The organism is Bacteroides sp. An19 (genome assembly GCF_002160215.1).
GTDB lineage: Bacteria > Bacteroidota > Bacteroidia > Bacteroidales > Bacteroidaceae > Phocaeicola > Phocaeicola intestinalis.
In genome coordinates this window covers 1-43,488 of sequence record NZ_NFKD01000037.1, presented here as the reverse complement: position 1 = coordinate 43,488, position 43,488 = coordinate 1, and the positions used below count along the sequence as shown (strand labels likewise).

The 43,488-nt window shown below is 46.6% G+C and carries 34 protein-coding genes and 1 tRNA gene; 20 read left to right on the top strand and 15 right to left on the bottom strand.

Going from position 1 to position 43,488, the window contains the following annotated elements; genetic code table 11:
* Window positions 1-263: 263 nt before the first annotated feature.
* The 3 genes from pta to B5F25_RS13440 all read left to right on the top strand — a co-directional run bounded on the left by pta (window position 264) and on the right by B5F25_RS13440 (window position 3,699).
* Window positions 264-1,277 carry a phosphate acetyltransferase gene (gene pta / locus B5F25_RS13450; RefSeq protein WP_022039628.1) on the top strand — a complete coding sequence of 338 codons (1,014 nt, stop codon included), beginning with the start codon at window positions 264-266 and terminating at the stop codon, window positions 1,275-1,277.
* Window positions 1,278-1,314: 37 nt separating this feature from the next.
* Entirely contained in the window at window positions 1,315-2,517 is a 1,203-nt protein-coding gene (locus tag B5F25_RS13445; RefSeq protein ID WP_022039629.1) for an acetate kinase, read from the top strand.
* 141 nt (window positions 2,518-2,658) lie between these two features.
* A complete protein-coding gene (locus tag B5F25_RS13440; protein ID WP_022039630.1) occupies window positions 2,659-3,699 on the top strand; it encodes a sugar kinase in 1,041 nt (346 codons plus the stop codon).
* A gap of 179 nt (window positions 3,700-3,878) precedes the next feature.
* On the opposite strand, the gene B5F25_RS13435 is transcribed toward B5F25_RS13440, so the two are convergent.
* The gene (locus B5F25_RS13435; protein WP_087209279.1) at window positions 3,879-4,646 is read right to left on the bottom strand and encodes a UDP-2,3-diacylglucosamine diphosphatase; all 768 of its coding nucleotides are present in this window, start codon (window positions 4,644-4,646) and stop codon (window positions 3,879-3,881) included.
* A gap of 21 nt (window positions 4,647-4,667) precedes the next feature.
* Window positions 4,668-4,988 carry an iron-sulfur cluster assembly protein gene (locus tag B5F25_RS13430; protein ID WP_022039632.1) on the bottom strand — a complete coding sequence of 107 codons (321 nt, stop codon included), beginning with the start codon at window positions 4,986-4,988 and terminating at the stop codon, window positions 4,668-4,670.
* Window positions 4,989-5,163: 175 nt separating this feature from the next.
* On the opposite strand from B5F25_RS13430, the gene B5F25_RS13425 reads away from it, so the two are divergent.
* A complete protein-coding gene (locus B5F25_RS13425) occupies window positions 5,164-6,366 on the top strand; it encodes an acyloxyacyl hydrolase (RefSeq protein ID WP_087250123.1) in 1,203 nt (400 codons plus the stop codon).
* Here the strand turns inward: B5F25_RS13425 and B5F25_RS13420 are convergent, their stop codons facing one another.
* Window positions 6,367-7,779: an MATE family efflux transporter gene (locus B5F25_RS13420; RefSeq protein ID WP_087250121.1), complete on the bottom strand. Its 1,413-nt coding sequence runs from the start codon at window positions 7,777-7,779 to the stop codon at window positions 6,367-6,369.
* A gap of 162 nt (window positions 7,780-7,941) precedes the next feature.
* Between B5F25_RS13420 and B5F25_RS13415 the strand changes: the two genes are divergently transcribed.
* The gene (locus B5F25_RS13415; protein ID WP_087209256.1) at window positions 7,942-8,838 is read left to right on the top strand and encodes a helix-turn-helix domain-containing protein; all 897 of its coding nucleotides are present in this window, start codon (window positions 7,942-7,944) and stop codon (window positions 8,836-8,838) included.
* A 146-nt stretch (window positions 8,839-8,984) separates the two neighbouring features.
* Window positions 8,985-9,155 carry a hypothetical protein gene (locus tag B5F25_RS21830; RefSeq protein ID WP_158100085.1) on the top strand — a complete coding sequence of 57 codons (171 nt, stop codon included), beginning with the start codon at window positions 8,985-8,987 and terminating at the stop codon, window positions 9,153-9,155.
* Between the two features lie 52 nt (window positions 9,156-9,207).
* Here the strand turns inward: B5F25_RS21830 and gcvT are convergent, their stop codons facing one another.
* Window positions 9,208-10,293 carry a glycine cleavage system aminomethyltransferase GcvT gene (gene gcvT / locus B5F25_RS13410; RefSeq protein WP_087250118.1) on the bottom strand — a complete coding sequence of 362 codons (1,086 nt, stop codon included), beginning with the start codon at window positions 10,291-10,293 and terminating at the stop codon, window positions 9,208-9,210.
* 115 nt (window positions 10,294-10,408) lie between these two features.
* On the bottom strand, window positions 10,409-11,635 hold the full coding sequence (pepT, locus tag B5F25_RS13405; RefSeq protein WP_022039638.1) for a peptidase T: 1,227 nt from the start codon (window positions 11,633-11,635) through the stop codon (window positions 10,409-10,411).
* Between the two features lie 202 nt (window positions 11,636-11,837).
* Here pepT and B5F25_RS13400 point away from each other — a divergent pair, with 202 nt between their 5' ends.
* Entirely contained in the window at window positions 11,838-13,052 is a 1,215-nt protein-coding gene (locus B5F25_RS13400) for a BamA/TamA family outer membrane protein (RefSeq protein ID WP_087250116.1), read from the top strand.
* A 253-nt stretch (window positions 13,053-13,305) separates the two neighbouring features.
* On the opposite strand, the gene B5F25_RS13395 is transcribed toward B5F25_RS13400, so the two are convergent.
* The 9 genes from B5F25_RS13395 to B5F25_RS13355 all read right to left on the bottom strand — a co-directional run bounded on the left by B5F25_RS13395 (window position 13,306) and on the right by B5F25_RS13355 (window position 22,470).
* A complete protein-coding gene (locus B5F25_RS13395) occupies window positions 13,306-14,712 on the bottom strand; it encodes an amidophosphoribosyltransferase (RefSeq protein ID WP_022039641.1) in 1,407 nt (468 codons plus the stop codon).
* Window positions 14,713-14,831: 119 nt separating this feature from the next.
* Complete coding sequence (locus B5F25_RS13390; RefSeq protein ID WP_087250114.1) at window positions 14,832-15,671, bottom strand: alpha/beta hydrolase; 840 nt, start codon at window positions 15,669-15,671, stop codon at window positions 14,832-14,834.
* A gap of 157 nt (window positions 15,672-15,828) precedes the next feature.
* Entirely contained in the window at window positions 15,829-17,823 is a 1,995-nt protein-coding gene (locus B5F25_RS13385) for an oligopeptide transporter, OPT family (protein WP_087250112.1), read from the bottom strand.
* A gap of 121 nt (window positions 17,824-17,944) precedes the next feature.
* Window positions 17,945-18,958, bottom strand: a complete 1,014-nt coding sequence (locus tag B5F25_RS13380; protein WP_087213334.1) for an FAD:protein FMN transferase — start codon at window positions 18,956-18,958, stop codon at window positions 17,945-17,947.
* Window positions 18,959-19,115: 157 nt separating this feature from the next.
* A complete protein-coding gene (locus B5F25_RS13375) occupies window positions 19,116-19,685 on the bottom strand; it encodes a manganese efflux pump MntP family protein (protein ID WP_087250109.1) in 570 nt (189 codons plus the stop codon).
* A gap of 116 nt (window positions 19,686-19,801) precedes the next feature.
* Window positions 19,802-20,515, bottom strand: a complete 714-nt coding sequence (locus tag B5F25_RS13370) for a DUF6048 family protein (RefSeq protein ID WP_087213328.1) — start codon at window positions 20,513-20,515, stop codon at window positions 19,802-19,804.
* On the bottom strand, window positions 20,463-20,975 hold the full coding sequence (locus B5F25_RS13365) for a DUF6452 family protein (RefSeq protein ID WP_087213323.1): 513 nt from the start codon (window positions 20,973-20,975) through the stop codon (window positions 20,463-20,465). Before B5F25_RS13365 ends, B5F25_RS13370 begins: the two co-directional genes overlap by 53 nt.
* Before the next feature lie 2 nt (window positions 20,976-20,977).
* On the bottom strand, window positions 20,978-21,928 hold the full coding sequence (locus B5F25_RS13360; protein WP_022039648.1) for a glycosyltransferase family 2 protein: 951 nt from the start codon (window positions 21,926-21,928) through the stop codon (window positions 20,978-20,980).
* Between the two features lie 11 nt (window positions 21,929-21,939).
* Window positions 21,940-22,470, bottom strand: coding sequence for a DUF4199 domain-containing protein (locus B5F25_RS13355; RefSeq protein WP_087213316.1), 531 nt, complete (start codon window positions 22,468-22,470; stop codon window positions 21,940-21,942).
* 341 nt (window positions 22,471-22,811) lie between these two features.
* Between B5F25_RS13355 and B5F25_RS13350 the strand changes: the two genes are divergently transcribed.
* Window positions 22,812-22,885 (top strand) — tRNA-Thr (locus B5F25_RS13350).
* A gap of 224 nt (window positions 22,886-23,109) precedes the next feature.
* Here the strand turns inward: B5F25_RS13350 and B5F25_RS13345 are convergent.
* Window positions 23,110-26,067 carry a PEP/pyruvate-binding domain-containing protein gene (locus tag B5F25_RS13345; RefSeq protein WP_087250107.1) on the bottom strand — a complete coding sequence of 986 codons (2,958 nt, stop codon included), beginning with the start codon at window positions 26,065-26,067 and terminating at the stop codon, window positions 23,110-23,112.
* Between the two features lie 230 nt (window positions 26,068-26,297).
* Here B5F25_RS13345 and gdhA point away from each other — a divergent pair, with 230 nt between their 5' ends.
* The 12 genes from gdhA to B5F25_RS13285 all read left to right on the top strand — a co-directional run bounded on the left by gdhA (window position 26,298) and on the right by B5F25_RS13285 (window position 43,272).
* On the top strand, window positions 26,298-27,635 hold the full coding sequence (gdhA, locus tag B5F25_RS13340; RefSeq protein WP_022039514.1) for an NADP-specific glutamate dehydrogenase: 1,338 nt from the start codon (window positions 26,298-26,300) through the stop codon (window positions 27,633-27,635).
* Window positions 27,636-28,345: 710 nt separating this feature from the next.
* Window positions 28,346-28,921, top strand: a complete 576-nt coding sequence (locus tag B5F25_RS13335) for a DUF3575 domain-containing protein (RefSeq protein ID WP_087250106.1) — start codon at window positions 28,346-28,348, stop codon at window positions 28,919-28,921.
* A gap of 17 nt (window positions 28,922-28,938) precedes the next feature.
* Window positions 28,939-30,357, top strand: coding sequence for a DUF3868 domain-containing protein (locus B5F25_RS13330; protein ID WP_087250103.1), 1,419 nt, complete (start codon window positions 28,939-28,941; stop codon window positions 30,355-30,357).
* Between the two features lie 190 nt (window positions 30,358-30,547).
* On the top strand, window positions 30,548-30,832 hold the full coding sequence (locus tag B5F25_RS13325) for a hypothetical protein (protein ID WP_022039517.1): 285 nt from the start codon (window positions 30,548-30,550) through the stop codon (window positions 30,830-30,832).
* Window positions 30,822-31,199 (top strand): hypothetical protein, encoded by a 378-nt coding sequence (locus B5F25_RS13320; protein WP_087250101.1) that lies wholly within the window; start codon window positions 30,822-30,824, stop codon window positions 31,197-31,199. Before B5F25_RS13325 ends, B5F25_RS13320 begins: the two co-directional genes overlap by 11 nt.
* Entirely contained in the window at window positions 31,200-31,469 is a 270-nt protein-coding gene (locus B5F25_RS13315; protein WP_087250098.1) for a hypothetical protein, read from the top strand.
* An 81-nt stretch (window positions 31,470-31,550) separates the two neighbouring features.
* A complete protein-coding gene (locus B5F25_RS13310; protein WP_087250096.1) occupies window positions 31,551-33,689 on the top strand; it encodes a fimbria major subunit in 2,139 nt (712 codons plus the stop codon).
* A gap of 164 nt (window positions 33,690-33,853) precedes the next feature.
* Window positions 33,854-34,906 (top strand): FimB/Mfa2 family fimbrial subunit, encoded by a 1,053-nt coding sequence (locus tag B5F25_RS13305; protein ID WP_087250094.1) that lies wholly within the window; start codon window positions 33,854-33,856, stop codon window positions 34,904-34,906.
* Complete coding sequence (locus B5F25_RS13300; protein WP_140406943.1) at window positions 34,903-36,951, top strand: hypothetical protein; 2,049 nt, start codon at window positions 34,903-34,905, stop codon at window positions 36,949-36,951. Before B5F25_RS13305 ends, B5F25_RS13300 begins: the two co-directional genes overlap by 4 nt.
* Window positions 36,951-38,579, top strand: a complete 1,629-nt coding sequence (locus tag B5F25_RS13295; RefSeq protein WP_140406942.1) for a fimbrial protein — start codon at window positions 36,951-36,953, stop codon at window positions 38,577-38,579. The genes B5F25_RS13300 and B5F25_RS13295 overlap by 1 nt, the downstream gene beginning before the upstream one ends.
* Window positions 38,580-38,581: 2 nt before the next feature.
* The gene (locus B5F25_RS13290) at window positions 38,582-40,849 is read left to right on the top strand and encodes a fimbrial protein (protein ID WP_087250088.1); all 2,268 of its coding nucleotides are present in this window, start codon (window positions 38,582-38,584) and stop codon (window positions 40,847-40,849) included.
* Between the two features lie 11 nt (window positions 40,850-40,860).
* Window positions 40,861-43,272: a hypothetical protein gene (locus tag B5F25_RS13285; protein ID WP_140406941.1), complete on the top strand. Its 2,412-nt coding sequence runs from the start codon at window positions 40,861-40,863 to the stop codon at window positions 43,270-43,272.
* Window positions 43,273-43,488 lie beyond the last annotated feature (216 nt).

The following is a 43,488-nucleotide window of genomic DNA, read 5'->3' as shown; positions in this document are numbered from 1 at the left end:
TAACCAAGATCAGGAAGAAAATTAATGCCAGACCGAGAGAAAAACTCAATTTCTTGACTCCGGCTGAGGTCTTTTTCAAAAATATTTCGTAATGTTGCACTCGCTGGTTGACTCTGCCCATATTAAAATTCTCTACTTCTTCCGAAAAAAAAGCCGTCTTTGCAAACTTGATATTACAAAAAAACGTATTTTTGCAGTGCGGTATGAGAAAAGCGTTATCGCACACAACAAAAAGAATCACATATTAAAAAATATACAAATCTATGGATTTAATTAGTCAAATTGTTGAACGCGCAAAAGCGAACAAACAGCACATTGTGCTTCCGGAAGGAACAGAAGAACGTACGTTGAAAGCTGCCAATCAGATATTGACAGATGGTGTGGCCGACCTGACTTTGTTGGGCAATCCCGATGAAATCATGGCGCTCGCAAAAGAATGGGGTTTGGGTAACATCCATAAAGCTACCATCATCGATCCCGAAACCAGCCCGAAAAAAGAAGCATACGCACAATTATTGTGCGAACTGCGGAAGAAAAAGGGCTTGACCATCGAAGAAGCCCGCAAACTGGTGCTCGACCCGCTGTATTACGGCTGCCTGATGATTAAGGCAGGTGATGCCGACGGCCAGCTTGCCGGAGCCCGCAACACGACCGGCAATGTATTGCGTCCGGCATTGCAAATTATCAAGACTGCTCCGGGCATCACGTGTGTATCCGGTGCCATGCTCTTATTGACTCACGCCCCCGAATGTGGCGACAATGGTGTAATCGTTATGGGTGACGTAGCCGTTACTCCGGTTCCCGATGCAGGCCAATTGGCACAGATTGCTGTCTGCACCGCCCGCACTGCTAAAGCCGTTGCAGGTATCGAACCACGCGTAGCCATGCTGAGTTTCTCCACCAAGGGGTCGGCTAAACACGAAGTGGTAGACAAAGTGGTAGAAGCGCTGAAGATTGCCAAGGAAATGGATCCGGCACTGAAGATTGACGGAGAAATGCAGGCAGACGCCGCTTTGGTTCCGAGAATCGGACAGAGCAAGGCTCCGGGTTCGGAAATCGCCGGATATGCCAATGTACTGGTAGTACCCAGCCTGGAAGTAGGTAACATTTCTTACAAGCTGGTAGAACGCTTAGGACATGCCACTGCGGTAGGTCCGATTCTTCAGGGTATCGCCCGTCCGGTCAATGACCTGTCGCGCGGCTGCTGCATTGACGATGTATACAAGATGATTGCCATCACAGCCAACCAGGCTATTGCGGCGAAAGCACAAGAATAACCATGTCCTAACCATAAAAATAACAAATCAACTATATATGAAAGTATTAGTACTCAATTGCGGCAGTTCATCCATCAAGTACAAATTGTATGAAATGACTACCAAACAAGTCCTTGCACAAGGCGGTATCGAAAAAATAGGTTTGCCGGGGTCTTTCCTGAAACTGACCTTGCCGAACGGTGAAAAGAAAATCATCGAGAAAGATGTGCCCGAACATACCACCGGCGTACAGTTTATATTCGACACCCTGACCAGCCCTGAATATGGAGCCGTGAAGAGCCTGCACGAAATCAATGCCGTAGGCCATCGTGTATTGCACGGAGGAACCAAGTTCAGTGGTTCTGTGCTGATTGATGATGCCGTAATAGCTGCCGTAGAAGAATGTTGCGATCTGGGTCCGCTCCATAATCCAGCCAACTTGAAAGGTATTTATGCCGTACAGCAATTATTACCCGAAGTTCCACAAGTAGCCGTATTCGATACAGCTTTCCACCAGACGATGCCCGATTACGCTTACCTGTATGCCATCCCTTACCGCTATTTTGAAAAATACGGTATCCGCCGTTATGGTTTCCACGGCACTTCTCACCGCTACGTATCAAAACGCGTATGCGAATTTTTGGGAATCCCGCAAGAGGGAAGCCGTATCATCACCTGCCATATCGGAAACGGAGGTTCTATTGCTGCCGTAAAAGACGGGAAATGTATTGATACCAGTATGGGACTGACCCCATTGGAAGGCTTGATGATGGGTACACGCAGCGGCGACATAGATGGAGGTGCCATCACTTACATCATGAAAAAGGAAGGACTTACCCCCGATGAAATGTCTACATTGCTGAACAAGAAGAGCGGTGTATTGGGCATGTTCGAAAAATCGAGTGATATGCGCGAACTGGAAGCTGCCGTACAGAATGGCGAAGAACGTGCTATTCTGACCGAAAAGATGTATTTCTACCGTATCACCAAATACATTGGTGCATACGCAGCAGCCATGAACGGCGTGGATGTCATTCTTTTCACAGGCGGTGTAGGCGAAAACCAGTCGAGTGCACGTGCTGCTGTCTGCAAGAACCTGGAATACCTGGGTGTGAAAATCGATGATGAAAGAAACAAGGTGCGCGGCGAAGAAGCCATCATATCTACCGATGACTCGAAAGTGAAAGTCGTAGTTATCCCGACCGATGAAGAGCTGACCATTGCAACCGACACGATGAACATCCTGAACGAACGCAATTAAGTAAATAATCATTAAATAGGTTTATAAAAGGGCATCCCCGTAAGTCGCTTTTCATTATCTTTGCACGGGCAGAGACAAAAAGCGGCTTCTGGGGATGTCTTTTTTTGTCCTCCCTCATCCAAGAACTTAAACACATAGAATATGAAAAAAAAAGTTGTAACATTCGGTGAGATCATGCTCCGTCTTACCACTCCCGACAATCTTCGCATACAACAAAGCCATGATTTTCTGGTCAACTATGGAGGAAGTGAGGCCAATGTTGCCATTTCCATTGCCAATTTCGGAGGAGAAGTGGAATTCATAACCCGCCTGCCCGACAATGCACTGGGAGATACCTGCCTGTCCGAACTGCGTTCGCACAACATTGGAACAGGACATGTACTGACGGGAGGCAACCGCTTAGGAACATATTATATGGAGAAAGCAGCCGCCATGCGTAATTCAAAAGTGATATACGACCGCGAACATTCGGCTTTCTCAGAACTGAAACCCGGCATGATAAACTGGCGTGATGCATTCAAAGACGCTTCCATCTTCCACTGGTCGGGCATCGATGCGGCTCTTACACCGGGACTTGCCGATGTATGTAAAGAAGCCATTGACACAGCCAAGGAAATGGGACTGACCATTTCATATGATATCAATTACCGTAAAAACCTGTGGAACTACGGGAAAAGCGCACAGGAAGTATTGCGTCCCCTGATGGTTTCGAGCGACATCATGTTCGGAAGCGAAGGAGAGTATGCTTTGGTTACAGGACTGAAAGCACCGGGATTCAAAGCCACACGCAATGGAGAAGCATACGACCTGGAAGCCTACGAAGCTTTCTGCAAAGGCATCAGTGAACAGATTCCCAACTGCAAATACATCTACATTGCCCTGCGCAACGTCATCAGCTCGGTACACCATACCTTTGCCGGCATCCTTTATTCGCACGGCACTATGAAACATACCCGTGTGTTCGACATTGATGAAGTGGTAGATTGCGTTGGTGTAGGCGATGCTTTCTGCGGTGCCATGCTGTATGCCCAACACGCTTTTGAAGATGAACAGAAGCGCGTAGACTTTTCTACGGCGGCCTCTGTACTGAAAAATACCATTGCAGGCGACTACAATATGGTGAAAGTTGCCGAAGTGGAAGGCTTGCTCGCCAAACACGAAAACGGTGAAGTGGCAAGATAAATCAGTTGACAAGGTAACAAGGGAACAAGGGAACAAGGTAACGAGGGAACTAGGTGACGAGGGAACTAGGTGACAAGGTTTCAAAAACTTGGGTTGAAGTATGCAACACTATTCAAAACCTCGTCCCCTTGTTACCTCGTCAACTTGTCACCTTGTCAAATCGTCACCTTGTCACCTTGTTACCTGACTTCCGTCTCTCCTTCGATGAACTGTTCCATAAAAAGATTCTCACCATCGAATACGGCATACGAGAACTCGGATATCCAATCGCCCAGAATCAGGAGACGCGATGTGCGGCTCAACATCAGGTCGAGCATGATGTGGCGATGGCCAAAAATAAAATAATTGATATCAGGATGCGTTTTCAGGTATTTCTTTGTAAACAACACCAACGGTTCTTTATCTTCACCCATATAAGGAGGCTCTTTCCCCTCTTCCCGCTTCTGGCGACTATGCTTCGCCCACTCCAGTCCCAGTTCTACACTCCAGCGCGGATGCAACATCGAGAACATACGTTGTAAAGTATGACTATGAAACATCATCCGGAGCAAATGAAACTTACGGTCATTATCGCCCAGCCCGTCGCCATGAGCCAGGAAGAACTCCTTTCCGTAAATCTCGCACGTCTGCGGTTCCCGGTGCAGAATCACTCCGCATTCTTTCTCCAGATAATCACCACACCAGATATCGTGGTTTCCGATGAAGAAATGCACTTCCACTCCCCGGTCGGTCAATTCAGACAATTTGCCCAAGAAACGGGTATATCCCTTAGGCACAACCAGCTTGAATTCGTACCAAAAGTCGAACATATCCCCCAAGAGATACACAGCCGAAGCCCGTTCCTTAATACTGTCGAGGAAATTGACCAAACGGCGTTCCTGAGTGCGGCTATGCGCAATAGCCCGCGAGCCTAAATGCGCATCCGACAAAAAATATACATTCTTCATCGCATCCATCATTACCTGTTTTTATAAAAATCCTAACTCCAGTTTTGCTTCTTCGCTCATCATGTCCTTGTCCCATTCCGGCTCGAAGACCAGATTGATCTGGGCTGCTTTCACCCCCTCTACCGACTCTATCTTCTGCCGGATATCTTCCATGATGAACTCGGCGGCGGGACAATTGGGAGCCGTAAGCGTCATATCCACCACCACTTCTCCGTCATCCTGAAGGTCAATCTTGTAAATCAGTCCCAAATCGTACACATTGACCGGAATCTCAGGGTCGTAAACGGTTTTCAACATATCCACAATCCGCTCTTCTATCTTCAATTTTTCAGTATTATCCATATCCTTCTTTCTTTTTACTGTTTGCGACAAATATACGACAAAAAAGTGAAATAAGCCGCAGAAGAAAGAGCGAAAGTTAAAGACAGCATTCCAATGCATACCCATTTTTCGTTTCCGAAATGTTTGTCCGTTTCATCGGATTGACTTACCTTTGAATGCAAAAAGATACGAGATTATGAAAAAGACCGATAGATTTATCTTGCTCTGCCTCCTATTCGCCTTCTTTTGTATCGGGGGAACCCTTGCCGGACATGCCGAACCCGACTCGCTTACCCATCACCCGATACACCACCAGATAGGTTTCGATATCCGCCCGGGATATGTATTGCCTACCAAAAGTTTTTTTGAAGGCGAAAATGCACAAGGAAAACCTATCAACACCGTACTTTCGGCACATCTGAAATATGCCTTCCGATTCGATAAAGACTCGTATTTGGGAAAACTCTATCCGCATGCCTATCAGGGCATCGGCATAGCATATACTTCTTTTTTCAACCCTTCGGAACTGGGAAACCCCGTCAGTGTATATGTGTTCCAAGGTTCACAAATAGCCCGGCTCACCCCTCACCTGACACTAGACTACGAATGGAACTTCGGAGCCTCATTCGGATGGAAAAAGTATAACGAGACAAGCAACCCGTACAACGATGTGGTAGGTTCGAAAATCAATGCTTACCTGAATGCCGGCATCTACCTGAACTGGCAACTCGCCCCACAATGGCATCTGACCGCAGGGATAGAAACCACACATTATTCAAACGGGAACAGCAATTACCCCAATTCGGGTGTCAACACCGTAGGGGGACGTATCGGACTGGTACGTACTTTCGGAGCTGAAAAAACAACCCCCAAAACTCACCCGCAAGAAAAAGCTCTCCTACAAGGTTCCCCATTCAGTTATGACATTATTTTATACGGAGCCACCCGGCGCAGAGGCATCATCTGGCCCGACGAGCGATACCTTGTACCCGGCTCGTTCGGGGTAATCGGGTTCAACTTCAATCCACTCTACCGGGTCAACCGGTATTTCCGTGCCGGCATCTCGCTGGATGCACAATACGACGAAAGCGCCAACCTGAAAAACCATGTAGCCGGAACCGAACATGACACCAACCAAAAACAATTCTACCGCCCGTCTTTCCGCGAACAGTTTGCCGTAGGACTTTCCCTGCGTGCCGAACTGACCATGCCGATATTCAGCATCAACCTCGGTATAGGACGCAACCTTATCTACAAAGGAGAAGACACCAAAGGATTTTACCAGATTCTTGCCCTGAAAACATTCGTCACACGCCGCGTCTTCCTGCATGTGGGATATCAACTGAGCAACTTCCGCGACCCCAACAACCTGATGCTGGGACTGGGCTACCGGTTTTAATCATTTCAAGTTCATCCATTTGCCACGTTCAAGCCGGACAAGGAAGATAAATCCGCGGAAACATAATTCGATACACATGGCAAGCCATACGCCTTTCAAGCCCATCGACGGAGCCAGCGATGCCGCCAGCGTAAGACGCACCGCCCAAATGCTGAAAAAATTCATCAGACACGGAATAATGGTGCTGCCGGCTCCTACAAAGACACCGTAAGCCACTATTGCCGCGGCAAACATCGGTTCGGCAAAAGCCTCGATACGCAATGCCATTACGCCCAGTTCCAGCACTTCGGCATCGGGCGTCATCGTACCTATAATCAACGGGGCAGCCACATACATGATTACCCCCATGATGCCCATTACCGTCATGCCCATTCCTACCGTGATGCGGGCAAAACGCCGTGTCAAGTCTCTACGTCCGGCACCCATGCTCTGCCCTACCAGAGTAGTAGCAGCATCTGCTATGCCATAACCCGGCATGTAGCACAAGCTCTCTGCCGTTATAGCAAACGAATTAGCCGCTATGGCGAATACTCCCAAAGGTGCCACAATAACCGTAGTAAGAATCTGTGCGCCGCAAATCACTGCGTGCTCAATGCCCATCGGCCCCCCGATACGGGCAGCCTTTTTCAATACAGCCGATGTAGGACGAAAACGTCCCTTTTCGTGCATCAGCCCCAATTCGGAAGAACGGGTCACCAGAAACCATAACATCAGACCTGCCACAACCAGTTCGGCAAGCCCCGTCCCCAAAGCAGCTCCTGCCACCCCCCATCCGGCACCAGGCATAAACACTTCCATCCCAAACAGAGAAATGTGACGGGAAGGGAAAATAAGAAAATAATTGAACACCACATCCAGCATACACATCAGCACGTTCAGCATACTGGGTACACGCATATTTCCACTACAACGCAACATGCCTCCCGTCAGGAAACACAACTGCATCATGGGAAGGAAAGCCGCATAAATCAGGAAATAAACCGAAGCATCGTGATTGATGACCTCTTCACCGCCCAACCAATAGGGCAAGGCACCGCTGATACCCATGCCGATACTTGCCAGAAGAATACTGAATAACGACACAGCCACAAGGGACTGGCGCAACACCTGGCGTGCTTCCTTAAACTTCCCTCCACCAATGCAATGCGCCACCTGTACGGCAAAACCGGTAGATGCCGCACTACACAAGCCCGAAAACAACCACGTAGAAGTGGATACCAGCCCGATGGATGCCGAGGCATTGGCACCCAGGCTGCCCACCATGGCAGCATCGATGTATTGCATCACAATAGACGACAACTGGGCTACCATCGCCGGTATACTCAGCTGAACCGTAAGCAGAAGTTGCTGGCGAAGGCTCATCGGACGACCTTCACGTATCAGTACCAATAAATCGTTTTTTCCGAAATTCATAGAGTGCAGTTTATTCCGCGTGCAAAGATACACCAAATTCGGATAACAAACTTACCCGAATTACGGATAAAAGTAATTTCGATACATCACTCCGTAAAACGGGTATAAAAGGATTGCAGATAAAAGTCTATCTTTGCGTCCCGTAACAGATGCAAGAAAACAATGAAAGAAACATTAGACATCAAGACCGTACACCAATGCAACTGCTGCCTGGGATGCAAAACCTTGCACCCACAAGCCAGCGTCATCCGCCTGGACAATGCGAATGTGACACAACAGGCTATCCGATTTGATTTCTATACCGTCTTGCTGATAGAAAACGGTATGGAAGAGGAATGCTGTTGCGGACGGAAATATTACGATTTCTCCACCGCCACCATGGTCTTCTTGCCTCCCCAACACTCGTTTGGCATCAATGACAAGCACGTACTTCCGACACAAGGATGGCTGCTTGCTTTCCATCCCGACTTGCTTTACAACACTACGCTCGAACATAGCCTCGGGCATTATTCGTTTTTCGCCTACCGGAAAGAGGAAGCCCTGCACCTCTCCCTGCGCGAGAAAAACAAAATCGTGACATGCCTTCAAGAAACGGAAGAAGAACTGCGCCACCCCATCGACCGGTTCAGCCGCACGCTTATCTCGCACTACATCGAACTGTTACTGGATTATTGCACGCGTTATTACGAACGGCAGTTCATTACCCGCGAAGATAAAAACAAAGCTCTGTTACGCCACATGGACAGGATACTGGATAATTATATCACATCAGACCAACTGAAACACGGCATATTGCCCACCCCCGACTATTGTGCAGAACAACTGAAGCTGTCTGTGGCATATTTCAACGACCTGCTACGATTCGAGACCGGAAAAAACCTGCACGAGTATTTCCAGCTGAAACGCCTGGATACCGCCAGAAAGATGCTTCTGGCAAATACCGATAGCGTAGCGGCGATAGCTTCCCGACTGGGCTTCCCTACTCTCCAGCAGTTCAATTTCATCTTCAAGAAAATCACCGGTCTTGCCCCTAACGAGTACCGGCTGGCACAGAACTGAATGGATATTTCACCGCAGAGGACACAGAGTCTTTTAAATTTACGATTTGACTATTTACTAAATGAATATCCGCATTTTGCCCCTACATGGGATGTTTGCGGGATTCAATATTTACGATTTTAGAAACGGTTTTGAATTATCGTGTGATGATTTGGGATGAGTTTTTGAGGCATTTCCGCTTGTGTGATGAGGAAGATAGCGGGCTATCTGACGAAGAACAGGAGCGAAAAGGACCAAAAAATCGCCCAAAGCACACACGAAAACGGATACATCAAGCCAAGAAAAACTTTTTGGAGAAATTCAAAACAGCTTCTTAGTTTACTTCGTAAATCGAAAAACAGTAATTATACATTCTCTGCGGTGAAAACATCACTTGCGGAAAGGCGGCTTCACGACTTGTGCTTTCAGCTTCCGCCCGCGGTTGTCCAGATAGATTTCCGTACCGGGTTTCGAGAAAGCGGTTTGTACATAGCCCAAACCGATACCTATCTTGCGAGTAGGCGACATGGTGCCCGAAGTGACATGTCCGATTTCATTTCCATCGGCATCCGCCAACTTATAGCCGTGGCGCGGGATGCCGCGGTCTACCATCTCAAAACCTACCAGCTTGCGGGCAACACCTTCGGCTTTCTGCTTTTCGAGTGCTGCACGATTGGGGAAATCCTTGCCTTCTACAAACTTTGTAATCCACCCCAGTCCGGCTTCGAGGGGCGATGTGGTATCATCGATGTCATTGCCGTACAGACAGAAACCCATCTCTAAGCGCAATGTGTCGCGTGCGCCCAATCCGGCAGGCTTGATGCCGAACTCGGCTCCAGCCTCGAAAATAGCGTCCCAAATGTGTATCGCATCTTGCGGATAGAAATAAAGTTCGAAGCCTCCGGCTCCGGTATAGCCAGTATTCGAGAGAATCACTTGCGGTACCCCGGCAAAATCGCCCACACAGAAATGATAATAGGGTATCTCTGCCAGATTTACCGAGGTCAGTTTCTGCAACACAGACAAAGCTTTCGGTCCCTGTATGGCAAGTTGTGCCATACGGTCGGAAGCGTTTTCCAGTTCAGCACCGGCACGGTTGTGCGATACACACCAGTCCCAGTCTTTCCCGATGTTGGCGGCATTTACCACCAGCATATACTTTTCCGGCTCATAGCAATACACCAGCAAGTCATCGACGATCCCCCCGGTTTCATTGGGAAAGCACGTATATTGTACCTTACCCGGCGTGAGCACAGCCGCATTGTTCGAAGTAATATCTTGAATAAACTGGAGCGCATAAGGACCTTTCACCCAAAATTCGCCCATGTGTGAGACGTCGAACACGCCCACGGCGTTGCACACCGTAAGATGTTCGTCAATGATTCCAGAATATTCGATAGGCATATTGTAGCCCGCAAATTCGTGCATCTTTGCGCCAAGCGCGATGTGTTTCTCTGTAAATGGAGTTGTTTTCATCTGTTTTTCATGTTAAGGTTTATTATTAAGGTCATCACCACAGATTAACCGATTTTTTTATCAACAAATCAGGAGTTAAACATAGTTATACTCCTGATTCGCATAATTAACAAAATCAATACCGCCTGGCGGTAAGCTCGGCAATCTTCACTACCACCTTCATGGCTTTCTCTATAGACTGTATGGGCACAAACTCGTAACGCCCGTGGAAGTTCAAGCCGCCGGCAAAGAGGTTTGGACAGGGCAGGCCTTTAAACGAGAGCTGGGCGCCATCCGTACCTCCGCGGATAGCTTTCACTTTCGGCTCCACACCTGCCTCCTGCATGGCAGCAAAAGCGATATCAATGATGTGCATCAGCGGCTCTACCTGCTGGCGCATGTTGTAGTATTGGTCTTTCACCTCTACCGTTACCGTACCCGCTCCGTATTTTTCGTTCAGCTTGTCGGCACACACTTTCATCAGCGCCTTGCGTGCCTCAAATTTCACACGGTCATGGTCGCGGATAATGTACGAAACCGTAGTATGTTCCACCTCTCCTTCCATACCTATCAGGTGGAAGAAACCTTCGTAGCCTTCGGTCGTGGCAGGAGTTTCGGCATCAGGGAGCAAGGACACGAACTCGTTTGCTACCAGCAACGAATTGACCATCTTGCCTTTGGCATATCCAGGATGCACGTTCAGACCTTTTACCTGCACCTTTGCCGAAGCCGCATTGAAATTCTCAAACTCCAGCTCACCCACTTCGCCTCCGTCCATCGTGTATGCCCATTTGCATCCGAACTTCTCCACATCGAACTTGTGCGCTCCCAGTCCAATTTCCTCGTCAGGATTGAAACCGATGCGGATTTTTCCATGCTTGATTTCGGGATGCTCCTTCAGATAAGCCATTGCCCCTACGATTTCGGCAATGCCTGCCTTATCATCGGCTCCCAGCAGGGTTCGCCCGTCAGTCACTATCAAGTCCTCGCCTATATGGTCGAGCAATTCGGGAAACTGTCCGGGTGACAACACGATACCTTCTTCCTCACACAAGGGTATATCCTGACCTTGGTAATCGGCCACAATGCGCGGACGTACATCCGCACCCGACATATCGGGACTGGTATCCATGTGAGCGATGAAACCAATGGTAGGGATATCACGGTCCACATTAGCCGGAAGGGTAGCAAAAAGGTAACCGTTCTCGTCGAGTGAGATTTCCTCCAGCCCTAATGCTTCCAATTCCGATTGCAAATATTTGGCGAACACCATCTGTCCGGGAGTGCTGGGTGTCACACCGGCATTCTCGTCCGACTGAGTGTCGAAAGAAACGTACTTCAAAAAACGTTCTATTACTGTCATAATCTTTTAAGTTAAATTTTTAGCAATGATTAGTGATGTAAAAGTAGAAAATAGCCGGCATACCGCCAAACATACGAAGTTAAAAAGCTATACCGAGAGCATTAAAAAGCCATACAAGACCACAAACTTAATTAAGTTCTTCTAATTTTAAGCCTCCAAGTGCCCAAGTTTTTATACCTTTGCGACTGATAACATTTTGAATATGAAAAAACTGATTACACTCTGCATCCTGTGCTTGACGGCATCGCTCGGCTTTACCCAAGAGACGGACACCCTCCGGCTTCCTGCCGACACGCTTTCCCCGCCAATGACTCTGAGCAAGAAAGAACTGCACCGCCAGAAGGTAGCACGACGAAACTTCCATTACAATATATTGGGAGGACCCAGCTTCAGCCCCGACTTCGGATTTCTGGTAGGCGGAAGTGCACTGATGACGTTCCGCATGAATCCCAAAGACACTACCATGCGCCGCTCAGTACTCCCCTTTGCCATGGCATTCATCTTCAAAGGCGGACTGAATATCCAAGTAAAGCCCCAACTGTTTTTCAAGAACGACCGCTTCCGCATCTTCGGACAATTCACTTACAAAAACACGCAAGAGAACTTCTACGGCGTGGGCTATTCTACCAACAAAAATTACGAGCGGAGTGACAGTACCAGCCAATACCGCTACAGCGGTGTGCAGATAAACCCCTGGTTTCTGTTCCGCATCAAGGAGACCGACTGGTTTATCGGCCCGCAAATCGACCTGAACTACGACAAGATAAGCAGTCCGGCAAAGCATTTGGCACACCAAGCAGATTACGTGCGCGCCGGAGGTAACGAATCGGGCTACAAGAACTTCAGCTCGGGCATCGGCTTCCTCGTCACCTACGACACGCGTGACATTCCTGCCAACCCTTACCGAGGGCTGTACTTCGACATCCGTGGACTGCTGTACCAGAAATGGCTGGGAAGTGACAACGATTTCTACCGCTTCGAGCTGGATTACCGCCAATACAAGTCGGTAGGCGAACGGAAAGTACTCGCCTGGACGGTACAGACCAAGAACGTATTCGGCAACAACATTCCACTGAACAAATACGTGCTGAGCGGTACACCGTTCGACCTGCGCGGATACTACATGGGGCAATACCGCGACAAGAGCGGCCACGTGGCACTGGTGGAATACCGCCAGATGTTCAACACCGACCGCAGCAACTGGCTGAAGCGCATCGTCCACCACTTGGGCTTCGTAGCCTGGGGAGGAGCCGGATTCATGGGTCCTAATCCGGTGAAGATAGAAGGCGTGTTGCCCAACGCCGGCTTGGGCCTGCGCATCGAAGTGCAGCCGCGCATGAACGTCCGCCTCGACTTCGGGCGCAACTTCATCAACCGCCAGAACCTGTTCTATTTCAACATGACAGAAGCGTTCTGATCCGTCGATAAGTAATCAATAATATACGACAAGTTCTGAAAACACAGATTTTCGCGGATTAACGCAGATTTGGCAGGTAATTATAGCCACTCGGAAATATGCAACTATATCCGTCCGTGTGTGCATATATATGTCCCCCGTATCCATTATAGTTGCATCACAACGGTAATGACAATGACAACAGACAATTGACAACTACTCCGGCTTAGAATAATGGTCAATTATCCATTGCCAATTGGTGAGAAAAGGGAAATCAGAAGCGACTCGAACCGTCGAAGCAATGCGTGCAGACCTTGCACTTAGGCAAGCCTATGGCGTTTATCAGCGTCTCCAGCGTATTGAATTTCAACGATGTGAGACCAAATCGCGCACGGATACGTTCTACCAGTTCATTGTACTCGGGTGAGCCAGTAGTGGCATAGCGGTCTAATTTCGCATTGCCGTCACCCTCTATCTCTTCGATAATGCGGCGAGTAATCAGTTCCATGTCGCTCTTCGACGAGGTAAAGGCGATGAACGGACAGCCGTAAATCAGCGGCGGGCAGGCGATACGCATGTGGATTTCCTTGGCACCATAGTCGTAGAGGATTTTCACGTTGTCGCGCAACTGGGTGCCACGCACGATGGAGTCATCGCAGAACAACACCCGTTTGCCTTGCAGCATGGCACGGTTGGGGATAAGTTTCATTTTTGCCACCAGCGAGCGCATCTCCTGGTTACTGGGTGTGAAGCTGCGCGGCCAGGTAGGAGTGTACTTGGCAATGCCACGGTGATAAGGTACGCCTTTGCCCTCGGCATAGCCCAACGCCATGCCTACACCCGAATCGGGAATGCCGCAGGCGCAGTCCACTTCCGACTCATCGGTACGTCCCATCTCGTAACCGCTCTTGAAGCGCACTTCTTCTACGTTGCGCCCCTCGTAGCACGACACGGGGAAGCCGTAATACACCCACAGAAAGGAGCATACCTGCATCTCCTCGTTGGGCTTGCGCAGCTGCTCTACGCCTCCGGCACGCACACGGACTATCTCGCCCGGTCCCACGTAGCCGGTTATCTCGAAATCAAGGTTGGGCAGGCTGCACGACTCACTGGTCACGGCATACGCGCCCTCTTTCTTTCCGATGATGATGGGCGTCCGTCCCAGCCGGTCACGGGCGGCGATGATACCATCCTCGGTAAGAAGCAGCATCGAGCACGAGCCTTTCACCTTGGCATATACGTTTTCAATGCCCTCGACGAAATTTTTTCCTTGCACGATGAGCAATGCCACCAGCTCGGTAGGGTTGGTTTTCCCCATACTCATTTCGGCAAAGTGCATATTGGCATCCAGCAATTCTTTCTCCAGTTCGGAGATATTATTGATTTTGGCGACCGTCACTATCGCAAACCGTCCCAGATGTGAATTAATCATAATGGGTTGTGGGTCGGTATCACTGATAACGCCGATACCCGATTTGCCCTTAAACTTTGATAACTCCGACTCGAATTTGGTACGGAAGTACGAATTGTCTATACTATGAATCGACCTTGCGAAACCCGATGTTTCATCGTAAGTAGCCATCCCTGCACGTTTGGTTCCCAAGTGCGAATTGTAATCCGTACCGTAAAACAAATCGGTCACACATTCAGCCATAGAGACTGTTCCGAAAAAACCACCCATTTTTGCTATGTTAAGTTGTTAAAATTGTAAAGTAAGTAAATCGCCTGCAAAATTACAGAAAAGTACCGAAAAAACAGCTGGCGGAAAGAGAATTTTCCTTCCAGCCAGCTTCTGTATGTTTAGCGGTCGAGCTCACGCAGCCATTTCTCCAGCTCACCGGTCCATTGGCGTTTGTAAGGGAAGCTGTCGCGGAATCCCCAGCCGTGTCCGCCGACGGGATAGGTGTGCAGACTTGCCGAGACACCGTTTTTCACCAGTGCCGTATAATAGTTCACGCTGTTGGCTACGGGTACGGCACCGTCATCGCTGCTGTGCATGATGAATGCCTGGGGAGTTTCGGGTGTGACTTGCAGTTCGTTCGAGTACTTTTGTTCGAGTTCTTTTGAAGGATTCTTTCCTAACAGGTTGTCGTGAGAACCCATATGGGTGTAAGCAGGATCCATCGTAATGACTGGATAGAACAGAATCTGGAAGTCGGGACGTGTCTCTGCGTCTGTGAAATGGGTTGCGGCGGTACTTGCCAGATGTCCGCCTGCCGAAGCGCCCATGATGCCCAGCTTTTGGATGTTCCATTCTTTTGCATGCTGGCGCATGATGCGGAGTGCCTGTTGGGCATCGCTCAGGGGGACTTCATTGTTTCCGTTAGGCATACGATAGGTCAGTACGGCGTATGTAATGCCTTGGCTGTTGAACCAGTTTGCCATATCATGCCCTTCGTGGTTCATGGCGAGATGGCTGTATCCACCTCCCGGGCACATCACGATGGCAAGTCCGTTGCTTTCTTTAGCGGGATAGACTTCGATGGTCGGTTCTGCTACATAGAGCGGACCTTTTTCCACTTGGCTGGTCATGCCGTTGTCATTGGGCGCGCCGTTTTGCCACAACTTGATTTTGACAGGTTCCTGCGCCGCAAGCAGCGTAGAAACAAAGAGTAAACTCATTAATGCTAACTTTTTCATGGTGTTTTATTTTTTATTAGGTGACTAGGGACTAGGTGACTAGGTACTAGGTGACTAGGTACTAGGGACTAGGTGACTAGGTACTAGGGACTAGGTGACTAGGCTTTGAATAGTTTTGCTAATGGTATCTAAAACCTAGTACCTAGTACCTTGTCATCTAGTCAACTTTATTAATGTTCATACTCGCTTTTACTAAATATATAATAAGGAGTGCGTATGCAATGAGCGATACCACTTGGCTCATCGGGTTTTCCAGCCATGCTTCGTTCACCAGGTTAATGCCTCCGAAACGCATCGCGGCGCTTATCACACCCATCAGTGCACCGCCGGCAATGAAGCCCGAAGCCAGTAAAGTGCCCTTTTCTCCACGTGCCGCATTGATTGCTTCGTCCTTGCTACGGGTGGTGACGTACCAGTTGATGACACCGCCTACAATAAGCGGCAGGTTCAGCTCCAAGGGGATAAACATACCTAAGGCAAAGGCAAGTGCCGGGACTTTGAAATAAGTCAGCACCAATGCCAGTGCGGCACCGATACCATAGAGCAGCCACGGAGCTGACACACCGTTCATCAGCGGGTCGATAACGGCAGCCATGGCATTGGCTTGCGGTGCGGCAAGTGCGCCCGAAGAGAATCCGTAGGTCTTGTTCAATATCATGATAACGCCGCCTACGGTAGCAGCCGATACCAGTGTGCCCAGGAATTTCCACGTCTGTTGCTTGGCGGGCGTGCTTCCCAGCCAATAGCCGATTTTCAGGTCGGTAATGAAGCCGCCTGCCATCGAGAGGGCGGTACATACCACGCCTCCCATAACCAATGCCGCAACCATGCCCGTAGCACCTTTCAGCCCTACGGCAACCATCACCACCGATGCCAGAATCAGCGTCATCAGTGTCATGCCCGATACGGGATTGGTACCCACGATGGCAATGGCATTGGCGGCTACCGTGGTGAACAGGAACGAGATGCCTGCCACGAGGATGATTGCTACAATGGTGTGCAGCAAATTGCCTTGCATCACATCGAAATAGAAGAACAACGCCACAAGGATAATGGTGACAATCGACCCGATGGCGATGATTTTCATCGACAAGTCTTTCTGTGTGCGCACCACACCGGCATCTGCCTTCTTGCCTTTCATCTCTTTGGCGGCAAGCCCTACGGCACTCTTGATGATGCTCCACGAGCGCACGATGCCGATAATGCCCGCCATGGCGATGCCTCCGATGCCGATACTCTTGGCGTATTCGGCGAAGATGGTTTCGGGCGACATCGAGCCTACGGTCTGCGTGATAGCCGGATTCCAGGCGTTCAATATCTGGTCACCCCACAGCATTGCGATGCCCGGCACGATGATAATCCATACGGCGAGCGAGCCGGCGCAGATAATGGCGGCATATTTCAACCCTACGATATACCCCAGCCCCAAGACCGCTGCTCCGGTATTGATTTTAAGCACCAGCTTCGCCTTGTCGGCAATCGTTTCGCCCCAGCCACACACGCGAGTGGTGAAGTTTTCGTTCCACCACCCGAAGGTAGCTACGATAAAGTCGTACAGACCGCCGATGAGTCCGGCAAAGAGCAACGGTTTCGCCTGGCTTCCTCCCTTTTCGCCCGAAATCAGCACCTGCGTGCTGGCGGTGGCTTCGGGAAAAGGATATTCGCCGTGCTTCTCGCTTACGAAATACTTGCGGAAAGGAATGAGAAACAGGATACCAAGGATACCTCCCAGCAAAGAGCTGATGAACATCTGGAAGAAGTCGACCGTCATTTCCGGATACTTGTCCTGAAGGATGTAAAGTGCCGGAAGGGTGAAGATGGCTCCAGCTACGATAACGCCCGAACATGCCCCGATGGACTGGATGATGACGTTTTCGCCCAGTGCGCTTTTACGCTTGGCGGCTCCAGACACTCCCACGGCAATGATGGCGATGGGGATGGCGGCTTCGAATACCTGCCCAACTTTCAACCCCAAGTATGCCGCTGCTGCCGAGAAGAGTATTGCCATGGCAATGCCCCACGTCACCGACCAGGCATTTACTTCGGGATAATTCTTGTCGGGCGACATCAGGGGGTGGTATTGTTCGCCCGGTTTCAGTGGACGGAACGCGTTTTCGGGCAGTCCCGTCGGTTTTTCATCTGTTTCTTTCATGTTGTGTTATTATTTTTAGTTTCAATTTATCTTTTCGTGCCAGATAAAGCCTTATGCATCGTTCCCGGTGTAATGTAAACTGTCAGCTATTAATTATTAATTGTTAATTATTAATTATAACCTATCTTGCGATGTACTTCTCCATCCCTTCGGTGTAGTAGATGTCCGTCTTTCCGTCGTCCTTGCTATAGATAAAGTATGCGTCCAGCTCGGGATGGGCACGGCAGACGGCTTTGGCAGAATCCAGCCCCAATACCATGAAAGCGGTGGCGTAAGCATCTGCCTTGGCACAGTTGTCGGCGATGACCGTAGCCGAGAGGATGTTGTGCTGTATCGGGTAGCCTGTACGCGGGTCGATGGTATGGGCGTATTTCTTGCCGTCCTTGTAATAGAAGTTGCGGTAGTTGCCCGAAGTGGCAAGCCCTACGCCGCTCACCTGCAATACGGTCTGCAGCTCCTGGTTCACCGCCAGCGAGTCGTCTATGGGCTTGTTGATGCCGATGCGCCAGGGTTTCATCTGCGCGTTTTCGCCTTTCATCACCAGTTCTCCCCCGATGTCTACCATATAGTTGCGTATCCCTTTCCGGTCCAGCAGGCGTGCCACACAGTCTACACCGAAGCCTTTGGCAATGGCACTGCAGTCCAACATCGTGCGCGGGTCGCTCTTGACAATCCTTCCGTTTTCCAGCTTCACCTTATCGTATCCGACGAATTGGCGCAAGCTGTCGATGGTAGCCGAATCTACTTGCGATGCATTCTTGAACCCGAATCCCCAGGCATTCACCAGCGGAGCAACGGTAATGTCGAACGCGCCGTGTGTCTCTTCCGATACCTGCCGGGCAAGGCGGTACACATAGTCGAACAGGGAGTCGGTCTGCATATCCGTATTGTCGTTGATGCGCGTAATGACCGATGCCTTGTTGAAAGGCGAAAGCGAACGGTCTACCCGTTGCAGCTCGGCTTCTATCTCGGCTTTCAGGTTCTCTTTCGACTGGTAAGTGATTTTATACATCGTACCGAACACCAGCCCCTGGTCGGTCTGGTAAGGTGCCTGCTTGCGCAATATCCATACGGTGCCCACGACGAGCAGCAGCAGGAAAGGGATTTGCCATTTCAGTCCGTTTTTTTTCTTCATATCGTTGTGATTAGTTTATGAATGTGTCAGTTTAAAACGCAGATTTACGCAGATTTCGCAGATTATTTTTAATATTGATTAAATCTGCGCGAATCTGCGAAAATCTGCGTTTCCTTATATCGTTTAATTTTGTATACATATTGTCATTCTCCATTTTCTAACCGAGTAAGTGTTCGCAAAGTATCTTTACGCCGATACCTATCAATACCAGCCCGCCGAACAATTCCATCCGCAAGTTGAAGCGTTTCCCGAAAAAGATGCCGATAAGGCTTCCTGCCAGTGAGAGGACGAACGAGGCAAGTCCGATGGCAACGAGCGGAAGAAGCAGGTTCCGTAGCTCCTTGAATCCGGTGAAGGCAAACGAGATGCCCACCGCCAGTGCATCAATGCTGGTAGCAATGGCAAGGGTGATGATGACCTTCAGCCGGGTAGGGTCGAAGCTGTGTTCTTCGCTGTCCTTGAAATGCTCGCGTATCATGCGGATGCCTAAAAAAGCGAGCAGCCCGAAGGCTATCCAATGGTCGTAAGCCTCGATGAGGTGGCTGAAATGGCTTGCCCCAAGCCAGCCCAGCAAAGGCATCAAAGCCTGAAAGAAGCCGAAAAAGAACGCCATCGTCAGAAACGTATTCCACCGGATGCGCCGTAATATGATGCCGCTGGTGACGGACACCGTGAAGCAATCGATGGCGAGGCTCACGGCAAGCAAAAGAATTGCGAATATACCCATTTGTGTCAGTTATTAGTTAGTTGACAAGGTGACGAGTTAACAAGGTGACGAGGTTTCAGATACTTTGGTTAACTATTCAAGACCTTGTCACCTTGTCTCCTTGTCACCTTGTTCCCTTAAAACGGAAGATTATAAATCAAGTTATACGTCAGGTTGAAGCTGCTGCTGGCGTTCTTGCCAAAGCCGGGCACGTACCAAGGGACCGAGTTCTCGTGATTGTCGATGCTCATGCGCATCTTGTAGCGCACCGCCCATCCCATGTGGAAACGTTTGTAAATCCTTACCTTGATGCCTACTACACCTTCCAGCCAGCTTGCCTTGCTTTTCATGCCCGAATACGAAAAAGGCACCGTAGTCCCTCCATAATTGGGGTCAGTCATGTCAGGTCCGCTCACGTCGTAGGTGAACGAACTCATGCCGTAACGCAGGCCCACATACAGATAACCGGGCAGGTAAGGCTTCAGGTAGAACACGTTATAGTCCATGCCTATCCGGAAATAAGGCGCCGATGTCTTGTAGTGCATGTCGTTGGCATCATTGACGACATCGGTTTTCCCGTAACCTATTTCGAGGGTAGGCAAAAAACGGTTCTTCAGGTTACTTTGCAATAAAATTTCGCTGCTCATGATGTCTCCTCCCAGCAGGTAGCCGCCTATGCCGGCTATTTCCACGCCGATAGAACTTCCCTGATAGAACGGGGAAGCCTTGTAGTCGGCCTTTAGCTGCTCCTTGTCTTTCTTTTGTGCCCATGACGGGGCAGGGAACAGAAAGAGAAGGCTACTGCTCAACACCAGAAACAGTGAAATAGATGCGGATATTTTCTTTCTCATTGTTGTCGATATTCGGGTTAGTGATGGTGATAGAGTCGAGCCTGTGGTGGGTGTGCGCCGTGCCGGTGATTTCGTAGAACATCATGCTTCCGCAATCCAGGTTGGTGAAATACGGGATGTTCCGGTGGTCAATCCGGATGGTGTCGCGTCCCACATAACCGACATCCAGCGCGTGATAGATAAAGATAAACTGGGTGTAGGCATCGTAGCTCAAAGGAAGGCTGAAGCTGCTTGCCGCCGCCTCCTGATTGATAAGCGTGTCAGATACAAGTGTATCAGAAGAAGTGGTCTGACCTACGATAGTGATGGTGTCAGAAGTATTGAATGTCCGTCCGTTTTGGTCTACCAGCGAAAAATGCAGGTACGACAAGGCGTTGGGCGGGCAGTTTTCCACTTCACAGCCTGGAACCAACAGTCCTGCTAACGCCAATATGCAGAATATGACCGGTAGTCTTTTCATCGTTACAGTTCTTTTTCGATTTGATACTTGTTTCGTTCGGGAGCGTTGCGGGCTATCAGTTCGCCGATGAATCCGGCAAGGAACAATTGTGTGCCGATAACCATCGTGGTCAGCGCCAGGTAGAAGTACGGGCTTTCGGTCACCAGCCGGTACGGATTTCCGCAATACATGTCGTGCAGCTTGTTGAATCCGATAACAGCCACCGATATGAATCCCAACAAAAACATAATAGAACCCAGAAAGCCGAAGATGTGCATCGGCTTCACCCCGAAAGTGGAAAGAAACCATAACGTAAGCAGGTCGAGGTAACCGTTTACGAAGCGGTTCAGCCCGAATTTGGTCTTTCCGTACTTACGTGCCTGATGATGCACCACCTTTTCACCGATTCTGGCAAATCCTGCATTTTTTGCCAGGTACGGGATATACCGGTGCATTTCGCCATACACTTCGATGTTCTTCACCACTTCACGCCGGTATGCCTTCAGCCCGCAGTTGAAATCGTGCAGGTTGTGTATGCCCGACACCGCCCGTGCCGTTGCATTGAAAAGCTTGGTGGGTATGGTTTTCGAGAGCGGGTCATAGCGTTTCTGTTTCCAGCCCGAAACCAGGTCATACCCGTCCTCCGTAATCATCCGGTACAGTTCCGGAATTTCGTCGGGACTGTCTTGCAGGTCGGCATCCATGGTAATGACCACATCGCCTTCTGCCCGTTCGAATCCGCAGTACAGGGCGGGCGACTTCCCGTAATTACGGCGGAACTTGATGCCTTTCACCTCCGGATTGCTTTTGCCCAGTTCCTCGATGACATTCCACGAGCGGTCGGTGCTTCCGTCATTGACGAAGATGATTTCATACGAAAAATGATTGGCATCCATTACCCGTTTTATCCATGCATGCAGTTCGGGCAACGACTCGGCTTCATTATATAAAGGGATGACTACTGATATGTCCATAATACTGATTTTTATTTTTTATATTTCATAACTAACAAGCCTGTAGGCAAGGCAAGCAAAATGCCATAGAATACATTCTGCGTAATGAGTTGAAAAGTGAGTTGAATGGGACTCAGGGAAGCTATCGTATCAAAAGCAAGCATAAGCTGGTCTATGGAAGTTGCCAGATCACCTTGAAGCATAGCCTTTGCCTCGTTCAGCTGTTGCCTGTACATGTCAAACAAGAATCCTTGGTCGATAAACCGGAAATAAAGATAGTGCCCTACCGCCGCCAGCATGGCCGCAAAGACATACATGCATACGGTAAAGATGAAAGCACGGAAAAACGGAATGGTTCCGTTGCAATATGTATTCCGGAATTTGCGTGCATACAAGTATCCCAATATGGGGACAAACAGCGTACCCAATATAAAAAGGAGTTGCAGCAAGGGAATTTTAAACCCTAATGGAAGAAATATGAATTTGATAATCCAAAAGATTCCCATATAGGTTCCGAATCTCATTGCATGCTCTTGAATACCGATTGGTCTGTCTGGTGTCATTTTCTTTACTTTAAATAGATTAAAAGAGTATACCCTCCGTAACGGATAACTTTATTTGCGTACAAAAGTACGTTTTTTGTACTTATTCAGCGTAATAAAAGCATGAAAAATGACGTCTCTTCATTTTTTCTGCATTTTTTTCAGAAGACGTATTGCATATTCAGAAAAAATACCTACCTTTGCACCCGCAATCAAGAAATATCGCGCCGATAGTTCAGGGATTGCAAGTTTTTTGAAATACGGGTAAGTCCCATACGGCCAGCTCCCTTCGAATCCTCCAGGGCTTGATCGCAGCAAAGGTAGTTGGTTGTAGCGGCGCGATATGGTAAGCTTACCCACCTGCCTCTTTAGCTCAGTTGGCCAGAGCACGTGATTTGTAATCTCGGGGTCGTTGGTTCGAATCCGACAAGAGGCTCGAAAAAAGGTTGCTTTCTGTAAAAGGAAGCAACCTTTTCTTTTAGGAACTGTTTTGAATTTATCGTGCGATGATTCTCACCACAGAGGACACAGATTTAATGTGTCAATGAATAATAGGGCAATGTGCTAATTTATTTTCACATTAGCATATTGTTTATTGACCTATTCTTCTGTGGCACTCTGTGGCCTCTGTAGTGAATAGTTATATAATAAACAGGTTACTCATTCCGGCAATTCCACCACTCCCAGCTTCTTCTTCCCGTTCATCTTTGCCGTAAGCGGCTTGTCGAAATGCACCCAACGGATAAATTTCGTCTCTTCCACAGCAGGCATGGCATCCAGCAATTCCTGATTGAACACCCCGTCGCCGCAATAAGCATTGATGGTAAAATAGCCTACCCCGAATGACGTGAGGTTCTGGAAGAAATGCGTACCCTGGCTAGGGTCGACACGGTAATTGGTGAGACCAGCCTCAACGATAATACGTGCCGCCGAAATATTGGGCCACTTCACAGGAATACCCAGCCAGGTATCACTGCTTCCCCACCTGCCCGGACCTACCAGGACATAGTGCTTGCCTTCGTCAAGGAAACGCCGGTTCAGTTTCTCGATATCATAGGCTATCAGCTGGTTGTTCGAAGCCGAATAACCTTCCGTCTTCACATAAATCACATCTTGCATATCATCTATCACACCCTGCCCCAACGCATTCTCGCTTTTCAGCAACAAACGCTCTCCGGGGATGGCTTCCAGGTCTTCGTTGAAATCGGCTTTCATATCCACCATCGGACGGATTTGAAGCAAATAAAAAGTGCCGGACTTCTCTTGGGCGTTCAGGTTAACGGCAAACTCAATCTCTACCGGACGGCGCATTTCACCCTGACCATACTTCTGTACCAGCTGAAGAATACGTGCCAAAGGAAACACATCGTGCTGAAGAATATTGGCAAAGGTAATCACCTTGCGCCCGCCGGGATAAATACCGTCGCGGATAACCATATCATAAGGGTCGTAAGTAGAAGCGATGTATGTCAGCGAACCGTCCGCCTCGGCTTCCTTCACCGGCAGCTTCAAGAGATTGAACCCGTCATCCAGCGAAAAGTCGTGTCCCAGGTTCTTCAGGTCAAGGGCATAAAAGCGGGTCTGTGTCTCGCGAAGCGCCATCTCCAGTTCACTGGTCTGTAACACCTTATCAGGGTGATACGGACACACACGCAGGGTCAATCCGCCGTCGACGATGTATTTGCCCAAGCCCAATGCCAGGCTGACAGTACCTTCTTCGGCAAGTTCGTCATTGATAGGATAATAATTGACCGAACGTGCCACGCCCGATATGGCAGGATAGTAACGGTCGCCGTATTGCGTACCCACTACCTCCTGCAGGATTACTGCCATCTTTTCCTCGTCGATAACGTTGCTGGTAGCCTGCATATACGCCTTGCTGTCTTTATAGAACACCGAAGCATATACACCTTTTATCGCATCGCTCAGCATCCGCAGGCGTTCGTACTTGTCATCCATATACGGAATCATATAAGTAGAATAGATACCGGCAAAAGGCTGATAGTGCGAGTCTTCCAGCAAGCTGGACGAACGGATGGCTATCGGCGCCTTCACCACATCGAAGAAAGCGAAAAAGTCCTCTACCAGGTTATCGGGCAGCTTCGCACGCAGAAAGGCACGCAATATCACTTCGTCATCCGCTTCGCTCAGGGCTATTTGGTAGAGCTGGTTGGTTTCCATAAACTCGTCGAATATATCCGTACAGAGCACCACCGTCTTCGGAATGGCTATCGTGGCATTCTCAAACTCTTCAAACTCGGGATGACGCTTTACCATGTTGTCGATAAAGGCAAGTCCGCGCCCCTTTCCTCCCAACGAACCGTCACCGATGCGGGCAAAGTGCGAATAGCGGTCGAACCTGTCGCGCTGGAATACCGCTACGACACCCTGGTTTTTCATCTTACGGTATTTCACAATGGCTTCGAAGATAATCTGCCGGTGGGCATCAATGTCTTGCAACGACTCCCACGTAATCTGCTTCAGGAACTCTGCCACGGGAAATATAGCACGCGAATACAACCAGCGGGACACGTGATTACGCCCGATATGATACAGCAGCGAGTCGGCGGGGATAGAGAAAATGGCGTTCTGCAAATCTTTCAAGTTATGCACCCGCGCCACTTCCTCCTTGGTCTTCGGGTCACGGAACACAAAATCACCGAAGCCGAAATGCTCGGACACAGCCTGCCGCAAGTCCAGATTCATCTTCTTGGAATTCTTGTCGACAAACTGGGCATGAATGTGGGTGGCAAACTCCCGGTTCGAAGCTTCCGACGATTGCAAAATCAAAGGGATAAACGGACTCCGGCTACGCACCTCGGTAAGAAAGCGGATGCCTGCCTGCGGGTCAATCTTCCCTTCTCGAGGGAAACGCGCATCGGAAACAATCCCCAAGGTATTGTTCTGATAACGGGTATAAAGGTCAAACGCCTCCTCATAAGTGCGTGCCAATACAATCTTAGGACGCCCGCGCATGCGCAAGGTACGCTGGTGCTCGTTCAGCGCCTCCGTTGCAAACTCCTGGCTTTGGCGCAACACAAACTTGTAAAGGTTAGGCAATACCGACGAATAAAACCGTATGGAGTCTTCTACCAGCAGAATCATCTGCACACCCACCTCCTTGACATCATGCTCCAGATTCATCTTGTCCTCTATCAGCTTGATGATAGACACCAGCAGGTCGGTATTCCCCAGCCAGCAGAACACGTATTCAAAGACACTCAGGTCTTCGTGCTCCATCCGCTCGCGGATGCCGTGCGAGAACGGGGTCAGGACCACCAGCGGAATATGCGGATATTTCTCCTTGATTTGCCTGCCGATGTCAAACGTATCACTATTATCGGTGCCGGGCATACAGATGACCAGCTCGAAACGGGTGTTTTCCAACTGCTTCCAGGCATCTTCCTCGGTAGACACCTGCGTGAAACGCGGCGGATAACGAAGGCTCAGGTTCATATACTCGATAAAGATTTTCTCATCGATGCGCCCGTCGTCTTCCAGCATGAAAGCATCATACGGATTGGCAACCAGAAGTACATTAAAGATACGTTTCGTCATCAGGTTGACAAACTGGGTATCCTTGAAATAGAGTTGGTTTAATTTTAACTTATTGAGCATAGCTATCGGATTTAAGCTTGATTTCTCAAACAAATTTCGGGATTTCTCTTGATTTATGCAACTTATCGGCGTACAAACTTTACCTGCCGCCAATGACCTGCCATACGGCTTTTAACTTTTTATCAGTTTTTACAGATAAATTCATACAGAATTATTTGGTTTATCCGTTTAAAATCCTACCTTTGCATAAAGAAACATTTCATTTTGTCAGACCTTAAAGATAAATAGTTATGGACATCAACCGAATCATGTCATCGCTGGAGGCCAAGCATCCCGGTGAATCTGAGTATTTGCAAGCCGTAAAAGAGGTATTGATTTCTATCGAAGATATTTACAACCAGCATCCCGAGTTCGAAAAGGTATCGCTCATCGAGCGGCTGGTAGAACCCGACCGCATCATCACATTCCGTGTGCCGTGGGTAGACGACAAAGGCAAAGTGCAAGTCAACCTGGGCTATCGCGTCCAATTCAACAATGCCATCGGTCCTTACAAAGGCGGCATCCGTTTCCACGCATCAGTCAACCTGTCTATCCTGAAATTCTTAGGATTCGAACAAACATTCAAAAACGCCCTTACCACCTTGCCCATGGGTGGCGCCAAAGGCGGTTCCGACTTCTCACCGCGCGGCAAGAGCGAAGCCGAGATCATGCGCTTCTGCCAAGCCTTTATGCTGGAGCTTTACCACCATCTGGGTCCCGACATGGATGTGCCTGCCGGCGACATCGGCGTAGGCGGACGCGAGGTTGGATACATGTTCGGCATGTACAAGAAACTGACACACGAATTTACCGGCACCTTTACAGGCAAAGGACTTGAATATGGCGGTTCACTTATCCGTCCCGAAGCCACAGGTTTCGGCGGACTGTACTTCGTAAAACACATGCTCGACAAGAAAGGCATCGACATCAAGGGCAAAACCATCGCCGTATCAGGTTTCGGCAACGTAGCATGGGGAGCCGTAACGAAAGCCAACCAGTTAGGAGCTAAGGTAGTCACCCTGTCCGGTCCCGACGGATATATTTACGACCCCGACGGAGTAAGCGGTGAAAAGATAGACTACATGCTCGAACTCCGCGCTTCGGGAAACGATGTGGTAGCACCCTATGCCGAAAAATATCCGGGCGCAACCTTCTATCCGGGACGCCGTCCGTGGGAAGTAAAGGTAGATATCGCACTTCCTTGCGCCACTCAGAACGAATTAAATGGCGAAGACGCTTGTAATTTGATAAAAAATTCCGTTCTTTGTGTCGGAGAAATTTCCAACATGGGTTGCACACCCGAAGCCATCGATGCATTCATCGAAAACAAGGTGATGTATGCACCGGGAAAAGCCGTCAATGCAGGAGGTGTAGCGACCTCGGGACTCGAAATGAGCCAGAACGCCATGCACATCAGCTGGACCGCACAGGAAGTAGATGACAAGTTGCATCAGATTATGCACAACATCCACGAACAATGTGTGAAGTACGGCACCGAGCCTGACGGTTACATCAATTATGTAAAAGGTGCCAACATTGCCGGATTCATGAAAGTGGCACACGCCATGATGGCACAAGGAATTGTATAAAACAGGACGTTTTATAATAATATCTCGTTTAGTTGTATTTGTATTTTGTATTGTAGCTGCGCTGCTCGCCTGTGAAGGTAAGCAGCGCTTTTTGCTGTAGGGGCGTATCGCATACGCCCTGAATTCATCCACATGGATAAGTGGACACATTCCGAAGGCGCATCAAAATAACATTCGATTATCCCAAAGCAATGTCCTCCTGCCCCTAAAATATACCCCATCTGATTGCAGTATATCTTCATCTGCAGTTGAAGTATATATTCATTCGCGGTTGAAGTATATATTCATTCGCAGTTGAAGTATATATTCATTCGCGGTTGAAGTATATCTTACTTTCCAGAGCAATATTCCTGCCTCTGAAACCGATACAAATGTACTGACCGCCAAACTTCCAACCCACCTGCGGACAATAATTTCTTCCAACTCCCTTTTAACTCCCGATTCGCATTATATCAAATAAGGTGTACCTCCTCCACTATGCTACCCTCGCTACAGCACTCCTATAAGAATTTTATTTTATTTTTTTGAAAAAAACAATGAATTTATTTTGATGATTAAAATATTATATCTATGTTTGCAGGGACAAAAGACAGACAAGACAAAGGATTTTTTCGGAGATATAGTCGAAGAGGATAGGAATACAAAGATACAGCATGAAATGCGGTTTTGTATCTCAGATGAAAGGAAAAAATAAAGAATTACAATATATTATGAAACGCTTACTGTCTATTCTTCTCTTGTGCTGCAACCTTTCGGCATTTGCACAAGATTGGGCTGTGAAAACGAATCTGTTTTATGATGCAACCACTACGATAAACATTGGTGCTGAAACTCGTCTGGCCCCCAAATGGACCTTAGATGTGTCAGCCAACTGGAATCCTTGGTCTTTTTCCGACAACAAGAAGTGGAAGCAACTTTCTTTCCAGCCCGAGGCACGTTATTGGTTCTGCGAGGCCTTTAACGGTCATTTCGTGGGTGCGCATCTCTTGGGCGGCATCTACAACATGGGCAACTGGAATACCGATTTCACTTTCTTGGGCACCGATTTCAGCCAACTGCAAGACCATCGTTTCGAAGGCTGGATGCTGGGAGCGGGTATCGTTTACGGATACCAATGGATGCTTTCCAAGCATTGGAGCGTAGAGGCGGAAATCGGCATCGGTTACGTGTATAGCCAATACGACAAATACGAATGCCCCCATTGCGGTGACTTGTTGGAAGAGAACAAATCCCACAACTACTTCGGACCTACAAAAGCGGCAATCAACCTGATTTATGTATTTTAAAAGGAGGAACGAGAAACATGAAAACAATCTGTTTATATAGCTTGTTGTCACTGCTTCCGCTGATGCCGGCAGCTGCCCAAGGCGTGCAGCGTCTGTCAAGCGGAGCAAAGGTGAGCGGTGTGGAAATCAACAAACAGCGCGACAGCGTGGTGATACAGATGAACATCGACCTCTCCGAAATGGAGGTGGGACGCAACCGTTCCGTGGTGCTGGCTCCGCTCTTTGCTCAGGGCGAGGACTGGCAATGGCTTCCTGCCATTGAGGTGATGGGGCGCCGGCGTTACATCTATTACCAACGCAACGAAGAGTCGCTTTACGCCGAAAATCCTTATGCCGTCATCAAGCATAGTGGCAAGCCGCAGAGTTCCGAAAGGGCTTCTGTTGACTACCGTATCGCCTTACCCTACAAACAATGGATGAATAATGCAGGTCTTTCGGTATCTGAAGACGTATGCGGATGCGGTGATGTGACAAAAGGAGGGAATACCCCATTGGCGCAAGCCGATCTTGCCTTTGTCCCGAAATTGGCGTACATCAGTCCTCAGGCGGAAACTCGCAAGACACGTGCGTTGAGCGGCGAGGCTTACTTGGATTTCCCTGTAAACAAGACCGTGATTTACCCCGAATACCGTCGGAACACTGCCGAATTGGCAAAGATACGCTCTACCATCGACACCATCCGTGCCGACAAGGATTTTAGCATCACCCAGATCTGTTTGCGCGGTTATGCGTCGCCAGAAGGCAGATATGAGTCGAACGTACGTCTGTCCGAAGGCAGAACGCAGGCACTTAAAGACTACTTGATAGAAGAATATGGTTTCGGCACAGCCTTGTTCCAGACTGAACCTGGTGGAGAGAACTGGGAAGGGTTGCGCCTGTACCTGCAAACAAGTTCGTTGGCAGATAAGGAGGCGATCTTGGCAATCATGGACGGCGAAGGCAGCCTTGACCAAAGGGAGCAACGTATCCGTTCGGCTTATCCGGCTTCCTATCGCACCTTGCTGCAAGACTGCTATCCCGCCCTGCGGCGCACCGACTATACGGTAGACTATACAATACGTGGCTTCAACGTGGAAGAAGCAAAAGAGGTCATCAAGACTCGTCCGCAAAACCTCAGCCTGCAGGAGATGTTTGCCGTAGCACAGACCTACCAGCCCGGCAGCGAGGAGTTCAACCACGTATTCGACGTAGCCGTCCGCATGTATCCCGATGACCCGACAGCAAACCTCAACGCCGCCAATGCGCTTTTGGAACGGAAAGAGGCGGAACAGGCATTACGATACTTGGAGAAAGCGGGCAACAGCCCTCAAGCCGATAACGCCCGAGGCGTAGCGTTGATTCTCTTGGAACGTTATGACGAAGCGCTCCCCTGCCTACAACGTGCCGCGCAAGCCGGCATCCGTGAGGCGGAAGAGAATCTGAAATACATTAGGTAACAAGGCATCAGTTGACAAGTTGACAAGGTTTTAAATAGCAAAACAAACCTTGTATCTAAAGCCTGGTCAACTTGTCAATTGAAACCTTGTCAACTGAAAAAAAATAACGCTCTTTGACATAGTGGGAATAAAAGAATAATTTGTAACTTTGCATACAGATTATAAATTTAATAATGAGGAGGATAAAGCCATGACGGAGAATTCTGCATTAGCCATGCAACGCGAAGCATTGATAAACGAATTGCGGAACGTGGACGACATTGATGTAATCCAAAAAGTACAACGCTCACTCAACCGTGCCTTGGCAGCGGTAAAGAAGGCGGCAAGCAAGGCGCAGGAAGAGGAGGATGAAGAGGAATACATCAGCAAGGAAGAGCTGGAACAAAGATACCTCAGAGCTTTTACTCAGATGTATCGTGCCAAAAAAGAAGGTTGGAAATTGAAATCGGCGGAGGAATTACTCAATGAATTATAGAATTGATACAATCCCCTATTTCGAAAAAGAATTGAAGCAGTTAGGTAAAAAGTATAAGTCATTAAAACAGGATTATGCCAATTTGCTTAACGAACTTCATGCCAACCCTGTTGCAGGGACTGACCTTGGCAGAGGCATTCATAAAGTGCGTATGGCTATTGCCAGCAAAAACCGAGGCAAAAGTCACGGTGCGCGGGTCATCGACTTTGTGTACGAAATAAATGAAGCGAACGGAGTAATCCTGTTGCTTGATATCTACGATAAAGCTGAACAAGAATCCATACCGCCCCATCGGATTGCAGAACTCTTAGCTATAGCAAGAGAATTTTTGAACATCACCGATGAAAATTTTATGAAGGACAGATAGATGGACGATAAAAACTCATTTACCGAAAAAGAAAGGAAGGTATGCCGCCAGTTAGGAATAAAAGACACTGACGAGATAGATTGTAAAGACCGTGCCCTTATTCGTGCGTTATCCCATGTAGATATTGCAGCAGAAAAAGGAGCCGAAGAAGGGTATATGACTAAAGAACAATTAGTGAAAGACTTACGTGAGGCACTCACCGAAGTATATATGACCAAAAAAGAAGGTCGAAAGCTGAAAACATTACAAGAACTTATCGACGAATTATAGGATTTCTTCCACCTTATTCCCACCATGTCATAAGAGCATATAAAGAAAAAGGATATTATTAACTTTAATTTATATGTGATTATGAAAAAGTTTAAGTTTTATGCTTTGGCATTCGCGGCAATAGCTTTTGCCGGATGCTCTGACGATGTGATCGACGGAAAAGGCGGAAACAACGGCATGCAAGGTGACGGCACTCCGGCTTATCTGACTATCTCGTTTACCGCCAATGGCGGAAACAGCAGCCGCTCTACCGCGGACGATGCGAATAATAATGGAGATAAGCATAATGGTGCGGAAGACAGCGGGCACCACAGTAGTGGCATTTCTGGTGAAAGCGACATCAACCAAATCTTGGTTGTCGTAGCTCCAGAATCTGAAGGTTCAAGTGCTACAGGTTTTGCCAATATCTATACTATAGCAGATGAAGAAACCGCAGGCGAAGACAATTTCGTTGAAGTCAATTCTGCCACTAAAACTTACAAAAATGCCGAACCTATTACAGTTACTACGGGTGACTATAATGTATTGGTTGTTGTAAATCCGACATCAGAAATTTCTTCTCCTACGGTTCTTAGTAACCCTGTAGAACTGTATCAGACAATCCTTGACGGAGAATATGACTATGAAACGGTACATGCAACCGACCTTTCAGCTTACCCTGCCAATTACACGAATGCAGCCAATAGCATCGGTATGGGATTAGGTTATGATGGTACATCTACTGATGATGCAGGTTTCATGATGGCAAACAAAGCGGAAGCTTCCGTAACATTGAACAAGACAAATACTCCGAATAATCCGGCTAAGGTAAACATTGATGTAGAACGTGTATTGTCTAAAATTACGTTCCGTTCGACTACTCCTCAAGAAACAAATAAAGAAAATGTTTATGCGGTAAAAGTAAATGTAGGCAGTACTCCAGCCATTACCATTGAAGGTGCTATCCAAGATGAAGGCAGCGATCCGGCTACTTATACGGTTTATACATTAAATGAGGCAAAAGATGCTGTAGGTAATACCATCTATGCACTCTACAACGAAGCTTCTTTATTCCAAGGCGCATATACAAAAGATACAGATGCTCCGCAACAAAGCGGCAAGGATGTCTATGTGAAACTGACTGCAAAAACCGTAGCGGAATACAATGCTGAAACCAATGAAGAAAAGAAAGTGCTTTGGTATGCAGTAGAAGACGCTGACGGAAATGGTAGCGTAAATGGCAATGAAGCATCTATGATTGAATTGCAATTTGATACAGATGCAGAAATAGAACAAAAGAATTGGTATGTAAAATTGGAAGGCTACGCTTTGGTGAACTTATCTAAGACCGTAAATTATGTAAGACACACCATCGCAAGTGCAGGTACAGCAATGACTCCGTTTGGCACATTGGATGGCAGCAATTTCTTATGGACTCCAAACTGGGACAACAACAATAACATTGTTTTCGTAGCTGATGAAAACGGTGAAATGCAGTTCCCTGCTGGCACTACAACAGACGGCTGGTTCTATAATACGCTGGCACAAGTTTCCGAAGAAAGTGCAAACTTAACAATAGAAAGTGAACAATTCAAAAATAATGGCGCTGCCGCTTCCTATTACAAGACATTCGCATCTATGCTAGACGATGATAGCAATGTTGGCCTCGAAGGAGATGATTCGCATTACCCAGATGATCCCCAATTACCTTCAGTAGGAAAACTGATGTCTTATTGCTTCGAAAACTCTACCGATATTGAACATCAAACTCACGGCTTAAGTACAGGTATCTCATTCGTGGCTACTATTTGGAACAATGCAGAGTGTACGCAACCTATTGAAAAGTTATATCTCTATCAAGGTCACAATTACACGTCTATCCAGCAAATTAAGGATGCTTATGGTGACGCAACTCCTGATGCTATCAAAGAATTGACTGAAACATCTACAAAAGAAGAGTTGGAAGCTGCTGACGTGAAATTGTATAACAGCAATATCTGTTATTATTACACAACCGAAATCAAACACTTCGACAACGGCAAACCAAATGAATTGGGCAATATGGAGTTCGCTATCATGCGTAACAACATTTATTCGTTGTCGGTAACGAAAATTGAACAAATTGGTGATCCGATTGTAGACCCGACTCCGGGTATTGTTAACGAATCAGAAGAAGCAGCATTAGAAGTACAAGCTAAGATTCTGCCTTGGATTGTCCGCTACAACGACATAGAGTTCTAAAAGTGCATTGCAAATACAGATAGATATTAATTTGTAGGGGCGAGGTTCGCTCGCCCGAATGCATCCACGCAGATGCAATCAAGGTAGGCAGACCCTGCCCCTACATAAAAAACGGACACCTTCACGCTATTAATTATTAACTGTTAATTATTAATTAAAAAAAGATGAAAACCCTGCTTTACTCCATACACCGCAAGGCATGCAAGTTAATGCTGGCTGCGGCAGCCCTTCTGCCCGTAACTTCGTGCGATACTGTCTGGGACAATGACGACGATTGCCCCATTGAAACCGAGTATCGGGTAAAGTTCAAGTATGACTACAACATGCTTTATGCCGATGCCTTTGCCAGCCAGGTACATTCGGTAACCCTTTATGCCTTTGATGCCGACGGCAAACTTGCTTTCCAGCAGACTGACCGGGGCGATATGCTTGCCGAATCCGATTATTCCATGCTGCTTCCTCTTGAGCCGGGTAATTATCGTCTGGTGGCATGGGCTGGCGTAGAAGACGGCAACGGCTTTACAGTTCCCCAGCTGACCGAAAGCATATCTGCAATAGACGACCTGACTTGCCGCATCAACCGCTATCCCACTACCTTGTGGGGCGAACCGATTGATTCGGTAGGCTATCTCCAACCGCTATGGCACGGAAGTGTGGAAACACCAACTTTAACCCGTGCAGCAGATCGTACGGAATACATCACCGTACCGTTGGTGAAAAACACCAACACCTTCCGCATCATTCTCCAGCAGATAGCTGCCGGACCGGTTGATGCCTCTTTGTTTGAATTTACCGTGACCGACGAGAACGGACTAATGGCTTACGATAACAGCCTTGTTCCCAACGACGGCACGCTGACATACATGCCTTATTACCAGGCGCAAGGTTCGGCTGATATCGAAGGTACACCCTCTGCCGACCAGATAAACATGGCAGTAGCCGAACTGAGCACAGGCAGGCTGATGGTAGACAGTGACGTGCGACTCACCATCTCCAACCGCGAGACAGGCGAAACGGTACTCTCTATCCCCCTAATAGACTATCTGGAGGTATGCCGTACCGTAGCCAACTACGACATGCCGCTCCAAGAGTACCTCGACCGCGAAGACACCTACACCATGACGTTCTTCCTCGACTCGAACAACGCCTGGATTAACACCCAAGTGATAATAAACGACTGGATAGTCCGCTACAACGATATAACTCCTGAAATATGATGAACCTACGGTATCTATATATAATAATGTGTATCTTCTCCCTCCTCGCCCTCCCAGGCTGCAGGGACGAAGAAGCCGTGCAGACCTCCGAAGGCACCCGCACCGTCACGGTCAACTTAGGGATTGCCATGAGTAGAGTGACGGAAGGCAGTTCGATAGGCGATGGAAGCACGCCTAAGGATATGAAAGTGTGGATATTCAATCAAGACAATACCGAGCTGGTAGATTACTACGAGATAGAAAATCCTACTTTCTCCGGTTCGGATGCTTTAGGCGAACTGGTAAATACCAATGAACACGTTTTCGAGTTGGATAATACGATTACGTATTTGAATTTTTATGTTGTATTGAATAGTGATAATGTAACAGGACTTTCTTACAATTTAGGTAGAGAATCGCCGGTTGATAAAATTAAAGCGGCAACATTTACTGGTTTAGCTGATAATTTAGAAGACAATCAAGTTCCTATCTATGGTGAAGCGACTAGTGAAGATGCTTTGCCGGTAGAAGACCATAAAAAGAGTTATTCCGTAACGATAAAAACAGAACGTGCCGTAAGCAAGCTGGAGTTATTCTTTACGAAAGAAAGTGCAAGTTCTGATTTAAAAATAAATCGAATAACGCTGGAAAATATTCCGAATAAGGGCTTGTTGGCAAAAGAAATTGCACTTATTGATATTGCAAATTACAACAAGACGGAAATTTTATTTGAGGACAGTAACGGTAAAGAAATAACAACAGATTTACCTGCATCTGAATCACCGGTCGGAGATTTCAGCAATCATCCTGATGATTTTGTACAGATAGATTTGTCGCAAGCGTATTTATTGGAAAATCCCAACAATAATGAATGGAGCCCTACTACCGGAACTGATTATGAGTATCCGGAGGCTGCCCCTTCCAGAGAGAATGCATACGTTTTGACGGTAGAATATACGTTAAATAACAAAGAAGAAGAAAGCTCGTTTGTCCTCCCCGAAACAAAGCGCAACATCTGGAACAAGATTTTCGTTCGGGTAAACGACAACGGAGAACTGATTATCCAGTATAAAGCGTTGCCGTGGCAACTGGTAAAATCTTCTATTGGGTATGCACCGCAACACGTAAGTACATCAAGCAATCCGTTTGCTGACGAAACTTCGTATAATGAGTTTATCAATGGCAACAATTATGTGTTGTTCCCTATCGTATCTTATAATGATGATCGATCGAATACACAAAAATTGTTCAATTACATTTATCAACATCCGGAGGAAGGTGATAACGAAGCACGACTGTGTATTTTGACTCGTCCGACGTATGATAATGAAATTGATGATGAAGAGCATTGGGCGTTGAAAGCCGGTTCTGCCGGTGCACGTTACCTGTTTATGTTGACAGGACCAAAAGGGGCAACATGGGAAGCACACCTGACGAATGAAAAAGATTTTTCTTTTTCAACAACAGCTGAAGATGATTTTAATGGTTCTGAATATGAATCGGATGGAAAAGTCAATAAAGTGACGCATGGCATTGCTCGTCAAAAGCCTTACATCATTCAGATAATTGCCAACCATCTTTATACAGGCTTTAGTAAAAATATGAGTGGTGAAACTGATGCCGGCTCAGATTTTGGTGAAAACGGTAATGATGGCTATGATCAATATAAAGGTTATAGTAAGACAGAGTGGGAAGCTCTTTTTGAAGATGATTATTTAACCGATTGGGGAGAAGAAAAATGGAATAAGGAAGAAGTTGTTGAAACTGATTTTTATATTACGGTGAAGTTGACAGATGGGAGCAAATATAATTTGATAATTAATCCTTCTTTTGAAAAAAGTGATATAGATAGTAAGAAATTCCCATTTTTAGATAAGCGTCGTTTTGCCGGAAATGATACGCACATTTGGATAAGACATCTACGAGCGCAATACGGATGGCAAAACTTGGAATATTTGGCACGGGATGTTGACCCTAATGCATCAGGCAATGAAGAAGAATGGGATAACTTCCAGTGGTGGATGGTAAATAAATATTGGAACCCTAATCATGAATGGAGTAAGTGATGATAACGAAACTTATACATAAAACAATGCTCCTTGCAGCTATCTGCCTCGGTTGCATAAGCTGCTCGGATGAAACATCGTTGCAACAAGCCGTGCCGGACAACAGCAACGGGCAAGTGAAGATCATGTACAGAATTGCAGGCTCTTCCCCCTTATCGCGTGCTGAAACAACTCCCGAACCCGGTTGGAGCGGAGATTGGCACGAGAACCTAATTACCCGTATTGACTTATTTGTATTTAATGAGGGAACAACAGATACGGATCCATCATGCTATAAGCATATAGAAGTAAGTGCAGGACAAGGTGAATCTCTATCAGACAAAGCTGATGAGTATAAGCCGTTACCGACAAACGAACTTACTTACGAAGAAGTAAGCGAAGGTAACTATACCTATTACATGGTAGCAAATTGCCCGCAACTGGCAGACAAGGATAATATCACTTTGGCTCAATTGAAAGCGGAAATGATAGAAACGGCTATTGCATGGAACGCCACGCAAGAATCTTTTGTTATGGACGGCATAGGAAAACGCAGCGGAGATGAGTTAAATATTACGTTAAGTTTCGACCTCGCCCGTGCCGCTGCAAAGATACGCTTAACAGTAAATGACAAAAACGGCAAATCGATTTTAAATCAATGCAAATATAGTTTCCAAAACTATGTAACCGCCGGAACATCGGTTATGAAGGAATCGGAAGCTTATGGCGAAGGAACAGACCAAAACCGTAGATGCATGGAACGGAATGCTGATGAAACGTTTTCTTTAACGTATGACACAAAAGCTGTGTTCTATTCTTATCCGAATGATTGGTTCGATGAAAGTTTATTAAATGAAGGAGGGACTTTTACAGATCCAGAAATCTATGCCAAAGATGATTTAATAGACGAGGAGAAACAAACTTATATCTTGTTGAAAGCCCCTTTTACAAACGAGGATAATATAACGAACGAATCTTATTATAAAGTTCCTGTTAATTTTACGATTGCAGATTACAACGATAAGGTATCATTCTCAAAAGATGAAATAGAAACGCTACGTGACAATTATTATCGCATGAAACGCAATTACATCTACGATATTACAGTGACCATCGATCACGAAGGCGGCACTTATCTTGACCCGGAAGAAGTGAAAAATCTGGTTTTGAAGGTTAATCCGTGGAACAGGGAAGACATCACTGTAAATTATACGGATGAATTAAGCTATACCAATGGCGGATGGGATGAGCAGACGATTTTGACACCCTATCCGAATGAAAACAATACCATAGTGCATATTAATCCGGAAGAACCGGCTGTATTCCGCTTTACCATCCAAAGTCCGAATACAGCAACATGGCGTGCGCAATTGACAGGAGACGTAGACGCTTTCAGATTTGCAGACGGAATAAATTCAGGTTCTGTCCAATACGACGATGAAGGCAACGCTGTGCAGCAAGAGTTAAAAATAGAAGCGGTATATCCGGGCTCGGAAGACCGTTTCGAAGCGCAATTGCATTTCTATGCAGATATAGCCGGAAAAACATACGAATTGGATTTGACCAATACGTCAACAAGTCCGATCGAGCCTTCAGAACCGGATGAAAGTACACAGATTCCTTATTTTACAATCCTTCAAAGTAAATAGTTATGAATGGTAAGATAGCACATATTGTATATATTGTCACGTTGCTTGTCGGTCTGTACAGTTGTCAGGACGACATGTCGGATAACGGAATTAGTGCAGACGGGAATTATCTGTCCTTTACCTTGTCTACACGAGCAACGGATATGGCAAGAAGCCCCGAAGAGGGAGAAGACCGTTTCAATGAAAATCTGATTGAAAAAGTTGATGTCTATTTCTTCGCATCTAATTCGGACAATGCGGAATGTATTTATGCACAGATGGACTTAGCACCTTCACGCACCAATACCACCGAATATACCTTGCAGATTCCGTTGGATAAGGAAAAACTCACAAGCCAGACATATTATGTATATGTAGTGGCAAACAGCGATGATTTCAGCTATACATCGTCTACCGCCGAAGGGGTATCTCTGCAAACAATCAAAGAAACGACAATTACCACAGAATGGAAAAGGGGCTATGCCGATAACAATACAGACCCTATAAAGGATGACGCGCAGGTAAAAGAATCTTCTTTGGTAATGGACGGCGGAGATAATATCACGATAGACCCTATGCCCACTGCATCGGAAGTAATCGAAATGACCCGTGCCATGGCTAAAGTCATGCTCTTCCCTACCACAGCTGAAAGTATTGTGACAGATGGGGTGACATATACACCTATCCCCGGCAGCATGAATGTGACAATGGTTTATGGCGTGCAGCAGACAAACCTTCAAGGAAATTATGCTGTACAAGAAACAGACTACATAGACCGCATCATCCGTGGATATAATCAGTCCGAGACGGATGAAGACGGTAAGATAGTATACGAACAAGCCGTTCCTTTTTATTCTTATCCCAATCCGGAAAGCACAAGCAACAGGAAAGACACTTACCTGATTTTATGTGTGCCTTGGAGTGCAACTATCAACGGATCGCAGCAAGCCCTGAAATATTATTACCGTGTGCCTATTTCGGGCAGCGATGCTCCTGCCGTATTAGAACGCAATACGTATTATCGGATAAAAGTGAATATCGGTGTATTGGGCAGTCTAAATCCGCACGATGCCGTAGAAGTGACGGATAAAGAGTTTGAAATCATGCCGTGGATAAACACAAGCATCAATGCCGATATGAATAACTACCGCTATCTTGTATTGGACGAGTATAATTCGGTAATGAATAACGTGGATGAATTGAGAATGCCGTATGTGAGCAGTAGCGAGATTGCATGGGAAGATAATCGTGACCCTAATGGAAACTATACAAGAATAACAAATGTTCATTATTGGGATTATCATAATGATGAATCTTACGAGGTTTATTTGACTTCAAATTATCCTTATGATACAAGAAACAATAATCCTCCTGTCGTTTTTAGTGACTTTAAATTGACACAAGAAGAGGATAATGGTCCATTATTGATAAGCCATCCACTGAATGATGATGATGACTTTGTCCCTTATACGATTACTGTAGAAGTTTACAATACACAAGGAGTACATACAGATACGTGGACCATTACGCAGTATCCGGCAATGTATATAGTAGGAGAGAATAATGAAGAAGGTGGTAGAACTAATCGATTTATCAATGGACATAATAATGGAAGTGCTAGTGGTGTTCATGTTTATGATGACTCTGGTTCCACTAATGACGATCATTATCTTGGAGTTGTTGCAAGTTTACAAGGAAATAGCCAATCAGTTAATTCAAATCCTAATTTATATACAATTCATATAACATCATTTGATGTTGATGAATATGCCATTGGCGACCCACGAAGTGAAACATCTTATTCTTTTGGACGAGATTTGGATGCGACAGAATATAAAAACACTCGAATTGAGGCTGAAAATATCATAGCACCAGCCTATAAAATTGCTTCGTCATGGGGAAAAACTCTTGCAGCAACGTATGAAGGTACGGTAAAACGTTGCGCTTCCTATCAAGAAGCAGGTTATCCTGCTGGACGATGGAGAATACCTACAAAGGCGGAAGTAGAGTATATTGTTTCCTTATCAGAGGAACATAAAATTCCTCGATTGTTTGGTCAAGCTGGAACAACTACAGACTATTGGGTTTCTTCTGGGAAATATAATACTTCAGAAGGATATCGAAGTGGTACAAATGGTACAGCAGTTGTCCGTTGCGTTTACGATGTATGGTATTGGGGTGATCAAACCATAGAAGAAGATAAAGAACACAATACAGAGAATTGGAACAATAATCAGTTCATTTGGGGGGATGCCGAAGACGGTTCATTGACAGAAGGAACAGAACATTAATAAGTGAATGTATGAAAACAATATCTGCTTACATATCAATTTTATTTTTCTTGATACTTACATCTTGTAACGATCAAGAAGTGATTTCTACATCATCGGTGGTATCACAAGCTGGTGAAGGCTATCAATTCACCGTAACGATTCCTGAACCGATTGTAGCTACTCGTGCAATGGGACATGAATTGACCAGTATTGACGGAAAGCCAATGCATGTATTGGTTTTCGATGAAAACGGATTCTTTGTAGCCAACCAAACGGCAACAAGTGTATCGTATGACTCCGAAGCAAATAAGGGGACGTATTCGGTTTCACTTCCGCCTTCAGACAGACCTCGTATTTTGCATTTCGTATTAGGCAATGTCCGATATGATACGTATGTGCCCGATGATAGCGAAGCAAGTATATTCAGTAGCCTATCAGTTAGTGATAATGAAGATGCGTATTGGCAACGTATTGAAGTAGATAAGATAACAAAAGATGAACAAACCGGAGAAATCACTTCAGATTTCCCTGAACTTATCACGTTGGTACGTAATTTTGCGCAAATATCAGTAGAAAGTGAAGCGAACAACTTTAGGATGAATGGGTTTGCTATAGTCGATGCAAGAAATGCCGGTACAGTAGCCCCTTATACAGGAAGCGGATTTGCCACTTTTGATTTGGATTTGGCGCAAGATGAAAATCCATATAATAAGTTTGTTTCTCTCAATAAAGGGTTTGGCGGTACTAATGCGGGCGATATACCCGAAACTCCTGAATCATCATTCACTTTTACACCGGACGACAAATACGTGTATGAGCGTAATCAAGATGAATCGGATAATCCGGCTTATATATTGGTAAAGGGATATTACGATGGTAGTTCCACTCCGAGTTATTATAAATTGGATATCGTTTCAACAAATGACCGATACGTTACATCTTATCTGAATCTGTATCGCAATTTTCATTATACCATTCAGATAGACAATGTAGCAGGGGCAGGCTACTCAAGTATAACGGATGCAATGAATGCCGTAGCTTCCAATAACTTGTCCGCTTCGGTAGAGGTCAGCCAAGTCAACCGGTTGGACGATGGAAACGGGAATGAATTGTGGGTAAGCGACATGGATATCATGCTGGTTTCTTCCGAACCGCATACCATAAACTATACTTATACTACAAATAATGGAAATGAAGGCAATGCGAATGCACAAGTAATGGTTACTCCCAGTGAAAGCGGTGGACAAGAAGACTATAACCATGCAGCAGTGCATAGCATCGTAAATGATGGAAATGGGAATATTACGATAACTCCGGTTTCACCTTTGCCTGCAACGATACAGACTCAAGAGTTTGTGGTTTCTACCCCTTCGCATTTGTCACGTAGGGTAACGGTGCATGTCCGTCAGGCTTTCGTATTTGAAGCCGTGGATTGTGATGAATTGGTAGAAAATGTAATCGGTTCAGGATTAACCTTAATCGTACAATTGCCTGAAAACATGCCGACTGCTGTTTTCCCTTTGGAATTGAACATAGAACCGGACAAGAAATCCATTTATCCGGATGTAAGCATGAACCGCATCCCAGTAGAAGAAGTAGGAAACTATACGTTTAAGTATCAGGCTACAGTGACTTATAATGAATATCGCCAAAATCCGACACTATTCTTCCATTTCAAAACAAATATGACTCAAAGCGCAACTTCGATTAAAGTAACCAACGATTATTTTGAAAATACAAATAACATAGCGATTTTCGAGAATGCCGGAACGGATGAAATATTCAATTTTGGAAGTGTGACATTAAATGGCGATGAAGGAACTTACTATTGTGAATCTTCACAAAATAAAGGCGAAACAATCACGTTGGGATTTGATTTGCATAATAATACTTATCAACCCCCAACGGAGCATACCATAGAAATTTTCGGTAATTATTTGGAGGTTGTAAGTTCATCTACCGGTACATGTGAACTGCGTAAAGGTAAAGACAATGCTTTTATCTATGTGCCTAATGATATTTATGAGCGTCAATATGTTACTTTCCGAATTACGCAGGATTATGCAAGCAGTACCATCCAGCTTTCCGCACGCGACCATAAAACCGCAACGATAGATTATACTATGCCAGCGGTAACGGTTACATTACAGTATCAATATAGGTATTATGGAGGAACAAGAACCGCTAATGTCCCAGAGGATACTCAAATTTTTATTTATAAAGATGCTGCACATACAGAGTTAGTGACAAAAGAGAAGCAGACTAATGACTATGGACAAATAACAATGGATACCTTTGTTGGATTTACAGGAGATGATATAATTTATTTTGAATGTGAATTCCGTCCTACACAAGGCAACAGAGGTACTTATAGTGGATCAGCAAGAGTATCAGAATTAGCTGCAAACAGTTCATTTACTTTGACTTTAAATAGACAGTAATTAAAACGATAACAAGACATTAAGTTCGCCAAGAACTTAATTATATCTCTATCAAAACCGTGGGGAAGCGTCCCCACACACATTTTACTTAAATTAGTAAATCGGGTAGGAGGTAAATGCTAATCATAGAAAGGCATTTGCCTCCTACTTTCACATTTACCGACCTCCCACACCACCGTACAAGCGGTTCCGCATACGGCGGTTTCGCGCTTTCTC

Excerpts from the sequence above, each read along its gene's own strand:
- pta (WP_022039628.1), top strand. The coding sequence starts at position 264 with ATGGATTTAATTAGTCAAATTGTTGAACGCGCAAAAGCGAACAAACAG.
- B5F25_RS13445 (WP_022039629.1), top strand. The coding sequence starts at position 1,315 with ATGAAAGTATTAGTACTCAATTGCGGCAGTTCATCCATCAAGTACAAA.
- B5F25_RS13440 (WP_022039630.1), top strand. The coding sequence starts at position 2,659 with ATGAAAAAAAAAGTTGTAACATTCGGTGAGATCATGCTCCGTCTTACC.
- B5F25_RS13435 (WP_087209279.1), bottom strand. The coding sequence starts at position 4,646 with ATGAAGAATGTATATTTTTTGTCGGATGCGCATTTAGGCTCGCGGGCT.
- B5F25_RS13430 (WP_022039632.1), bottom strand. The coding sequence starts at position 4,988 with ATGGATAATACTGAAAAATTGAAGATAGAAGAGCGGATTGTGGATATG.
- B5F25_RS13425 (WP_087250123.1), top strand. The coding sequence starts at position 5,164 with ATGAAAAAGACCGATAGATTTATCTTGCTCTGCCTCCTATTCGCCTTC.
- B5F25_RS13420 (WP_087250121.1), bottom strand. The coding sequence starts at position 7,779 with ATGAATTTCGGAAAAAACGATTTATTGGTACTGATACGTGAAGGTCGT.
- B5F25_RS13415 (WP_087209256.1), top strand. The coding sequence starts at position 7,942 with ATGAAAGAAACATTAGACATCAAGACCGTACACCAATGCAACTGCTGC.
- B5F25_RS21830 (WP_158100085.1), top strand. The coding sequence starts at position 8,985 with ATGATTTGGGATGAGTTTTTGAGGCATTTCCGCTTGTGTGATGAGGAA.
- gcvT (WP_087250118.1), bottom strand. The coding sequence starts at position 10,293 with ATGAAAACAACTCCATTTACAGAGAAACACATCGCGCTTGGCGCAAAG.
- pepT (WP_022039638.1), bottom strand. The coding sequence starts at position 11,635 with ATGACAGTAATAGAACGTTTTTTGAAGTACGTTTCTTTCGACACTCAG.
- B5F25_RS13400 (WP_087250116.1), top strand. The coding sequence starts at position 11,838 with ATGAAAAAACTGATTACACTCTGCATCCTGTGCTTGACGGCATCGCTC.
- B5F25_RS13395 (WP_022039641.1), bottom strand. The coding sequence starts at position 14,712 with ATGGGTGGTTTTTTCGGAACAGTCTCTATGGCTGAATGTGTGACCGAT.
- B5F25_RS13390 (WP_087250114.1), bottom strand. The coding sequence starts at position 15,671 with ATGAAAAAGTTAGCATTAATGAGTTTACTCTTTGTTTCTACGCTGCTT.
- B5F25_RS13385 (WP_087250112.1), bottom strand. The coding sequence starts at position 17,823 with ATGAAAGAAACAGATGAAAAACCGACGGGACTGCCCGAAAACGCGTTC.
- B5F25_RS13380 (WP_087213334.1), bottom strand. The coding sequence starts at position 18,958 with ATGAAGAAAAAAAACGGACTGAAATGGCAAATCCCTTTCCTGCTGCTG.
- B5F25_RS13375 (WP_087250109.1), bottom strand. The coding sequence starts at position 19,685 with ATGGGTATATTCGCAATTCTTTTGCTTGCCGTGAGCCTCGCCATCGAT.
- B5F25_RS13370 (WP_087213328.1), bottom strand. The coding sequence starts at position 20,515 with ATGAGAAAGAAAATATCCGCATCTATTTCACTGTTTCTGGTGTTGAGC.
- B5F25_RS13365 (WP_087213323.1), bottom strand. The coding sequence starts at position 20,975 with ATGAAAAGACTACCGGTCATATTCTGCATATTGGCGTTAGCAGGACTG.
- B5F25_RS13360 (WP_022039648.1), bottom strand. The coding sequence starts at position 21,928 with ATGGACATATCAGTAGTCATCCCTTTATATAATGAAGCCGAGTCGTTG.
- B5F25_RS13355 (WP_087213316.1), bottom strand. The coding sequence starts at position 22,470 with ATGACACCAGACAGACCAATCGGTATTCAAGAGCATGCAATGAGATTC.
- B5F25_RS13345 (WP_087250107.1), bottom strand. The coding sequence starts at position 26,067 with ATGCTCAATAAGTTAAAATTAAACCAACTCTATTTCAAGGATACCCAG.
- gdhA (WP_022039514.1), top strand. The coding sequence starts at position 26,298 with ATGGACATCAACCGAATCATGTCATCGCTGGAGGCCAAGCATCCCGGT.
- B5F25_RS13335 (WP_087250106.1), top strand. The coding sequence starts at position 28,346 with ATGAAACGCTTACTGTCTATTCTTCTCTTGTGCTGCAACCTTTCGGCA.
- B5F25_RS13330 (WP_087250103.1), top strand. The coding sequence starts at position 28,939 with ATGAAAACAATCTGTTTATATAGCTTGTTGTCACTGCTTCCGCTGATG.
- B5F25_RS13325 (WP_022039517.1), top strand. The coding sequence starts at position 30,548 with ATGACGGAGAATTCTGCATTAGCCATGCAACGCGAAGCATTGATAAAC.
- B5F25_RS13320 (WP_087250101.1), top strand. The coding sequence starts at position 30,822 with ATGAATTATAGAATTGATACAATCCCCTATTTCGAAAAAGAATTGAAG.
- B5F25_RS13315 (WP_087250098.1), top strand. The coding sequence starts at position 31,200 with ATGGACGATAAAAACTCATTTACCGAAAAAGAAAGGAAGGTATGCCGC.
- B5F25_RS13310 (WP_087250096.1), top strand. The coding sequence starts at position 31,551 with ATGAAAAAGTTTAAGTTTTATGCTTTGGCATTCGCGGCAATAGCTTTT.
- B5F25_RS13305 (WP_087250094.1), top strand. The coding sequence starts at position 33,854 with ATGAAAACCCTGCTTTACTCCATACACCGCAAGGCATGCAAGTTAATG.
- B5F25_RS13300 (WP_140406943.1), top strand. The coding sequence starts at position 34,903 with ATGATGAACCTACGGTATCTATATATAATAATGTGTATCTTCTCCCTC.
- B5F25_RS13295 (WP_140406942.1), top strand. The coding sequence starts at position 36,951 with ATGATAACGAAACTTATACATAAAACAATGCTCCTTGCAGCTATCTGC.
- B5F25_RS13290 (WP_087250088.1), top strand. The coding sequence starts at position 38,582 with ATGAATGGTAAGATAGCACATATTGTATATATTGTCACGTTGCTTGTC.
- B5F25_RS13285 (WP_140406941.1), top strand. The coding sequence starts at position 40,861 with ATGAAAACAATATCTGCTTACATATCAATTTTATTTTTCTTGATACTT.